Consider the following 57,671-nt stretch of genomic DNA (forward strand, 5'->3'; position numbering starts at 1 on the left):
CTCCGAAACTTACGAGACTGAGCTCGAAACCCTTAGCGCATGGATGGCAAAACCAGACACCCGTCGCATCATCATGGATACCGAAGGACGCCGCATGGGGTTCTCGTGGTTTCAGGAAGATAACGGCAAAATCTGGTGGACACTGATGGTTGGCAACTGACCCGAAGGGTCAGCGCCATTTTCCTTTAGCGTTCAGGCATTGATGGCGATTGGCACGCCATCAATGATCATTGCATATATTTTTTCGATTTCATCATTGCTTACGGCGATACAGCCCCAAGTCCAGTCGTCTTTATCGCGGCGCTTTGGGTGCCTCTGGCCATGGATGAATATATCACCACCCGGTGATTTCCCCATATCCCGCGCCGTGCGCGTATCCACCGCGTTCGGGTATGAAATTCCCAAAGATAGATGAAAGCGGCTGTTAGGGTTACGGCGATCGATTCGATAGAGCCCCTCAGGTGTTTTGCCATCACCTTCGATCTGCTTGTGGCCCTCGGGCGCGAATCCCAAGAATATCTTGTGATCCTGCACAACACGATCTTCGTTAAGCAGATACATCTTCCGCTCACCCTTATTCACAACAATGCCAGTAACCGCTGGCCCGTTGTAATTCCGGAATTTTCCTTGTTGGGCACATGCCCCAAGCGACGCCACGGCGGCGCCCCCTAAAATAAGATTTCTGCGTTTCATTTGCCTGCCACTTTAACCCTGTTCTCGGATCTACTGGCCAACTCATAGCAAAAATCAGGGCACTCACAAAGACATCATTGTGAAATTATCTAGGCACCAACGCTATTGTGATAGATTCAACGACGGCTCAGCTGTGCTGCTATCTCTACATGAGACGACCAACGGAACTGGTCAACAGGCTGAACCCAATCCAATGTAAAGCCACCCGCAATCAACTGCGCCACGTCACGCGCAAAGGTCACAGGGTTGCACGACACATAGGCGATTCTCTTGATATCCGAGCGTATCAGCTCTGCCGTTTGCGCCTCTGCACCACTGCGCGGCGGGTCGATGACCACTGCGTCGAACTTTTTGAATTCATCAGGCAGCAGCGGACGGCGGTACAAATCGCGCGCCAGATGGGTCACTGTCTTCAGACCCTTCGCCATGCGCCAACCTTTGTCCATCGCGGCGACCATGTCGGCATCACCTTCTACGGCCAGCACTTCGGCATTTTCCGCCAGCGGCAGCGTGAAAGTTCCGCACCCGGAAAATAGATCAACAACACGTTTTGCACCCTGCACAGCTTCTTGCACAGCCGCCAGTAACTGCGCCTCACCATGGGCGGTGGCTTGCATGAATGCGCCCGGCGGCGGGCACACATTCGCAGCACCAAACCGCTGAACAGGCGGTTCGCGCTGTGCGATCACTTCATCTTCCCACGTGAGCCGCGCAAAGCCGCGACTGTCACACAGGCCTGCCAGTGTAATGCGCAAAGGTCCGTCAATCGGCTTGCCGCCACTGACCTGCACATCCAACCCGATATGCGATGTTGTGACCGTTACGGCAATTGTGCCTTTGCGGCTCCCGCCGAGTTCGGCCAACGCTTCGGCAATCTCACGGGCTTCCAGCAGTTCAGGCACGACCACCTGACACCCAGGAATTTCAACTACGGTATCAGACGCGCGGCCATAGAAGCCGGACATCGCTCCCTTTTTAGTGCGACGCGCAGCAAAAGTGGCACGGCGGCGCGATTGTGCAGGTGATGTCACAATCGGGCGGATATCAGCGGTGATACCCTGTGCGGCCAGTGCTTGAGCCACGATATCAGTTTTGAACGCTGCGACCACATCATCGGACGCATGTTGCAGTTGGCAACCCCCGCAGGATTTAAAATGGCGGCAGGGGGGCGAGACACGATCATCCGAAGGCGTGACAATTTTCACGTCCTTCAAGTTTGCGCCCTCAAGCGTACCAGTCACAACTTCGTCGGGCAGCGTCATCGGAACAAAGACAGGTCCATTGGCAATGCCGTCACCGTAAATTCCAAGGCGGTTGATTTTATATTCTATCATAGTCCTGCCATAGCGATGCACAGGGCATCCCGCCAGCCCCTATTCCGCTGCTTTGACATCCGAGAACCCACCTGATTGCCGTTCCCAATATGCCGCATACAGCCCACCTTTAGCCAAAAGTGCGTCATGTGTACCCTGTTCGGCAATGCGGCCTTCATCCAAAACGACAATCCGGTCCATCTCACGCAGTGTAGACAGACGGTGTGCAATCGCCATGACCGTCTTACCTTCCATCACCCGCTCCAACGCGGATTGGATCGAGGCTTCCACTTCACTATCCAGCGCGCTTGTCGCCTCGTCCATCACCAAAATGGGTGCGTCTTTAATGATCGCACGGGCCAAGGCGATCCGCTGGCGTTGGCCCCCAGACAGTTTCACACCCCGTTCGCCCAGATGCGCGTCATATCCTGTGCGACCTTTATGGTCTTCTAACCGAAGGATGAACTCATGCGCTTCGGCCTTTTGGGCCGCCTCGATCATCTGATCCTCTGTGGCATCAGGGCGGCCATACATGATGTTTTCGCGGGCCGAACGGTTGAACATCGACGTTTCTTGCGTGACCATCGAGATGGCACGGCGCAGGCTCTCTTGGGTCACGTCGGAAATATCCTGACCATCAATCAAAATGCGTCCCTTTTCCGCTTCATAGAGTCTTAGCATCAGCGACACCAAAGTCGACTTTCCAGCGCCAGATGCCCCCACAACGCCTAGTTTTTCACCTGCATGAATGGTTAGGTCAATCTCTTCGATGCCGCCCGTCTCGCGACCGTATGCGAACCCAAGCCCTTCAAACTGCACTTCGCCTTGCGCCGCATTCAGCGGCTTGGCATCTACACCATCCTCCAGACGGGTGCGCGGCGTCAGCGTTCGCATTCCGTCTTCGATTTCACCGATATTAGAATAGATCGCCATTAGCGTGAAACTGACCCAACCCGTCATCTGCGCGATACGGATCGAAATGGCGCCCGCAGCGGCAATATCGCCCGCGCTGGCCATACCCCGTTGCCACAGCAAAACAGTTGCGCCAATCAACAACACTGGCAAAATGCCAGCAAGACTCATCAACGCAAAGCGGAAGCCAGCAGCGAGATAGCCAAATTCCAATGAACTCTTGCGGAAACCCTCCATCGCGCCCAACGCGGCGCGGTCTTCGTGATCGTCATGGGCAAATAATTTCACCGTTTTAATGTTGGTGATCGTGTCCACCACCTGCCCCGACACCATCGCACGCGCCCCTGCCCGCGCTGCCGACCGCCCCCGAATACGTGGCAGAAACCACTTGATGAGCGCAAAATACAACCCCAACCAGATCGCCAGCCCCACCGCAATCCAACCATTGATCGCCGTCAGCAACAGTACGGACCCGACTAAGGACGCCAGTGCAAAGGCCACCACGTTGATAAACTCAGACGCAACATCCGTCACGGCCCGCGCCGTTTGCATTTGTTTTTGCGCGATGCGACCCACAAAATCATTGTCGAAAAAGCTAACGTTCTGCCCCAACGACCAACGATGCAGCCGCGACAGGACCATTGGGTTGACGTTAGGCTGAACAATAATCGCGTTAGACGCTGCCGACAGGCCAAACAGCACCGGACGCGCGATCAGGAAGAACCCGATGGCTAGAATGATCAACGCCGTATTGCGCCCATCAAAAAACGCCTCTGGCCCGCTGGCCACCGTTGCATCAATCACCCAACCCAAAATCAGGGCTGTGCCTGCTTCCAACACTCCCGCAAGCGCCGAAAACGCGGCTGCCAGCCACAGCGCAGGCCAAGCGCCCGACAGGCACCAACGCATGAATGCGCCCAAATCTTGTGGGGGCGGCCCCTCAGCGGGGCGAAATGGTTTGATCAGATTTCCGATATTCACGTTTACTCAACTTCCGTTTCTTCTGCGCCAATGAACCCGCCAGATTGACGCGCCCAGAATTGGGCGTATAGCCCTCCTGAGGCCAAAAGCGCGTCATGGTCACCGTCTTCAACGATCTTCCCCTCATCCAGCACCAAAATGCGATCCATCTGCGCGATGGTGGACAGGCGGTGGGCAATGGCAATCACAGTCTTGCCTTCCATCATCCCATAGAGGGTTTTCTGTATCGCGGCCTCAACTTCGCTATCTAGGGCGCTTGTCGCTTCGTCCAACAATAAGATCGGCGCGTCCTTTAGGATGACACGCGCAAGCGTCACGCGCTGGCGCTGGCCGCCAGACAGCTTCACGCCGCGTTCGCCCACCCGCGAGGCATAACCGGTGCGACCTTCGGGGTCTTGCAACCCCTCAATAAACTCATGTGCCTCAGCTTGCTGCGCCGCGGATATCGCTTCGGCCTCGGTTGCATCTGGCCGACCATAACGGATGTTTTCCAAAACTGTGCGGTGCAGCAAAGCACTGTCTTGTTGCACCATACCGATCTGACGGCGCAGACTGTCTTGAGTGACACTGGTGATATCTTGGCCGTCAATCTCGATCCGCCCTGCCTCGGCGTCATAAAACCGCAAAAGAAGCTTGAGTAGGGTCGATTTTCCGGCCCCCGACCGCCCGACCAACCCGATCTTTTGTCCCGGCTCAATCACCAGATCAATAGCGTCCAACCCGCCAGAACTGCGCCCGTAATGATGCGTCAGGCCTTTCATTTCGATCCGTCCGTCGGACAATTGCAGCGGCTTGGCCGTTGGGCCATCGACCAATGTGATCGGCTGGGCAATCGTCTCCATCCCCTCGGCCACAACGCCAAGCTGGCGAAAGAAAGAGGACAGCGCCCACATAATCCAACCCGTCATAGCGTTTAACCGCAGGGTCAATGTGGCGGCGGCGGCAACAGCGCCAACACTGGCTTGTCCCTGCACCCAAAGCGCCAGCGCCCAACCAACAACACCAACGATCAATAGCCCGTTCAGCGCGACCAAGGCAAAATCCATTGTCGTGAAAATCCGTTGCTCGACCTGAAAGGTTTTGCGCGCTTCTTCGATCGCTTCTTTGGCGTACAATTCTTCGCGGTCATGGTGCGCAAACATTTTGACCGAATGAATGTTGGTATAAGCATCCACCACCCGCCCCGTCACAACCGACCGCGCATCAGAGGCCGCCTTGGACGCAGGACCGATCCGAGAGAGCGCCCAGCGCGACAAAACCATATAAAGCCCGAACCAAATCGCCAAAGGTAGCAACAGTCGCGGATCAGAAGTAGCCAATAGCAACGCCGCGCCGATCAAATACGCCAAAGAAAAAGAGATGGCATCGAAGGCCTGAAACACCACTTCACCAGCGGCAGGCGGGGTTTGCATGATCCGGTTGGCGATCCTTCCTGCAAAGTCATTTTCAAACCAACCAACGGATTGCCGCAGCACCTGACGGTGCGCACGCCAGCGAATCAACGTTCCGAAATTGGGCAAAATCGTATTATTGATCAAAGCGACATCAATCGCCTGGAGGACAGGGCGCAAAAATACAATGAAAAACGCGACAACGGACAACTCTGTGCCATGCTCTGCCCACATCGCCTTGGGGTCTTGGCCCAACAGGTCAACAAGACGGCCCATATAATAGATCAAGCCGACCTCAACCCCAGCAACCAGAACTGACATAAAGGCCGTAATCGCAAAGACCTTTTTGAACGGCTGGCTGTAGCTTTTAAAGAACGGCCACAAATCACGCGGCGGGTTATCCTCTTGTGGGTAGTCCACATAGGGGTCCACTAGGTTTTCAAAAAATCGGAACATGTTGTTTACCCCTAGTTGCGTTAACCAAAATTAACCCAACCATGTTACAAATTGCCATCTCGGTTAGAAGACACAGGCAAGGCCAGCAAATCACTGTTTGTCATCTTAAAATCAGACTCAAGCCACGCCGACTTGAGTTGCGCCAATCGTGCACCTAACGCGGCCCCCTCATATTCAGGCATAAGATCACCGGACGACACAGGAAATACCTGAGACCCTGCGCGTTCAAACTCTGCGATATCTTGCGTCAGCGGCATTGTTTCGGCCAAGGCACAGCGAATCAACTCTGCCTGCGTGGCAATATCCGCGCCGTTCTCATAAGCCACCTTTCGCAGCGATTGCCCTTCAAACGCCGCGGCATGGATTTGGGCGTATCGACGCTGGTCTTGCTTACTCAGCCTCAGCTTTGCAGGCACATCATTACCGCCGAGCGCCACAAGGCGGCCCAGCCAATCAGGTGTTAATCCTAAAACCTCAGAACTATGGATCGTCAGCAAGGAAAATCGCGTATCCGCCCCTGCCAAAATAGTGCCTAACGTACCTGTTTGCGCCATAGCTGCCAATGCTGTTGACGGATCGGCCGCTTGAAGTAACTTTTGCATTTCCGATCCAACCCGCTCTGCGGAAAGCGTCTCTAAGCCGGATAAATTGGAGGATATTGCAGCAAGCGCATCTGCATCCAGCCCATCGGAGGTATCCCCATACCACGCATGAAACCGGAAATAGCGCAGCGTGCGCAAGTAGTCCTCTTGAATACGTTGATCAGCATCTTCGATAAACCTGACGCGACGCGCGCGCAGGTCATCCATGCCGCCCAACGGATCAAACACCGTACCGTCGGCATCCGCATAAAGCGCATTCATCGTAAAATCACGGCGGCGAGCATCGTCTGTAATATCGTTGGAAAAGGCGACGACAGCGCGTCTGCCATCAGTCTCAACATCGCGGCGAAATGTTGTGACCTCATAGCCAATGCCGCCAGACACTACAGTAATTGTACCATGATCAATGCCTGTCGGCACAGGATGCAACCCTGCGTTTTTGCTAAGTTCGATTACCTGTTGGGGTGTCGCGCTAGTGGACATATCCACATCACTGATAGGCACGCCCATCAATGCATTTCGCACGCAACCGCCCACATAGAAAATCTGATGTCCGCCTGCAGCAATCGCATCACAAACAGCGCGCGCCGAGGCTGCCGCGAGCCAAGGCGCTGTTGAAGCGTTTATTTTTGTATAATCTCGGTCCATGCTCGCAACATACGCGCAGTTGCGCCCCAAATGTAATAGGGGCCGTAGGGCACCACAAAATAATGGCGCATCTGCCCCCGCCAACGCCGCGACTGGATCTGATAATTGTCGGGGTTCAGGATATGATCCAGCGGTACGGTAAACACTTCGTCTACCTCACCCGGCTCTGGCCGTATGTCGAACGGTTTTATGACCAAGCCAATGACGGGTGTGATGTCAAAACTGGTCACTGTCTCGTGACGCGGCAGTGTTCCCAAGACCTCAACGCATTCTGGCGGCAGGCCAATTTCCTCATGGGCTTCGCGCAACGCCGCAGCGATAACATCCGCATCGCTCTCTTCCTGCTTACCCCCTGGAAAAGAGATTTGCCCCGGATGATGTTTAAGTGCCGCTGAGCGTTTGGTCAGCAACAATCCCAACCCCTGATCAGTTTCAACAATCGGAGCCAGAACACCCGCAGGGCGCAACACGCGCCCCGCAGGCAAAACCGTATCAGGATTCAGATCAAAGTCGGATGAACCAACACCCGTCTGCGCCAAAGCGGCGCGAAAATGATCGATGCTTTTACGCATCTTTTGTCGCTTCGAACCCGACTGAAAGCGGGTCCAGATCATAGTGACTGCCACAGAATTGGCAGTCTGCAGTGACGCGCCCGTCATCCGTGACCATTGTCCCGATGTCTGCCGCAGAATAGATGGACAAACTTTGGCGCACACGTTCTTCAGAACAAGTGCAGCCGAAATGCACATGCTGTTTGTCAAAAACACGTGGCTTTTCTTCGTGGAACAACCGCAGCAAAACAGCCGACGGTTCCAACGTGGGACCGATTAATTCCAAATCATCTACTGTATCAAGCAAGATGTTCACGCGGTTCCAGTTTTCTTTTTCATCATCTTCCAACAGATCAACAGGCTGCAAAATCTCACCCGTGCCTTCGACCTGCGCCGCAAATGGCGAGGCTTTGGGCATGTGTTGCAGCATAACGCCGCCTGCGCGCCAATGCTCAGGGGCATCAGCGGTGGTAGATTTTCCAAAGCTCAACTCAAACCGCGTTGGCAACTGCTCTGATTGCGCGAAATAACCTTCTGCAGATTTGGACAGGCTGCCCGCAACCAGCGGCGCAATCCCTTGGTAGGGCGTCATTCCTTTGCCTTGGTCAATCATCACAGCAAAATAGCCTTCGCCGATTTGGTCAATCGGCGCGCCATCGGTCAGGCGATCTTCATCATAGCTGGCATAGGCACGGATACGGGCAGGCCCGCCATCTTCTTCAGGACCGTAATAATCCGTTGCAATCATCCGCACGGGGCCTTTGGATTGCACCTGTAGCTGCAATTTCCAACGTAATTTCATGGTTTGACCGATCAGCGCGGTCAACAATGCCATCTCCGCGACTAATGCTTCTACCTGCGGAGGATAGTTATGCTGCTCCAGAATACCGCCCAGCGCCGTATCAAGCCGTGCAATTCGCCCGCGAATATCCGAGTTATCAAGTTGAAATGGCAGAACCGTGTCGTCCCAGCCGCTGATGTTTGCATCTGTCATTTTCGTCTATCCTTACCGCGAAGTGATTGGCATACCCCGTCTATGTAGGGCGAACAAGCCGTGACAAAAAGGGGCGACCATGATCAGACGTATCGGCGAAGTACCAAAACGTGGCCAGAAGTATACTCTGCGGACCGGTGCGTATGTGATTTTACCCATCGGCCGTCGATTTTTGATGACCGTACACATGGGTGAAAAGGTTGATGTACAGCTTCCCGGTGGGGGCATTGACCCCGGTGAAAGCCCCCTGCAAGCGCTCTACCGTGAAGTCCGTGAAGAAATTGGCTGGTCCATCGCGCAGCCCCTGCGCCTTGGCGCCTTTCGCCGTTTTGTATTTATGCCCGAATATGATCTTTGGGCAGAGAAGCTGTGCCACGTTTATGTGGCACGCCCTACCCGTCAGCTTCATCCGCCGATTGAGCCTGACCATGAAACAGTGATTCTTGACGCCGATGATGCGATTGCGGCCTTGGGAAATGACGGCGACAGGATGTTTCTTGAAGCTTATGTCGCCTCTAGGCCGTGATATTCAAACAAGATCGCTGATATATCGTCTTCAAAATCGCTACTCCCGTTAAACTCGGTCAGGCGCCATATCAACGCCTCAAGAAACGCTGGCCCGAATACCTCTTGCAGCTCAGTCATCAGCGCAGCCAGCCCTTCTTCTGCCAGCATCTCACCATTGGGTTTTGTGCATTCCGTCACGCCATCTGACAAGATTAAAAGGCGATCCCCTTGAGCCAACTGTAATTCAAACTGCTCAAAAACTGCGTCTTTCACCAACCCGACAGGAAACCCGCCTGCGCCAAACTGTTCTATGGTGCCGTTCGCACGTTGGACCACGGGATGAGGATGCCCCGCCTGTGACAGTACAATCCGCCCGGTTCCCAGTTCTACAAAGCCAAGTAACAATGTGAAATAATGCTCAGTCTCCATCTCCTCCAGAACAAGCGTATTCAGAGCAGAAACCACATCTTCGGGTCGTCGTGGTACAAATTGCCCATGTGCATTCCGCCGCAAAGCAACGTTTTGGTCGGGTGCTACGCTTGAGAGATAGCCCGCCAGCCGCGCTGTCATCAGTGCCGAACTGATCCCGTGACCGGATACATCGATCGCATAGACCCCGACATGCCGGATGCCAGCCTCAAAAAAACCCACCAGATCACCACCCACATGGCCACAAGGCCGTAACATCAGCGAAATGTCACCACAATGCAGCTTGCGAAACCGTTCCCTTACCAGAGATTGCTGAAGCTTTTTCGCTTCTTGCAGGTCACGGTCAATATTATCGTAAAGGAGCTGTAGCTCATCCAGTGCCTCACTCAGCGCGCTATTGGCTTGCGCCGTTGCACGCTGCATTTCGACCAAACGCTCGCCGGCTGCGATACGCGCGCGCAGCTCGTTATTGTTCACCGGTTTTGACAGGAAATCATCTGCACCGCTGTTTAACCCAAGCGCCACTTCTTCTTTCTCGTTTTTGGAGGTCAGAAGGATGAAATAACTATATTCCTCACCCTCGGTTTCACGAAATCGCGCACAAAGTTCTAACCCCGACATGCCCGGCATCATCCAATCGCTTAGTACTAAATCGGGTCGCTTCACCGCAGCAAACTCCAGCGCCTCGTGACCACTTGCCGCTTCCGCCACGTCAAATCCCCACCGCCTGAGGGCAACCGACAGGATTTTGCGCTGCAGCTTACTGTCATCCACCACCAGCACGTGTTGTATCGCACCGATGCGCGGCGATTGTGTGGGTTCTAAAAGGCTGATCCGCGAAAAAGGCATATGGTTTCCACAATGGCTACTCTGCCCCAGCGCTACCTGATTGTTATTAACAGCGGGTGAAACCCCGAATTGATTTCGCTCATACCCTCTTAAGAATTACGCGTTATCCACGAAGAGGCCATCGGAGGAAGCAGATGATTGACTGGAAAAGGATCAAGGTATTGCAGGATGAAATCGGCAAAGACGATTTCCCTGACATCGTCGAAATTTTCGTCGAGGAAGTTGACGAGATAATCCAGAGCATTGGAGGTGCACCTGATCTGGAAACGCTGGGCGACACCCTTCACGCCCTCAAAGGGAGTGCCCTTAATCTAGGTTTTAGTGCTTTTGCAGACCTGTGCCAGCAAGGCGAATTACGCGCCGCCGATGGCGGCGCACAAGACGTTTCACTCGCCCCTATTTTACAGTGTTACGCACAGAGCAAAGATATCTTTCTAGCTGGAATCGTAAACGCGAAATGCCCTTAAACCAGCTTGTAGAACTCGGCGACGCTTATACCGCCTTGCTCGGACATCGCTTTGGCCCGCAACATCTGCATCCCTTTGATCCAGCGACTAGGGTCTGCACCACGCAAGGCGCTGAACTTTGCCACATCTGGATGGGGAAGAATGACAAAGCTGCCGTCTGCAACGCCCTGCCAAACGGATTTGGCAACATCACCAGCGGTCAACAGGTTTCCCTCTGCGTCACCGTCACCCAACCCCAACAACGGCGTTGCCACATATTGCGGACACACAACCGATACGCCGATCCCTTCGTTGCCATGCGAAATCAACAACGATTCAGCAAAGCTGACGGCGGCATGTTTCGTGGCAGAATAAGCCGCATCACCGATCTGGTTCAGCAATCCGGCGGCAGAGGCCACATTCACAAAATGTCCTGATCCGCATTTTATCATCGCGGGCAACAGCGCCCGTGCCGCCCAGACGTGGGCCATCACATGCACATTCCAGTTCAGCATCCAATCCGCATCGGGTGCCGAGGCAGCATGGCTTGGATCACCACGCCCTAACCCTGCGTTGGAAACAAACACATCCACAGGGCCAAAAGCCGCTTCTGCCACATCAATTACGGCAATGATCTGCGCCTCTTGCGTCACATCGCAAACAACAGAGATGCCGCCGATTTCATCCGCTAATTTCTGTGCGGCATCGCCGTTCAGGTCCGCTATGCACACCCGCGCACCAGCCCCCGCCGCTTGCCTTGCAAGCGCGGCACCGATGCCACTGGCACCGCCAGTTACAACAACCGTTTTCCCTGAAATATTCATAACGCCTCCCTACAATACGAATTGGGCAAGCGTTTCATCATTTGTGATATCTGTATAGGTGAACCCTGCGTCATCCAGCAGCGCCAGAAAACGAGGAAAGGCATCAGGGCTGGGTGTTTCGATTCCAATCAGAACAGAACCAAAGTTGCGCGCTGACTTTTTCAGGTACTCAAACCGGCAGACATCATCATCAGGCCCAAGGATGCCCAGAAACTCCTTCAACGCACCAGGCCGTTGCGGCAACCGCAAGATGAAGTATTTCTTTAGGCCTGAGTACCGTTGCGCCCGCTCTTTCACTTCGGGAAGGCGTTCAAAATCAAAGTTACCGCCCGAAGTGACGCAGACCACGGTTTTGCCTTTGATCTGCTCGGCCACTTCGCCCAGCGCCTCAACGCTCAACGCGCCAGCAGGCTCCAGCACAATGCCTTCAACGTTAAGCATCTCAATAATACTGACGCAAATACGATCTTCGGACAGATGCACCACATCAGATCGCTGCACATCCTTCAGCTTTTCAAACGTGCGCATCCCTATTTTTGCCACAGCAGCGCCATCGACAAAACTATTGATCGGCGAAACATCAACAGGGGCACCCTGCTCCAAAGCGCGTGCAAGGCTGGGTGCGCCTTTCGGCTCTACATAAGTATAAGTGCAGCGATTTTCGAAAAATGCAGTCGTGCCAGCAGACAAACCGCCACCGCCGACAGGCAATATAATGTGATCAGGCGCACGCCCCAATTGATCCTCAATCTCCACCGCAACGGAGGCTTGTCCCTCAATCACGTCATCATCATCAAAAGGCGAAAGGAAATACGCGCCCTCTTCGGCGCAAAATTTCTGCGCCGCACCGAGTGCCTTGTCAAAGTAATCTCCCACCAGACGTACTTCGATGTTTGCACCGCCAAACATCTTGGTTTTCTGAACTTTCTGCTGGGGCGTGGTTACAGGCATAAAAATCACGCCGCGCACGCCAAAATGGCTACACATAAACGCAACACCCTGCGCATGGTTTCCCGCTGAAGCACAGACAAATACATCATGTTCAGGGATCACTTTGCGCATCGCATTAAACGCCCCGCGCAACTTATAAGACCGAACAGGACTCAGATCTTCGCGCTTTAGGTAAATGTCAGCACCATACCGCTCTGACAGGTGTTCATTTTTCAACAGTGGCGTTGCGGGAAAGACCGTGCGCATGGCGCGGGTGGCGGCAATTGCGCCCATTTCGAAATCTTCGCTCATCTGCGGTGGCCCTTTTATTACGCTCGTCCTCGATAGGTCTGTATCGCGAGAGCGTCAATAATTCCATCTATCTTGCCGTGCGTCATAAAAACCGATACGCCAGCGCGAATAACTCGACAAAGGAAGAGATCATGTCAGCGCCCAAAAAAGTTGTGCTCGCCTATTCCGGCGGGCTTGATACCTCAATCATCCTCAAATGGCTGCAAACCGAATACGGTTGCGAGGTTGTGACCTTCACCGCCGATCTAGGTCAAGGCGAAGAGCTGGAACCAGCACGCGCCAAAGCAGAGCTGATGGGTGCCTCCGAGATTTACATCGAAGACGTGCGCGAAGAATTTGTGCGTGATTTTGTTTTCCCGATGTTCCGCGCCAACGCAGTCTATGAGGGGCTGTATTTGCTGGGCACCTCCATTGCACGTCCGCTGATCTCTAAGCGTCTGGTTGAGATTGCCCATGAAACCGGTGCCGATGCCATCGCACATGGTGCAACCGGTAAAGGCAACGATCAGGTTCGTTTTGAACTGGCCGCCTACGCACTGGACCCGAATATCAAGGTCATCGCACCTTGGCGCGAGTGGGACTTGTCCAGCCGTACAAAATTGCTGGAATTCGCCGAGCAGAACCAGATTCCCGTTGCAAAAGACAAACGCGGCGAAGCGCCTTTCAGCGTCGATGCGAACCTGCTGCACACCTCTTCTGAAGGTAAAGTGCTGGAAGATCCTGCAATCGACGCGCCAGAATATGTCTATCAGCGCACCGTTGCGCCCGAAGATGCCCCGAACGAGCCAGAATACATCGAAGTTGGTTTTGAGCGTGGTGACGCAGTATCCGTCAACGGCGAAGCGCTGTCCCCTGCTGAGCTGCTGACCAAGCTGAACGAATTGGGTGGCAAACATGGCTGTGGCCGTCTTGATCTGGTTGAAGGCCGTTTTGTTGGCATGAAATCACGCGGTATCTACGAAACCCCCGGCGGCACATTGCTGTTGGAAGCACACCGTGCCATCGAATCCATCACCTTGGACCGCGGTGCGATGCACCTCAAAGACCAGTTGATGCCGCAATATGCCGAACTGATCTATAATGGTTTCTGGTTCTCGCCAGAGCGCACAATGCTGCAAGCTGCAATTGACGCCAGCCAGACACATGTCACGGGTACCGTTCGTTTGAAGCTGTACAAAGGCCATGTACGCACTGTTGGCCGTTGGTCAGATTACAGCTTGTATTCAGAAGCGCATGTGACGTTTGAAGACGATGCAGGTGCCTACGACCAAAAAGACGCTGCTGGTTTCATCCAACTGAACGCGCTGCGCCTCAAATTGCTGGCCGCACGTGACAAGCGGATTAAAGGCTGAATTACGCAAAACAGGCCGGTCAGATCCTTCTGACCGGCCTGCGCTATTAGGTGTCAATCAAACCTAATACCCAACGGTACTCAGATTCCTAGTCTGCATTGAACAGGTGTTTTATGCCGACAGAAGAAGCGCCTAGTAAGCTTCAGACCGGATCACAAAAACTTAAACATGAACAGCCTGAGCAATTACTGCCCAGGCCGTTTACTCGTTACCCAAACCGGAATCGGCCTACTGACGTTGGTGTAATCAAATACCATTTACGAACACTGAATTTTTAGCATAAAGCGCTTAGTTTTCACGGGGAAAGCCGGCGTTCGTATAACCCTTGATAATACGGCATCGCAGCATCCAGAACGGGTTGTAACGCCGAAGGGACATCAGGCAATGGTCCTTCGGCACCATCAATTCCAGTACTCCCGTGAACGGCATTGTACCAATGTTCGGCCCAAATGCCGTCTTGTTCACGCGGGCCAGAGGGCCAGCTGAGCATAGCGGGATCAAACGACAAACCAATCTCACTGCACAGCGCGCGCAACATCACTTCTGGACGGGCACGGATGTCTGTGCTGTCGATGATGATACCGCCAGATTTCTGGTATAACTCTGCTTGTTGCACAAATCCGATATCCTCCAGCGTGGGTGCTTCACGTTTTGCCGCATAGCTTGCGATCACCCTTGCGGGATGGCGAATGAGGTGAATATTGATGCAATCATCCGCCCAGCCCATGGGAAAGCCGGGCAACATATGATGTGGCATATGCTTCATATACAAATGCGGCACACCATCTTGCATACATGATTGCCCAACAATATCGGGATCGGTTTCATGGACCTCAATGATCCTGTCGGCCATCGGGTGATCTGCACCAGAAGTCGCCAGATAGGGTGCATAAAATGGCTCGTCCATGACATTAAAATCATCACGTGCGCCAAAGGCATACATCATGGCAGTGCTGAGATTACGGGGACCGGACCACATCGCGATGCGCATATACAAATCCTTGTGCTTTTCTTTGAGTATGAGCGCCCGTCGCAAGCCCGTAAACTGAAATCAGGTTACGCGCCGAAATGGTCCTGAATTTCCTTGAGGTCCGGAATCACGTCGGCTGTGCCGCGCCGTGTCACCATCAATGAACCAGCCTTGAGCGCCAGATCAATCGCCGCCTCCATGTCTAGCCCACGATCCAAAGCCGCTACTAGAAAACCAGTAAATGTGTCACCCGCCCCTGTCGTGTCCAACGCTTCGGCCGGATAAGCATCAAAACAGGTCTCGGTTGTGCTGGAAATCCACTTACAGCCTTGCGCACCCAGCGTGATCACCACATCGGCAATACCCAAAGCACCCGCAGATTTTCCGGTTGCTTCCTCTAGCTGGCTTGCCTCCACCTCGTTCAGAACCAGAAGGTCAATTTTGCCAAATAGATCTGTAATGGCATCAGCATCAAACGGCGCAGCCGCGTAGGCCACACGCAATCCCAACGCCTGCGCCGTGCTTGCGGCATAAGCCTGCCCGTTTGTTTCATTCTGCATCAACAGGAAATCCCCTGGTGATGCTTCGGTCAGCGCGGCGCCGATGATTGCTTCGGTCAGTTCAACATTCGCCCCTTGAAACAGCACGATGTTATTTTCGCCCTGCGCATCAATCACGATGTTTGCATGGCCTGTTGGCACATCAATTTTGGCGATGTGGGGGGTATCGACCCCGTATTCCATCAGCCGCTCACGTGTCCATTGACCGTTGTGCCCGATCGCCCCGATATGCGAAACCCGCGCACCAGCGCGCGCCGCAGCCACAGACATATTCGCGCCTTTGCCGCCCAAACCAAAACCATAGCTTTGCGCGGCCAATGTTTCGCCCGCGCTTGGCAAATGTGGAACCTCGTAAAAATTGTCGATGTTAATCGACCCGAGGTTCCAGATCATCCGCCCACCTTACAGGCCGCAAGAATTGCCATATTCAGAATGTCGTTGGTGGTTGATGTCGACGATGCTATCTGGATCGATTGATCCAGCCCCGTCAGGATCGGACCAATTACAGTTGCCCCCGCCATTTCCTGCATCAGCTTGACCGAGATACTGGCCGAATGACGCGCAGGCACAACGAGGATATTAGCAGGGCCTGTCAAACGCGAGAACGGATAGTTTTTCTGGCTCTCTGCATTCAGCGCCACATCAACGGTCATTTCGCCTTCGTATTCGAAATCAACACCGCGCTCATCCAGTACTTTGGGCGCCATATGCATCTTTTCCGCCCGTTCAGACACAGGATAGCCAAAGGTTGAGAAGCTAACAAAAGCCACACGTGGCTCCAGCCCCAGATGCCGCGCAACACGTGCGCCGCTTTCTGCGATGTTCGCCAGATCGGTGGCATCAGGCCATTCATGCACCAACGTATCGCCAATCAGAACAATCCGACCTTTATGCAGTAGCGCTGTAATACCTGTCGCTCCACCCTGGGCTGTGGCATCAAAAACATGGTTGATCTGGTCCAGAACATGGGCTGACTTACGTGTCGCCCCTGTGACCAAACCATCCCCATGCCCGTGGGCCAACATCAGCGCAGCGAACACATGACGATCCCGTGCGGCAAGACGGTGAATGTCTTTTGCATCAAATCCGCGACGCTGAAGGCGATCAAACAGGAAGGTTTTATAGATTTCCAAATGCGGCGTATTGGCGGCGTTCACCACCTCCAATTCGCTCACCGCATCTTCCAGCCCTGCTGCAATCAACTTGGCCTCTACATCGTCCTGACGGCCAACAACCAACGCATGACCAAAACCTTGACGTTGATACATGACGGCAGCGCGCAGCACTTTCGGATCATCCCCTTCAGCAAAGATCATCCGCGCCTGATTGGCGCGTGCACGGGTATTGATCCCGCGCATGATGTTTGCCGTTGGATCGAGGCGTGATTTCAAACTCTGCTCATAGGCGTCCATATCAATGATCGGACGCCGCGCTGCGCCTGTGTCCATACCCGCCTTGGCAACCGCTGGCGGAATTGTATGGATCAGGCGCGGATCAAATGGCGTGGGAATGATGTAATCACGGCCAAAGGTCAGGGTTTTACCATAAGCCAACGTTACTTCGTCAGGCACGTCTTCACGCGCAAGATTGGCCAGCGCATGGGCGCAAGCGATCTTCATCTCGTCATTGATCGCACGGGCGTTGATATCCAGCGCTCCACGGAACAGGTAAGGAAAGCCCAGCACGTTATTCACTTGGTTCGGGTAATCACTGCGCCCGGTTGCCACAATCGCATCTTCGCGCACGGCATGGGCTTCTTCTGGCGTGATTTCAGGATCAGGGTTTGCCATCGCAAAAATAACCGGATGTGCTGCCATGCTGGCAACCATATCTGCGGTCACCGCACCTTTGGCCGACACCCCAAGGAATACATCCGCGCCGTTCATCGCATCCGCAAGGCTACGCGCATCTGTTGTCGCCGCATGTGCAGATTTCCACTGGTTCATGCCTTCGGTACGACCCTGATAAATCACACCTTTGGTGTCACACATGATGCAGTTGTTATGCTTGGCACCCATCGCTTTGAGCAACTCAAGACAGGCAATCCCCGCCGCACCTGCACCGTTCAACACAATGCGCACATCTTCGATTTTCTTGCCCGAGATTTTCAACGCGTTAATCAGACCCGCCGCACAGATCACCGCTGTACCGTGCTGATCATCATGGAAGACGGGGATATCCATTTCTTCCTTGAGACGCTGCTCGATGATAAAACACTCTGGCGCTTTGATATCTTCCAGATTGATCCCGCCAAAGGTCGGGCCCATCAATTTAACTGCATTGATAAAAGCTTCGGTGTCTTCCGTGTCCAACTCAATGTCGATGCTGTTTACATCTGCAAAGCGTTTGAACAAAACCGCCTTGCCCTCCATCACAGGTTTGGACGCAAGCGCACCCAGATTGCCCAGCCCCAGAACCGCAGTCCCGTTAGAAATAACCGCAACAAGATTGCCTTTGTTGGTGTAATCATACGCCAGTTGCGGATCGGCGGCGATGGCTTCGCAAGGCACAGCCACTCCTGGCGAATAGGCCAAAGACAGGTCGCGCTGTGTGGTCATCGGCACCGTAGCCGTGATTTCAAACTTGCCCGGTGTCGGCTCAAGATGGAAGGCAAGCGCCTCGGCGGAAGTTACTTTGTTTTTAGTCACGGGCTAGGCACCTTCAATTTGTTTCACCTGTCATAACGCTCTGCGCCCCGTCACACAATCATTCCGCGACATCACCTGTCGTGATCCCCTTTCAACATGGCCCATGGTTTTGTAAGGACGATACAAGCGAGAGGGAATATTATGAGCGCAGGCACAGTCACACCGATGATGGCCCAATATCTGGAAATCAAATCCGGCTATCCCGATGCCCTGCTGTTTTACCGCATGGGCGATTTCTATGAGATGTTCTTTGATGATGCTGTCGCCGCCTCCGAGGCGTTGGACATCGCGCTAACCAAACGTGGCAAACATGATGGCGAAGATATCCCCATGTGCGGCGTTCCCGTCCATGCCGCTGAAGGCTATCTGCTAACACTGATCCGCAAAGGGTTTCGCGTGGCCGTGGGTGAGCAGATGGAAACCCCCGCCGAGGCCAAAAAGCGCGGCAATAAATCCATCGTGAAACGAGATGTTGTGCGGCTGGTCACCCCCGGCACGTTGACCGAGGAATCTTTACTGGAGGCGCGGCGGCACAACTACCTTGCTGCCTTTGCAGAGGTACGCGATGGGCACGCGCTGGCATGGGTCGATATATCAACCGGTGCGTTTCACGTGATGACCCTACCTTTGGTTCGGCTTGGGCCAGAACTGGCACGGCTGTCCCCGTCTGAATTGCTGATCCCAGAAGGCAAGGAAAGCGAATTGCGTGAGTTAGAGACTGAATTTAGCCTGTCCTTAACCACGCTCGCACGCGCCAGCTTTGACAGTACAGGGGCTGAGCAACGTGTTTGCGCACTATTTGGCGTGCAATCTCTGGACGCTTTCGGCAGTTTTAACCGCGCGGAAGTGTCGGCGATGGGTGCCTTGATTGAATATCTGGATATGACGCAAAAGGGTAACCTGCCCTTGCTGCGCAAACCTGTCAAAGAAACCGAAGCGCGTACTGTGCAAATTGATGCCGCAACACGGCGTAATCTGGAATTAACCCATGCCTTGTCGGGTGGCCGTGCGGGGTCATTGCTGTCTGTGATGGACCGCACTGTGACAGCCAGTGGCGCACGATTGCTTGAACGGCGGATTTCCAGCCCTTCGCGTGTGTTAGAGACGATTCATGCCCGTTTGAATGCCGTTGATTATGCAGTCAACAACAGCCGAACCGCCCAAGATATCCGCAGCCGTCTGCGGGCTGTCCCTGATCTGGAGCGTGCTTTGTCACGGCTGGCATTGGACCGTGGCGGCCCCCGCGATCTGGCCGCGATCCGCAATGGCCTGACCGAGGCCGCCTATCTGAATGAGACCCTAACACAGATAGAACTGCCAGATTTGCTGAAAACCGCTGTTGAAAACCTGTCAGGCCACGATGACCTTGTCACCTTGTTAGAGGATGCCCTTATCGCCGAACCGCCTTTGCTGGTGCGGGATGGCGGATTTATCGCGCAGGGCTACCGCGAAGAACTGGACGAGGTGCGTAAACTGCGTGACGAGGGCCGCAGTGTGGTTGCGGCTATGCAGGCGCAATTCGTCACTGATACGGGCATTTCGGCTCTGAAAATCAAACACAACAATGTGCTGGGCTACTTTATCGAGACCACAGCAACACACGCAGAAAAGATGCTATCGCCGCCCCTGTCCGAGGTGTTCATTCACCGTCAAACCACCGCCAATCAAGTGCGTTTCACAACTGTTGAACTGTCCGAGCTGGAAACAAAAATACTCAACGCTGGGAATCACGCTGTCGAACTTGAGAAACAGCTCTATGCTAGTTTGCGCACCGCGATCCTGAATCAAGCGGGCGAAATCGGTGCAACCTCTGCCGCTTTGGCCGAACTCGATCTGGCTTGTGCGCTGGCCGATCTGGCGCAGGCAGAAAACTGGGTTAAACCCAGCATCGACAATTCCCGCGCCTTTAACATCCAAGGCGGGCGTCATCCCGTTGTGGAACGGGCGTTGGCGCAGCAATCTGGCGCGCAGTTTGTTGCAAACGATTGTGACCTCAGCGCAGATACCAGCGCCGCAATCTGGCTGCTGACGGGCCCGAACATGGCGGGTAAATCGACCTATCTGCGCCAGAACGCGATCATAGCGCTGATTGCACAAATGGGCAGCTACGTGCCAGCCCGCAGTGCGCATATCGGTATCGTATCGCAATTGTTCAGCCGTGTTGGTGCGTCAGATGATTTGGCGCGGGGCCGCTCGACCTTTATGGTTGAAATGGTGGAAACCGCCGCGATCCTGAACCAAGCTGATGACCGCGCCTTGGTGATCCTTGATGAAATCGGACGCGGCACCGCAACTTATGATGGCCTATCCATCGCATGGGCGACGTTGGAACATCTGCACGATGTGAACCGCGCCCGCGCATTGTTTGCCACGCATTACCACGAAATGACCGCACTGGCAGGCAAGCTGGACGGCGTTGATAATGCCACTGTCACCGTCAAAGAATGGGAGGGTGACGTGATCTTTTTGCACGAGGTCAAAAAAGGCGCAGCAGATCGGTCGTATGGGGTACAAGTTGCCCAACTTGCTGGATTACCGGCAGCAGTGATTGCCCGCGCCCGTGTGGTGTTGGAGGCGTTAGAAAAAGGTGAACGTGAAGGCGGCGCCACGCAAAAGACGTTGATCGACGATCTGCCTTTGTTTGCAACAATCCCCACACCGGCCCCTGCCCCTGTGAAGTCATCCGCGCTGGATGACATGATGAACACAGTTTTACCGGACGAGTTGACCCCACGCGAAGCGCTGGATCTGATCTACAAACTAAAAGAGGCGGCCAAAAACTGACCGCCTCTTTGATAAACGTGAAACATCCGTTTTTTATGCGGGTGTGGAAGACACACCAACTTGTGCTGGACGCAGCAAACGATCGTGCAACATAAAGCCTTCGGCGGCGACCTGAATAATGTCACCTGCTTTGGTTGCTGGCACAGGTGCTTCAAACATGGCTTGATGCACTTTGGGATCAAAGCGGTCACCAACTTCGGGCGCGATCACTTCCATGCCGTGTTTTTTGAACACCGACAGGAGTTCACGCATCGTCAAATCAACACCTTCCAAAAGCGGTCCAGAAACTTCACGCTGTTCTTCGGTTGCTGATTCCAACGCACGTTTCATGTTGTCGTAAACAGACAACATATCACGGGCCAGCTTGGAGCCGCCGTAGTTTTCCGCCTCGCGACGGTCTTTGTCCGAGCGTTTGCGCGCATTCTCGGCATCGGCCAAAGCACGCATCAGACGATCTTTATATTGATCGCGCTCTTGCATTACTTCTTCGAGGGCCAGTTCGCCCTCATCAATTTCTTCCATTTCGTCAGCATATGCTTCTGCTTCTGCTGCTTCCGGGTCATCCAAAAAATCGTTCGGGTCTGCCATATTCCACCTCTAACTCCGGTCGGAAATCAATTTCCCGACCAGTTGTGCCGTGTAGTTCACAATCGGCACGATACGTCCATAGTTTAGGCGCGTCGGGCCAATTACGCCCACCGCACCAATGATCTTACGATCAGAGTTCATATATGGGGAAACCACCAAAGAGGAACCCGAAAGTGAGAAAAGTTTGTTCTCTGAGCCAATAAAAATGCGCACACCGTCGCCATCCTCGGCCAGTTCAAGAAAATCCGCGATATCGCGCTTGCGCTCAAGGTCGTCAAACAGGCTACGGACCTTTTCCAGATCTTGGGATTCGCCACTGGTGGTCAGCAGGTTTGCACGGCCCCGTACTATCAAACGTTCAGAATGACCTTCGCCGCTCTCCCAAATCACCAGACCACTTTCGACCAATTCGGCCGCCAGCACATCAATCTCCTGACGTCGGCGGCTCATCTCGGTTTTAATGGTGCGCTGAAGTTCGCTTAAGGTTTTTCCCTCAACCAGAGAATTCAGAAAATTCGCAGCTTCGCGCATAGAGCTGGGCGTTTGCCCGACAGGCGGCACGAACAGGCGATTTTCAACGTGACCGTCAGAGAACACCAAAACCGCCAAAGCGCGGTCCTGAGAGAGGGATACAAATTCGATATGTTTGATCGGCGCTTCGTGTTTTGGCGCAAGAACCAAAGACGCGCCATGTGTCACACCAGACAGCGCGGTGCCCAATCGGTCCAGCGTCGCCGTAACGTCATCCGCGTTGCGCCCCATTGTCGCGTCCATCTGGGCGCGGTCATTATCGTCGGGGTTTCCCACCTCCAGCAGTCCATCCACAAACATGCGCAAACCCAATTGCGTCGGGATACGTCCTGCACTGACATGCGGGCTATCGAGCAAACCCAGATACTCTAAATCCTGCATGACGTTACGAATTGTCGCGGCACTGACCTTTTCGGAAAAGTCACGCGTCAGGGTCCGCGACCCCACAGGTTCGCCATTGGCCAAATAGCCTTCAACCACACGCCGAAACACCTCGCGTGAGCGGTTGTTCATTTCTTGTAAGAGGCCCGATGTATCTGTCATGCTGTACAATAAGGCCGTGGGGGTTGCATCTGCAAGGGATCGAAAGGTATCGAGTGGTTAAATCATTCAAAAGGAATATCCCATGCGCCCATCTGGCCGTAAACTTGATCAAATGCGTGACGTCTCTGTTGAGGTTGGCTTTACCAAACACGCCGAGGGCTCTGCCCTGATCAAGATGGGCGATACACATGTTCTGTGCACGGCCACGATTGAACCACGTGTTCCTTCGTTCATCAAAGGATCGGGCCTTGGTTGGGTTACAGCGGAATACGGCATGTTGCCCCGCGCGACAAACACGCGCATGCGCCGTGAAGCGGCCTCTGGCAAGCAAGGCGGCCGGACTGTCGAAATCCAACGCCTGATCGGTCGCGCATTGCGGGCGGGCGTTGACCGCGTCGCTTTGGGTGAACGCCAGATTACCATCGATTGTGACGTGCTTCAGGCAGATGGCGGCACGCGCTGCGCTTCTATCACAGGCGGTTGGATTGCATTGCGCCTTGCGGTGAACAAACTGATGAAAGCGGGCGACGTCATTTCCGATCCCATGCTTGATCCTGTCGCGGCCGTAAGCTGTGGTATCTACGCGGGCCAACCCCTGCTTGATCTGGATTATCCAGAAGATTCCGAAGCGGGCGTCGATGGCAATTTCATCATGACTGAAAGCGGCCAGATGATCGAAACCCAAATGAGCGCAGAAGGTTCAACCTATTCGCGTGCCCAAATGAATGAACTCCTCGATCTGGCGGAAAAAGGCATCGCCGAGTTAACGGCAGTACAACGGGCGGCCTGCGCATGAGCCGCAAGTTCACAGGCGACCGCATCCTGATTGCCACGCATAACGCAGGCAAGCTGGAAGAAATGACGCAGCTTTTTGCCCCTCTTGGCATCACCGTTGTGGGTGCCAAGGAATTAAATTTGGCAGAACCCGAAGAGACAGAAGACACGTTCATCGGCAATTCACGGATCAAGGCCCACGCGGCGGTTAAGGCCACTGGCCTACCGGCGCTTGCTGATGACAGCGGCATTCAGGTTGCCGCCCTGGACAACGCCCCTGGAGTTTATACTGCTGATTGGGCTGAAACCCCGAATGGCCGCGACTTTGTTATGGCGATGCACAAAACCCACGATCTTCTAGAAAAAGCCAACGCACCCCACCCTCGCGCTGCACGGTTTTGCGCCACGCTGGTTCTTGCGTGGCCAGATGGACATGACGAAGTTGTTGAGGGCTTTGTAGACGGTACATTTGTCTGGCCCATGCGCGGCGAAGTTGGCCATGGCTATGACCCCATTTTCCAGCCTATTGGCGAGGTGCGTACCTTTGCCGAAATGCCCCAAGATGAGAAAAATACAATGAGCCACCGCTCGGATGCGTTCACCAAATTACTGGCGCAATGCTTTGATTGAAGACTGGCAGCAGGGCGGCTTTGGCATCTACATCCACTGGCCGTTCTGCGAAGCAAAATGCCCCTATTGCGATTTCAACAGCCACGTGTCGCGCAGCATTGATCAAGCAGCATGGAAAACGGCCTATTTATCCGAACTGAAACGCTATGCTGCGGAAACCCAAGGCCGGACTGTTACGTCCGTGTTCTTTGGCGGCGGCACCCCCAGCTTGATGAACCCAGATACAGTTGCCGCAGTTATCGCCGAGATACGAACGCTTTGGCCCGTTGCAAATGATCTGGAAATTACCTTAGAAGCAAATCCCGGTTCAGTTGAAGCAGGTCGATTTGTTGCTTACCGTGATGGCGGTGTTTCGCGTATCTCAATGGGGATACAGGCGTTGAACGATGCGGATCTTAAACGGTTGGGGCGCATACATTCTACTGCCGAGGCTTTGGCCGCCTTTGACATTGCCCGCAACACATTTGAACGGGTTAGCTTTGATCTCATCTATGCCCGCCAAAACCAGTCTTTGCACGATTGGGAAACCGAGCTTAATCAGGCCCTATCCCTATCAATAGACCATCTTTCTCTTTATCAACTAACGATTGAAAACGGGACCGCATTTGGTGATCGCTATGCCATCGGCAAGCTGCGCGGCCTGCCCGATGAAGACCTTGGCGCAGATATGTTTGACCTGACGCAAGACGTTTGTGGCGCCTTTGGAATGCCCGCCTATGAGGTATCCAATCACGCCCGCGACAGCGCCCAATCGCGGCATAATCTCATCTATTGGCGCTACGGTGATTATCTGGGCATTGGCCCCGGTGCGCATGGGCGTCTGACCCGTTCGGGACAACGCAATGCGACGATTTGCTATAGTAACCCAAAGCGTTGGTTAGATGAAGTTGCCCAAGGCAGCCCTGAGCAAAGCCGCGAAGCTTTGGAGCGCGGAGACGAAGCCACTGAATTTTTACTCATGGGGCTTCGGTTACGAGAAGGCATTGATGTAACGCGTTATGCAGCGCTTGCTGAAAAACCGTTGGACGCCGGCGTCTTGACCCATTTGACGGAAATCGGAATGATCAAGGTCACGCCAACTAGGTTGGTCGTGACCGATCATGGTTTCCGAGTTTTAAACTCTGTAATCGCAGAACTGTTGAGCGCTTAAGACCCGCTCAACAGTCGACAAATCTCGTCCAGTTGATCCAAAGATTTGTATTGGATGCTTACCTGCCCGCTTTCCTGACCTGGCTTATGGTTAAGAGAAACGCGCATGCCAAGGTTTGCTGACAGGTCACCCTCCAAAGCCTTGGTATCTGCATCTTTTTCGTTTGATTCATCCATGCCTTTTGGTTTCGGCTTTGGATCTCCGGCAAGCTCGCGCTTGACCAGAGACTCAGTTGCACGAACAGACAAACCACCTTTGATTACCTGTTGTGCCAACTTCATCGGGTTTTCGGAGGGGATCAACGCACGCGCATGTCCTGCCGACAGTTGACCATCACGCAGCAATTCTTGCACGGCTGTCGGTAGATTTAGCAACCGCAACAAGTTCGCAATGTGGCTACGGCTTTTCCCCAACGCTTCGGCCATCTTTTCTTGAGTATGACCAAACTTATCCATCAACTGCTTATAGCCAGCAGCCTCCTCAGCCGCATTCAAATCAGCCCGCTGAATGTTCTCGATGATAGCAACTTCTAGGACTTCGATGTCCGTGAATTCACGCACGATAACTGGCAAAGCGTGAAGCTGCACCATTTGGGCAGCACGCCAGCGGCGTTCACCGGCAACAATTTCATAAGTCCCATCGGCACGCGCGCGTACAATCAAAGGCTGCAGAACACCCTTTTCTTTGATGGAGGCGGCAAGATCATCCAGATCATCTTGAACAAACTGCTTACGCGGCTGATCGGGATTGGGTGAGATCCGTTCAATTGGAACAAGTTGATCGGCCGACGATGGGCCTTTTGCCACAACGGTCTCGGCCTCATTAACGTCTGCCATCAGTGCAGACAATCCGCGGCCAAGCCCCCGCTTGCGCTCGTGATTATTGGACATGCTGCACCTCTTTTTCTACGGTTTGGTTGTTTTTCATTAATTCGGTTGCCAGATCACGGTATGCTTGGGCGCCTTTTGATTGGCTGTCATAAGCTAAAACTGGCATCGCAAAACTCGGTGCCTCGCTAACCCTAACATTTCTTGGCACCATGGTTTTGAAAACCAAGTCGCCAAGATTATCACGCGCATCTTTTTCAACCTGTTGAGACAGATTATTCCTACGATCATACATCGTCAAAACAATGCCTTCGATACGCAGATCTTTGTTACCCGATTGCCGAACTTCACGAATAGTCAGCATCAACTGCGACAATCCCTCCAGCGCAAAAAACTCACTCTGTAGTGGTACAAGGACCGAGTGAGCACCAATCATTGCGTTTACCGTCAACAAGTTGAGAGAAGGCGGGCAATCGATCAATATGTAGTCAAAATTGAACGAATCCATTTGCGTTTGACGCAATGCATCGTGCAACAGAAAGCTCCGCTTTTCGTTTGACAATAATTCAAGATCGGCTGAGCTTAGATCAACAGTTGCTGGAACAATAAACAGATTTTCAGTTGGCGTTTTCAAAATCACATCATTGAGATCGATGTCTTCCAGCAGCAGTTCATAAGTAGTGAACTCTCGATCTTCGAGATCAATTCCCAATCCAGTGGACGCATTCCCCTGTGGATCAAGGTCAATCACAAGAACCCGTTGACCTTTTTCCGCCAGAGCAGCGGCCAAGTTAATTGTCGTTGTAGTTTTCCCGACACCGCCCTTCTGATTGGCGATTGCGATAATTTTTGGACCGTCAGGGCGAGATAAATCAGACACGCGTAAGTTCCCTTATTTTCAGGATTGTGGCGTCGGGGTTTGTTTCACTTGTTATTACTTCTATATCGTAGGACCATGTATTCATGGCTTCTTCATGCTCTTTTTCCCAGTTTGCGCCCTTCGGAAATAGAGCGATTCCATCTTGAGCAAGGTGAATCTCTGCGTATCCTAACAGTGAGTTAAGGTCACCCAAGGCACGAGCAGAGAGAACTGGTGTGTTGAAACTTGGAATTTTATCAACGCGCTCAGCCAAGACCTTTACCTTTAGGTTAAGTTCGCGAGCAGCTGTTCGTAAAAACGCGCATTTCCGCTGATCGCTGTCAACGAGAGTGAACTGACGTTCTGGAGCAAGCTCGCGCGCCAATACTGCAACAACGATACCCGGAAATCCGCCGCCGCTCCCTATATCCAACCAATCCCCTACATTCGGTGCCAGCGCATATATCTGGGTAGAATCAACGATATGCCTATCCCAAAGCTGCGCCGCATCTCCACTTGAGATCAAATTTATTTTCTTAGTCCACTTTAGAACTAGGGATTCAAACTCATGGAGTCTTTCAATTGTTTCACGTGAAACATCTCCCAAATTGAAATTACTCATTATGCGCTCTTTTTTGGTTGTCCCTTGCGGATCAATGCAAGCAGGAGGGTTAATGCCGCTGGTGTCATCCCATCGATCCGGGCAGCTTGTGCCAAGTTTTCGGGCTTTGATTTATCCAGCTTTGATTTCAATTCGTTAGAAAGGCCGTCAATAGATCCGTATTCGAACCAAAGAGGTATCCTCTCATTTTCGTCTTTTCTAAGCAATGCAACATCATTCTCTTGCCGCTTGATATAGTGAGCATAGAGCGCGTCTTTTGCTACCTGATCAGCAATATCGCTTTCCACCTCACCCAGCGCAGGATCAAGAGCACGAACATGAGAGAAATCGACATCAGGAAATGACAAAAGTTGAAAGCCACTCCTTCTTTGGCCATCAGTGTTGAGTTTAATTCCCACGGCGTTCGCCTCTTTTGGTGTAAACGTCCGACTCTCCAAAATCTCACGACAAGCCGACAATTTATCCATTTTAACTACAAAGCTATTTGCTCGCTCTTTTGCAATACAACCAAGCTCAATTCCCAACTCAGTGAGCCGCTGGTCAGCATTATCCGCCCTTAACGAAAGCCGGAATTCTGCACGCGACGTAAACATACGATAGGGTTCAGAAACGCCTCGCGAAGTGAGATCATCAATCATCACACCGATATAGCTGTTTGTACGGCTAAAGATGATCGGATCTCTATTTTGCACAGCCAATGCAGCGTTCAAACCTGCAACAAGTCCTTGCGCAGCGGCTTCTTCATATCCTGTTGTTCCATTAATCTGCCCTGCAAGGTATAGCCCGGGGACTGTTTTGAGCTCAAGTGTTTGACGCAAGGCACGAGGATCAACATAATCATACTCGATGGCGTAACCAGGCTGTAAAATTTTGACGTTTTCAAGACCTACAATCGAGCGAACGTAGTCCTCCTGAACAGAAACAGGAAGTGAAGTTGAAATGCCGTTGGGATAGATTGTCGGATCATCAAGCCCCTCCGGTTCCAAAAATATCTGATGTGAGGTTTTATCTGCAAACCGAACAACCTTATCTTCAATGGACGGACAATATCTTGGGCCAACACCCTCAATGTGGCCTCCGTACATTGCAGAGAGTTCTAGATTATTTCTGATAATGTCGTGTGTTTTTTCATTTGTATGCGTAATACCGCATGAAATTTGGCGTGATCCAGCCTTTTTTGACATAAATGAGAACAGGGTTGGCTCATCATCGGCGGGTTGCATTTCCAACCCTTCCCAATTGATAGTTCGACCGTCCAAACGAGGCGGCGTTCCTGTTTTGAGACGCCCTAGTCCCAGTCCAAATTCATCAATACGCTCAGCCAACTTCCGAGATGGGTTGTCCCCCATTCTTCCCCCTGGCTTTTGAACATCGCCAATATGGATAACACCGCGCAGAAAGGTTCCTGTTGTTAAGATCACCGCGCCGGCAGAAATCGAGGTGCCTTCCGCAGTCACAATACCTGACACCCTGCCCTGATCCATAACAAAGTCGACTGCTTCACCCTCAATAATGGAGACCCCACTATGAGCCTCGATTTCTGCAAGCATCGTTTGGCGGTATATTTTTCGGTCCGCTTGCGCACGAGGGCCCTGAACAGCGGGGCCTTTTCGCCTATTAAGGAGACGAAATTGAATACCTGCTGCATCTGCTACACGACCCATAAGTCCGTCCAGAGCGTCAATTTCGCGAACAAGGTGACCTTTTCCCAAGCCACCAATGGCTGGATTGCACGACATCACGCCAATCGTTTCGCGGGACATTGTCAGTAACGCAGTATTCGCACCCATACGTGCCGCAGCATGCGCAGCATCTGCGCCTGCGTGACCACCACCAATAACTATGACGTCAAAATGTTTCACGTGAAACAATCCTTATTTACCGAGGCAAAAGCTTGCGAAGATTTCGTCTAACAGATTCTCTGCATCAATGCGACCAACTAAAACTTCAAGCGCGTGGATCGCCATGCGTAATTCCGCCGATGCTATGTCATATTGATCTGGGCCATTATCTAACAGAACCTTAGCGGACTGCAGACCTGTTTGCGCAATTTCCATTGCCCGCGCATGACGTGCGTGCGTAGCAAGTCCAGCACCCGAAGCTAATTTACTCAGCCGATGTTCTATTTCTTTTAGAAGTTCTTCAATGCCCTCACCCGATTTCCCTGAAATAGAGGGAAACGGCATACCTGTAAGATCCGCTTTGGAAGTAAGGATTAGGTCATCTTCTAGGGGAGGCATAGGTGTCGCATCCCCCTCGTCCAACAAAAATAGCCTTAGATCAGCATCCGATGCACGCCTATAGGCCAAATTTACGCCTAAAGCCTCGATTTCATCTGTGCTATCGCGGATGCCAGCAGTATCGAGAAGCGTGACAGGTAAGCCACCCAAATCCATACGCACCTCTATGACGTCGCGCGTTGTGCCTGCGATATTTGATGTAATTGCCGCTTCTCGACCGGCAAGCCTGTTCAGGAGCGTCGATTTACCCACATTCGGCGCACCAACAATAGCCACCTCAAATCCGGTTCGTATACGTTCTGCTGCTTTGGTACCTTCAATTTCTTGCGAAAGGGCTATCTCAACGCCTGTCAAAAGATCACGAACTTCATCGCTCACATCAACGGGCACATCCTCATCTGCAAAATCAATAGTTGCTTCCAACAAAGCAGCGGATCGAATAAGCGCTTTTCGCCAATTCTCTATTTTGTCGCCCAAAGCACCAGAAAGGACACGAAGCGCTTGTTTTCTCTGTGCTTCTGTTTCCGCTTCAATAAGATCGGCCAAACCTTCAACCTGCACAAGATCAAGTTGACCGTTTTCCAAGGCCCGCCGCGTAAACTCACCCGGTAGAGCAAGGCGTACACCTTCGAATTGACCTAGTTCATCCAGCACCCGCCGCATAATCGCGATGCTACCGTGAAGATGCATTTCAACGACATCTTCGCCTGTAAAGCTCTGCGGGCCATCGAACTTCAGAACTAGCGCCTGATCAATAAACCCGCCATCCCGATCTTTGATCATGCGCAAGGCCGTGCCACGATGGTCTGGCAGCTTGCCAGCCATTTTGGCAGAAACCTCATGCGCCAACGGCCCAGAAATCCGCACAACAGAAACGCCTGCGCGGCCCAGTGCTGTTGCTTGGGCAAAGATAGTATCCATTTACCTAAGCCTTTGAATTTAATTGGTAATTTAGGTATTCATCGAATCGAAGAAGTCAGAATTTGTTTTCGTCTGCTTTAGCTTGGAAATCAAGAATTCAATCGCATCGGTGGTCCCCATCGGGTTCAGGATGCGACGCAGAACAAAGGTTTTCTGGAGATCGATTTTATCCACCAGCAAATCTTCTTTCCGTGTACCGGATTTAAGGATGTCGATAGCAGGGAACACACGCTTGTCAGCGATCTTGCGATCCAGAACAATTTCCGAGTTACCAGTACCTTTAAATTCTTCAAAGATCACTTCATCCATCCGGCTACCAGTATCGATCAGCGCCGTTGCGATGATTGTCAGAGATCCACCTTCTTCGATGTTACGTGCCGCACCAAAGAAGCGCTTGGGGCGTTGCAATGCGTTCGCGTCAACACCACCTGTCAGAACCTTACCAGAGGACGGTACAACTGTGTTGAATGCACGACCCAGACGGGTCACGGAATCGAGCAGGATCACAACATCACGCTTGTGCTCAACCAGACGTTTTGCCTTTTCAATGACCATTTCTGAAACGGCCACGTGGCGTGTCGCGGGTTCGTCAAAGGTAGAGGATACAACCTCGCCCTTAACAGAACGCTGCATGTCTGTAACTTCCTCAGGACGTTCATCAATCAACAGCACGATCAAATAGCATTCTGGATGGTTTTTCTCGATGGAATTGGCAATATTTTGCAACAAAACCGTTTTACCGGTCCGTGGCGGCGCCACGATCAAGCAACGCTGGCCTTTACCGATAGGAGACACCAAATCAATGATCCGCGCCGAGCGGTCTTTGATTGTGGGATCTTGGACTTCCATGTTCAGACGTTCATCAGGGTAAAGCGGCGTCAAGTTTTCAAATGCAACTTTGTGACGCGCCTTTGCAGGGTCTTCAAAGTTAATCTGGGTCACTTCGGTCAATGCAAAGTAGCGCTCGGAATCGTCAGGAGCCTTGATCAAACCTTCAATCGTGTCGCCAGTGCGCAACGAATGCAGGCGGATCATGTCAGGCGAAACGTAAATATCATCAGGACCAGCAAGATAGTTAGCCTCCGGAGAGCGCAGAAAACCGAACCCGTCTTGCATGACTTCCAGCACACCGTCACCGGAAATCTGCCAACCTTCATCCGCACGTTCGCGCAGAATTTGGAACATCATCTCGCCTTTGCGCATCGTTGAAGCGTTTTCGATCTCCAGCTCTTCGGCCATGTCGATCAGGCTTTTGGGAGACTTCGCCTTAAGATCGGCAAGATTGAGTGATTCGAGTGTCATGAAATATCCTTGGCCGCACGCAAAAGCGTCTGCTGGCCAGTGTTTGAAAATAATACGGGTACTGCGATCCCCGAACGGGGTGCTGTGTGTTCTTTACGGGCTACCACAGGCCCTGTCAATTCATCTGACGCCTAGAACTTTACCGTGACTGAAAACACAATAAATATCATTAGCAGCGTCGGCACTTCGTTCATCATGCGGTATTGGCTGCCCGTTACGGTATTTTCACCACGCTGGAATCCCTTCATCCTGCGCATCAGCCACAAGTGAAACACTGTCATTGCGATCACAGATGCGCCTTTGGTCCACGGCCATATGTCGCCCCAATAGACAATCCCCGGTGTTGCGACCAATAGCAAACCAAACACCCATGTTGCCATCATAGCTGGGCTCATAATCACCTTTGCCAATTTGAACTCCATCATGGCAAAGAGTTTGTGCGTATCCCCGCTGAGACCTACCTGCTCGGTGTGATGGACCATAAGCCGTGGGAGATAAAACAAGGCTGCCATCCATGAGATGACCGAGATGATATGGAACCCTTTGATCCAAGGGTAAGCTGTTATCAGAAGATCAGTCATGTTTTTTCCTCAGTGCCTGACCCTCTCTCTAATAATAATAAAGATATAAAGTAAGATTGTAGTTTTAAGTAGGGAACGGAAATCCTGTGGATTAAATTGTTATCCACATTTTTAGAGGCCGTAAATACACGGGGAAAAGCCGATGTTGATAACCTATCAAATATTAACATAACTGTTATTTTACAGTTAGATACGTAAATATATTCTAATATTACCCTGTGGAAAACTCTGTGTATTTATTAGGCATCTAAAAACTTACCAAGCGGTGAATTTATTCTTTTCCACGGTGGGGGAATCGTGGCTAAACTTGCTGAGAGATGCGGCTTATCCCCCTCTTGAACCTAGCGCGTGAATTGCGGACAAGTTGTAACCACGCCTTACCCTCATTTATGCAAGAGTTATCCACATGTCTGTCCCGATGATCCTCGCCTCTGGCTCTGCCATCCGCAGTCAGATGTTACGACAAGCTGCTGTGCCGCATGACGTTATCATCGCGCGTGTGGATGAAGAATCGATTAAAGCTTCACTTATCTCCGACGGCGCCCCACCCCGCGATGTTGCCGATGCCTTGGCTGAACTAAAGGCCGCCAAGGTCAGCGATAAAAACCCTGGCCGCTTGGTTATGGGCTGTGATCAGGTGTTGGATCATGCGGGAAAGCTGTTGAACAAACCTGAATCGCCAGCGGATGCTTTGGCCCAGCTAAAGACGCTGCGGGGTGATCGTCATACGCTTTTGTCTGCTGCGGTGATCTATGAAGACGGTAAACCGCTGTGGCGGCATATTGGGCAGGTCCGGCTTAGGATGCGTGATGCCAGCGACAGCTATCTGCAAGACTATGTAGATCGGAACTGGGACAGTATCCGCCATGCGGTTGGTGCATATAAATTAGAAGAAGAAGGCGTGCGCCTGTTCTCGCGTATTGATGGAGATTACTTTACGGTTCTGGGTATGCCTTTGTTAGAGATATTGAACTACCTCACCCTACGCGGAGACCTTAACCAATGACCGAGTTACCCCGTATCCCTTTAGCTGGTGTGATCGGATCGCCTATTGCCCATTCCAAATCCCCGCAACTGCATCGTCACTGGCTTGAGACATATGGCATCGCTGGCCACTATATCCCAATGGATGTGTCGGTTGATAATCTGGAAGAAGTGTTACGTACTTTGCCCAAGATGGGTTTTGTCGGGGTCAATTTGACCATCCCTCACAAAGAAAAGGTGATGGAATTTGCTGATTTGATCACAGATCGTGCAACATTGATTGGGGCGGCGAATACGTTGATTTTCCGTAAAGATAGTAAAATTCACGCTGATAATACAGATGGTTACGGGTTTATCGAAAATCTAAAAGCAGGTGCGCCCCATTGGGTGCCCTCCGCCGGACCTGCCGCTGTTTTAGGTGCCGGGGGCGCTGCACGGGCTGTGATTACTTCGCTGCTGGACGCGGGTGTCCCCGAAATTTTATTGTCCAATCGCACGCGAATTCGCGCAGAGCAGCTCCAAAAAGAGTTCGGTAACCGTATTCAGGTTTATGACTGGGTGCAGGCCGGAAATATGATTGATGACGCAAGCCTGCTGGTCAACACAACCTCTCTCGGGATGATTGGCAAAGGTGAATTGCGTGTCCCTCTGGATGGTTTGCGCTCGGAAACCATCGTGACTGATCTGGTTTATGCGCCATTAAAAACCAAAATGCTGGCCACAGCAGAGGAATACGGATGCACCACGGTTGATGGCCTTGGTATGTTGTTGCATCAGGCCGTTCCTGCCTTTGAACGCTGGTTTGGCCGCCGCCCCGAAGTAAACCGCGCCACACGTGCGGCGGCGTTGCGCTGATGTTTGTTCTTGGTCTCACAGGTTCCATTGGCATGGGGAAATCCACCACTGCCCAAATGTTTGTCGAATTAGGCTGCGCGCTGTGGGATGCGGACGCGGCTGTGCACCGGTTGTATGCGCAGGGTGGCGCTGCGGTTGCGCCTTTTGCTGCTGCCTTTCCTGATGCTATCGTTGACGGCGCTGTGTCGCGTCTCGCATTGAAAGACATCATTGGCCGCGATCCTGCGGCGTTGAAGCAGATAGAACAGATCGTACATCCGTTGGTAGGTGAGGACCGTGCCGATTTCCTTACCCAAACCACTGCCGATATTGTGGTTCTGGATATTCCACTTTTGTTTGAAACAGGCGGCGATGCGCGTGTGGATGCGACGGCCTGCGTGTTCACCGATGACGCCACCCAAGAGGCGCGGGTGATGGCACGCGGAACAATGACGCGTGAGCAGTTTTTATCGATTAAAGCCAAGCAAATGCCAGCCGCTGAAAAATGCACCCGTGCGACCTATGTGATCCAGACGGATACGCTTGAACACGCGCGCACGCAGGTGCAGAACGTGGTTGAAACCATACGGAGCCAGCTAAATGCGTGAGATCGTTCTCGATACTGAAACCACTGGCTTTGATCCCCAGTCAGGTGACCGCATTGTTGAGATCGGCGCAGTTGAACTCATGCGCCACGTGGCGACGGGAGTGACCTTCCACGAATATATCAACCCGGAACGCGGTATGCCTGACGAGGCGTTTCAGGTGCATGGTCTGGGCGATGAATTTCTTCGTGATAAACCCAAGTTTGCTGCTGTAGGTCAGGCGTTTCTGGATTTCGTCGGCGATAGCAAAATGATCATTCATAATGCTGCTTTCGACATGAAATTTCTAAACTTTGAATTGGCCAAGATGGGCCTGCGCCAACTGCCGTGGGAACAGGCGGTTGATACGCTTGCCATCGCCCGCAAGAAATTTCCAGGTTCACCATCGTCGCTTGATGCGCTCTGCCGCCGCTTTGGGATTGATAACACATCCCGTACATTGCACGGCGCGTTATTGGACAGTGAAATTCTGGCTGAAGTCTATTTGGAACTGATTGGCGGCAAGCAGCCTGATTTTGGCTTGTCCACCCGCGCCGAGCCGAAAGAAGGCGAGACAAATACCGCTTGGGCACCGCGCCCGCGTGCGACGCCCCTGCCCTCGCGTGTATCGGAAAAAGAAAAAGCCGCCCATGCCGAGTTTGTCGGCAAATTGGGCGGCGATGTCTTGTGGCTTAAAGAGTAACGCTTATGCGTCCGATTTAGGCGCTTCTTCGGCCTGACGGCGTGCGATTTCATTGCGATACAGCGATACAAAATCAATGTTCTCAAGGTTCAGCGGCGGGAAACCACCGTCACGTGTGATATCGCTGACGATACGGCGCAAGAACGGGAAGATCATGCGCGGGCATTCGATCAGCAAGAACGGGTGAAGCTGTTCTTCTGGTACGTCTTGAATGTCAAAAATACCGACATAGTCGATTTCCAGCGCGAACAAAGTTGTGTCTGCGCCTTTTGCTTTTGAAGTCACGTTCAGCTTGATTGCGGATTCATACTGGTTTTCGGTAGACCGCTTTTTCGCGTCAAGGTTCACCTGAACCTGAACGTCAGGCTGCACATCGCTTGGTGCCCCTTTTTGCGCCATGATGTTCTCAAAAGACATATCACGGATGAATTGACCCAATACGCGCATTTGTGGGGCTTTGGGTTGTGTCGCTTCGGCTTCGGCCATAATAGGCTCTCCTCTTTGGAGCTGCAAAAAATACTGAGGTACGCTTAACAGGTCAGGCGTGACCCCTCAATCGCTTAGTGTTTTGGTTTTTAGTGCTTGGTCCAGCCCGATGATCCCTTGGGCGCATCGTCATCAGGTATCTCAACAAATTCACCGTCAATCACATCGCTTCTGCCCTGCTGGGGCTGGCCTTGCGGGCGTTGCGCGGAATTTGCCGCGCCAAAGCTCTGGATATTCACACGTGCACGAATTGCTTGGAAGGCAGCCTGACGAATGGCAGGGACCAGCAGCGCAAAACCCATGGTATCTGTGAAAAAACCGGGAGTAAGCAAAAGCACACCGGAAAACAGGATCATCGCACCATGCACCAAAGGTTCGGTTGGGTCGCGCATGTCACTAAACGAGCTTTGGACCTGTCCCAATGCCATCCGACCCTGGCTGCGCACCAGATATGTACCCGCCAGCGCGGTTAAAATAACGATCAAAAGGGTTGGCCATAGGCCAATAAACCCGCCGACTTGGATGAATAAACCGATCTCAATCACCGGAACGGCGATAAATGCGATTAAAAGCCACATGTATTTGCTTCCTTTCTGGGGGCTACAGTAGACTTGAGCCCAGTTGATACCTACATAGGGTGCTTAGACGATTGTTTCCACGCCTACTCCTCATGAGGTCCATATGAATTCGCCGCTAATCCAGATCTTGGTGCTTGCCGCCATCGCAGTTTTTTTGATCCTGCGGCTGAAAAATGTGTTGGGTACACGTGAAGGTTTTGAAAAACCGACAGCTGTACCTCCTCCGATCCGTAACACGGGCCCCGCGTTTGAAGTGATCGAGGGCGGTCCCGATCTGGATATCACTGATCACTTCGCCGAGGGCACAGCCCAAGCCCGCGCTCTGGCAGAAATGAAACGCCTTGAGCCATCTTTCAATGTGGGTGATTTCTTGGGTGGTGGTCGTGGCGCCTATGAGATGATCGTCATGGGCTACGAACACGGCGAGCTTGATACCATCAAGCCCTTCATCTCAGGTGATATTTACGAGAGCTTTGTTGAGGGTGTGGCCGCACGCGAAGACCAAGGCCTGACCATCGAGGCCAGTTTCATCGGCGTGCGAGAAACGACATTGGATAATGTGACGCTGGACCCCGATACAAAAGAAGCCGAAATGACATTGCGATTTGTGGCAGAGTTGACACAGGCTGTGCGTAATTCGGAAGGCGAGATTGTAGAGGGCAGTGTCACTGATGCTAAAAAGCAAAAAGACACGTGGGTTTTTGCCCGCATAATGGGCTCGGATGATCCGAATTGGTTGTTGGTTTCTACAGACGGGTAATATGCGCATTTCGCATCAGTGCCTTTACTTTGGCCTCGCTGCTGGCGGGGCCTTTGGCGTCTGAAGTTACATATAATGTCCTGTCGTTTGACGATCTGGATGGTTGGGCAGCGGATGACCACGCGGCCGCGTTTACGACCTTCCTCAACACCTGCAAAGACATGAAAGACCCTGATTGGGAATCTGTTTGTGCCTTTGCAAAATCGGGCCCCGATCCACGAGATTTCTTTGAATTGCTATTTCGTCCTGTCCTGATTGAGGATGGCCAAGACGCTATGTTCACCGGATATTTTGAGCCCGAGCTGGATGGGTCGTTAACACCGACTGACCGCTACAAATATCCTGTCTATAAAATGCCATTGGAAGCACGGCAGAACCGTCCTTGGTTGCCCCGCCGTGATATTCTGGAATCGGGTGTGATGAATAACCGTGATCTGGTGATCGCCTATGTCGATGATCCGGTTGAGCTGTTCTTTCTACAAATCCAAGGTTCTGGCCGTATTCGCCTGCCCGAGGGCCGTGCCATTCGTGTGGGGTATCGCGGCTCCAACGGGCATAACTATCGTTCTATCGGTCAAGAACTGGTGCGCCGCGGTGTGTATGAAGCGCATCAGGTCAGCGCGGAAGTCATCAAAAATTGGGTGCGGCGTAATCCTTTAGACGGGCAAGAACTGCTGTACTACAATCCCTCCTATGTGTTTTTCCGTGAGGTCAGCGAAGTCCCTGCGGACAAGGGGCCGCTGGGCGCGATGAACCGCTCGATCACCAGGATGCGCAGTATTGCAGTGGACCCCAAATATATTCCCTTAGGCGCGCCTGTCTGGATCGAAAAAGCAGGTAAAGTGCCATTACACCGTCTCATGATAGCCCAAGATACAGGATCAGCGATCAAAGGGTCACAGCGCGCTGATGTGTTCTTTGGTACAGGTGATGAGGCGGGCCGTGAGGCCGGCACATTACGTGATCCGGGGCGGCTGATGGTGTTGCTGCCTATTCAACGCGCCTACGCCCTACTGCCTGAAAGCGCGATATGAAACGCGGCCAGTTGAGTGCAGAAGATCAGGAGTTATGGGACCGTGTACGCGCCAGCGCCCAGCGGATGAAACGCAGTAACCTTGAGCCACAGCGCTTTGACCCTGACAGCAGCCTACCCGCACCCGCAGTTGCCAGCCCCCGCAACATTCGCAAGGCGCAGTCGCTTATTCTGGGTAAGCCCAATCCGCCTTCTCGTGGCACCACACATAATCTAGCCCCCGCAATTCACGATCAAATCCGTCAGGCCCCTGTGCAGATGGATCAGAAGTCTTTCGGCAAGCTCAAGCGCGGCAAGCTGCGGCCAGAGGGCAAGCTGGATCTGCACGGAATGACGTTGGACCGTGCCCATCCTGCGTTGATGAGATTTGTGATGAGCGCCCATTCGCAGGGCAAACGCCTGATCCTAGTGGTGACGGGCAAAGGTAAGCAACGCGACGAAGGTGGCCCGATCCCTGTGCGCCACGGTGTGCTGCGCCATCAAGTGCCGCAATGGTTGGCGATGCAGCCGATGAAGTCGGTTGTGCTACAAATCGCGCAGGCCCACATCAGCCATGGCGGCGGCGGCGCCTATTACGTTTATTTACGCCGCCACAGGTAGGTCACGCTGATAGCGCAAAATGCCCAATCCTGCGATCAATGCACCGACAAAATAGAAAACCGCAATCGGGATCATTTGATCTGGAAAATCAACGCCATAGTCGATGAATGCCCCTGTGATCCCCGGCCCGATGGCCGAGCCAAACACCATTAACGCCGCTGCTGCCGCTTTGATCGCGCCCAGATTTCTGGTGCCGTAGAACACAGACCAAAGTGCTGCAGTTGCGGTGCCTTGGGTGCCCTGCCCGATGCCAAAAATCATCAGCCCCACACCTGCCATAAAAATCGAATCCGCATAGGCCAGCACCAAAAACGAGATGCCAAAGGGGATCATTTGGAACGGCACAATCCATTTCACGCCGAAACGGTCAATCGCCCAACCTGTGATAAAGGTGAAGGCAATGCTGGACACCGTATAGGCGGGCATCAATGCCACAAAGGAAACAAGGCTCCAGCCTTTGATCTCGGTCAGATGAACCTGTTGGAAAAACAACGCGGTACCCCATGTAGAGGGGCCAAGGATGATGGGAATAAGGATGTAAAACAGCGGATGGCGCAACATCTGTGTACGTGTCCAATGTACGCCGCCCATTCCCAAGGTTTGGGTGCTGTCCGCCATAGATTGCGGCGTGCGTTCCTGCCTGAGCAGAATTTGCATGATCGGGATCATTGCCACGATGAAAACCGCGGCCAGCAGCCACAGGTTCTGCCAATGCCATGTGGCCAAGAGGCCCACAAACATCACCGGCAAAATCGCTTGGCCTACAGCAAACCCCATGGAAGAAAGAGAAAGCGCCCGACCCCGCGTGGCGATAAACCAGCGTGACATTGCCACCGCCCCAAGTTGCGACAGCATCCCCTGCCCCATGAACCGCAACGCAAAGATCACAAACACCAGTAGAAAGCCGTTTGGCACAATCGACATTGCCACACAGGCCAACGCTAGCAGCGCCATTACCGCAAATGACAAATGCCGCACGCGAAACCTGTCTGTCAGCACACCTGCCCAGATCATGGCAACGGCGGACAGCGTGGTGCCAATGGTATAAATGCCGCCCCATTGGCCGTCGCTGAGGCTGAACGCGCCTTTCACCTCACCCGCGAATAGCGAGATGAAATAGGTTTGCCCGAAGGATGATGTGAAGGTCAGCAAAAATCCGGCAAGTAGGAAAAGCCGATTGTCGACAAGAAAACGTAAATAGCCCATGCGCCATAAATTGCTGACGCATGGGGAAATGGGAAGAGGTTAAAGCACGTAGCGGCTTAAATCTGTGGATTTTACCAACTCGCCGAGGTTCTTTTCGACAAAATCGGCATCAACCACGATCTGTTCACCCCCACGGTCAGGCGCGGAGAAGCTGAGTTCTTCAAACACCCGCTCCATCACCGTATACAATCGCCTCGCGCCAATGTTTTCAACGGATTGGTTCACATCCGCCGCAATTTTAGCCAGCGCCTTGATGCCATCCTCGGTAAAGCTCACCTCGACCTCTTCAGTACCCATCAATGCAGTGTATTGCAGCGTCAGCGCATTGTCGGTCTCTGTCAGGATGCGGACGAAATCGGCTTCGGTCAGCGCACGTAGTTCCACACGGATCGGCAGACGGCCTTGCAATTCAGGCAGCAAATCCGACGGTTTCGCGATGTGAAAGGCGCCTGATGCGATGAACAGCACATGATCGGTTCTAACGGGGCCATGTTTGGTGCTGACAGTGGTGCCTTCAATCAGCGGCAGAAGATCACGCTGCACACCCTCGCGGGAGACATCGCCACCGCGTGCATCGGCGCGGGTACACACCTTGTCAATTTCATCAAGGAACACGATGCCATGCTGCTCAACGGCTTCGATCGCGGCGCGGGTGACTGTTTCATCATCCAGCAGTTTATCCGCTTCCTCACCGATCAATATTTCATAGCTTTGTGCCACTGTCAGACGCTTTTTGGTAGTACGCCCGCCCATGGCTTTTCCGAACATATCCCCAAGGTTCATCATGCCCATGCCACCGCCACCGGGTTGACCAGGGATTTCCATCGCGGAAAACGGATTGGAGGTATCGGCGACCTCAAGTTCTATTGTTGTCTCGTCCAACTGTCCGTCATGTAGCTTTTTGCGGAACATATCGCGGGTTCCTTCGCGGGCGTCTGGCCCTGCGATGGCGTCAATCACGCGCTCTTCTGCGGCTTTCTGGGCGTTTGCCTTGACGTCTTCGCGCATGTGGTCGCGGGTCATAGCGATAGCCGCATCCAATAGATCACGGATGATCTGTTCAACATCGCGGCCCACATAACCCACTTCGGTGAATTTGGTTGCCTCAACCTTTAGGAAAGGCGCACGGGCCAGTTTGGCCAAACGGCGGCTGATTTCGGTTTTGCCCACGCCTGTAGGTCCGATCATCAGGATATTCTTGGGATAGACTTCGGCGCGGATATCATCGGGCAGCTGGCTGCACCGCCAGCGGTTACGCAAGGCCACGGCAACGGCGCGTTTGGCGTCGTCTTGGCCGATGATATAGCGGTCCAGTTCGGATACGATTTCGCGGGGGGTCAGATTGGTCATGCTTTAACTTTCTCAACGGTCAGATTGCCGTTGGTATAAACGCAAATGTCAGAGGCGATTTTCATCGCGTCGCGTGCTACGGTTTCTGCGTCACGGTCGCTGTCGATCAGCCCACGTGCAGCGGCCAGCGCAAAGTTTCCGCCCGAACCGATGGCGGCGATGTTATGCTCGGGCTCTAACACATCCCCCGCACCTGTGATGATCAACAGCTCTTTGCCGTCCGTCACAATCAACATTGCTTCCAGTTTTTGCAGATATTTATCTGTCCGCCAGTCTTTGGCCAGTTCAACACTGGCACGCTGCAATTGTCCCGGCGTTGCTTCCAGCTTGGCTTCCAGCCGTTCCAGCAGAGTGAACGCATCTGCAGTCGAACCCGCAAAGCCGACGATCACATCATAACCGCCCGGTGACAGCCTGCGCACCTTGCGCGCGGTGCCTTTGATCACGGTTTGGCCAAGGCTGACCTGACCATCTCCTGCAATCACCACTTCGCCGTCTTTTTTCACGCCGATGATGGTTGTGCCGTGCCAACCGGGAAAATCTTGTTTTGACATAATGCCTCCTAAGTTAAAGCATATATGAAAACCCAAATGCAGTTTCGCAAGGCTATTCCCCGAAAGGATTTAGATGTCTGTGGTCAAATCTCTTAAAATCGAGGCCCAGCGGCTGTTTGTAAGTCTCGCTCAACAGGCGGGTTTGCAGGCAGAAAACTATGCGTGCAAAGCAGAATGGATAAAGGATGACCGCAACCGCCTACATATTGTACAACGTTATGATCAGGCAGGTGGCGCGTCGGTGGTGCTTAAATACGCTCAACGACCCGTAGATCAGGAAGAGTTTTCACGTGTTCTAGATGCACATCACAATGCGCATGCCGCATTGGCGGGATCGAACACCAATATTGTACCTGAGATATTGTCAGAGGACCGACAGGCACAGGCCTATTTGATGCGGTATGTGTCTGGTGAAACTTTTTTGGAGAGATGTCGCAATCAAGAGGATCACACACCGTTTCTGCGCCGTGCTGGATCATGGATGTCTGCGTTTCATGGAGGAACTGTGCAACAAAAACGGGCGTTTCAACCCCGTTTTATGGTCAATCACATGCACAAACTGGCAGGCCAGATGAAAAACGGAGAGCGGCGCATCAGCGGGCAAAGTGAGTTTATTCCCTATGCTGAAAATATTGGCGCCCATGTGGGTGCGGCCGAAGGGCATATCGGCACGATCAGTGCGAAACACGGTGATCTGAACGCGCACAACATTCTAATGTCGGATGACACCACCGCCGTGTATGATTTTTTAGGCGCAGATAATGCGCCTGTTGCCTATGATATTGCACGGTTTTTGCAAAGCTATACGCAGATGGTAGGTGAATTGGACGACGTGCCAAAGGGGCTGGCCGTGCCGCAACGCGCATGGGATGCATTTTTTGAAGGCTATACGTTAGTCAGTGCCGATGATCCGATCCTTGTTTTTATCTCCAAAGTCCAAGTGCTGACAGATTGGAATAGAATGCAGGACAAAAGCACACTCAATGGTATCATCCGGTTGGAACGGGTCAAAAAAATAGCGCGCCAAGCATTTGCCTGACGCGCCATTCGTTTTGAAGTGAGCCAGCTTAGATGGACTCTTCGATCCAGCTTTGCAGGGCGGCCTTGGGGCGTGCGCCTGCCATGTTGGAAACAACCTCACCGTCTTTAAAGATAAACAGCGCAGGAATACCGCGCACACCCATTTGGGCAGGTGAATTTGGGTTTTCATCAACGTTTACTTTGACGATTTTCACTTTGCCTTCCATTTCGGCAGACAGTTCCTCAAGCGAGGGACCGATTTGTTTACAAGGGCCGCACCATTCCGCCCAGAAATCCACCACAACGGGGATGTCAGAATTTTTCACTTCGGCGTCGAAGGTCGCATCGGTAACAGAAACAGTGGCCATAAAGCTCTCCATGGGTTCGGGTTTGAATGATACCTAAGAAGGCATGTTGCCTGCGTCAAGGTAACCTGTGCGCTGTAACGCACCGGTAACGGTATCGTGGGGCAGGGGCATCAGCGCCCCGGTGCGAGTCCACAAGATCGCAGTGTCGATTTTATGATCGGGGTAAATGGCCTGCAAAGCATGGGTATAGGCGCCCATCTGGCGCAGCAAACCTTCGGGGCAGGTGGCAGGCGAATCTGGCACGGTGCGGTTGGTTTTGAAATCAACAGCCAGTATTCGATCATCCGTTATAATCAATCGGTCAATAATCCCGTACATCCGTTTGCGGCCCAGATCAGCGGTGACAGGCACCTCTGCCATGGCGTTGGGCGTAAATAGATCGGCCAGCGCCGGATGCTCCAGAACGCCCAAGGCTTCGGCCAGCGCCATGGCGGCCTGATCAGGGTCCGTATTGCGCAACAATTGCTCGGCGGCCTCATTGCGCTGCTGGGTGGTGAGGGCCGCGAGGTTTTCCAACAGCATATGCACAAGCGAACCATAGGACATCGCCGCTTCTTCATCCATCCCATCTTCGCCCGCCAGCGCTTTTGCACCGCCCAGATCAGACGGCGACAGCACTTCGGTCCGCTCAGGGGCAGGCGGCGGATTGGTGGTAAAGACAGGCTCTAACACAGGGACAACAGTCTCTTTCGGAGGCACGGTAACGACGGGTAGATCGTTCCAGCCTTCTTGCTCATGGCGAATGCCAAACACAGGCCCTTCATTGAACGGCTTGGCGTTCAGATGGTGCAAAGCAGCTTCGGTCATCTGATACCAACTACCGCCGTCTTTGGGCAATTCACCCGCTGCCGCAACAATCAGCCATTTTTCTGCGCGTGTCATGGCGACGTAAAGCAGCCGCAGCCCTTCTTGGGTTTGCGCCTCTTTCAATGTGTCAATTTGTGCAGCGATGGCTTGGGTCATATCGCCTGAATTGGGTTTCCATATCGGTACACCATCCAGCGTGATAATCTCGTCGCGGATTTCGTTCTTTTTGGTGCCTGTGTCGGGCATGATTACAATTGGCGCTTCCAGCCCTTTGGCCCCATGCACGGTCATCACGCGGATTTGGTCAGAGGCGCTGTCAATCTGGCGTTTGATCTCCAGATCATCGGCCTGCATCCACTCCAGAAACCCTGTGAGGCTGGGCACTTCTGTCCGCTCATACGCCAAAGCCTGCCCCAGCAGCGCGTCAATTCCGTCTTCTGCCTCGGTGCCCATCCGAGCCAAAAGTAAGCGGCGGCCATCGTGCAAAGTGAGGATACGCTCAATCAGATCGTAGGGCCGCAAAAAATCCACCTGACTGCGCAGGTCATGCAAAATAGCCATCGTTTTTGGGTATTTACCTTCTTGTGTACGCAGATATTGCCATAAATCTTGTTTCAAAGGCCGATAATGCGCCAGCGTGAACAACGCCTGTTCGTCCCACCCAAACAGCGGTGATCGTAGCGCCGTTGCCAAAGACAAAGCATCATCAGGGGTGGACAGAAAAGACAAAAGCGCACCGATGTCACGCACCGCCAATTCCGCCCCAACCTTCAAGCGATCTGCCCCAGCAATGGGCAATTCAGCCGCTTTGCAGGCGCGGATAATCTCAGAAAACAGGCCCGTTTTACGCCCGCGCACAAGGATCAGGAAATCGCCTGCGGTGATCCGGCGGCGGATCGTTTCGCGGTTTTTACCTTCATCAGGGATGTAATGTTCACCCTCTATCAAATGCTTAATCTGCTCGGCGATTTGATCGGCAAGGATTACCGTGTGGTGCTGATCGCTTTTGCGGTCCACAGGATCGGTCCAATCGGCCTCTTCGTCATCATCAGTGCTTTTCTCAATCAAGGGCCATAGATCAACACGGCCGGGCAGGGCGTCTTTGAAGGCCAGATGGGTCATCGCCTCGTCCATGCGCGGTTCGGGTTGGGTGTTGAAGGTCTGATCCACCGCCCGCAAGATCGCGGGAGAGGACCGGAAAGAGTAATCAAGGCTCTGGTTCTGGAAATCCAGTTTGGCTGCTGTCAGGCTTTCTTGGAATGAAACGCGTTTGAGGTCGAATTCACGTGGATCAGCCCCTTGGAACGAGTAAATAGACTGCTTTTTATCCCCCACAACAAACAATGTGCGCGACGTCTGTTCTTCACGCGCCCCTGCACCAGAGGCAAATTCATCCGCCAGCTTTTCAATGACATCCCATTGCCGCGGCGAGGTGTCTTGCGCCTCGTCCACCAGAATATGATCAATGCCACCATCAATGCGGTACAGCACCCAAGCTGCAACTTTGGGGTCATTCAACAAGGCGCGCGCGCGCAGGATCAGATCATCGAAATCCAACCAACCGCGTTTTTGTTTTTCGGCCTCGTATCGGGTGATAAATACTTTGGAAAAACGGTGCAGCGCACGGGTGCGTGACAGGTTGCGGGCACGCATTTGCAGGTCATGCGCCTCTAGCGCACGTTGGGCCAAATCCTCAAACGGCGATAGCATCGGCCCGAGATCGGTCTGCGCGCCTTTGGTTGGGAAACTTTTGCGCAGCTCCATCTTTTGGGTCAGCAGCAGCGCCTTCAACTTGTCCAGATCAGTGATTATGGGCGCATCAAAATTGATGGCGCGTAGCCCATCGGCCAATTTGGGCATGGTTTTGTTGTTCTGTGCCGCAAAAACGCCAATCGCCTCGGGCATCCAGCGGGCAACGGCCTGATCCATCACATCGCGGGGCAGATCGTTGATGTCAAAACCATCGGGCAGATCAAACAGCGCAGTCAGATCATCAGGCAGCATGTCAAACAGCTCGCGCTTACCTGTGATTGCTTGGGTGAGCGAGCCAAAGTTATCGCCCGTGTAATGGGCCGCCAAATCGGTAACCAGCCGCGCCTGCGGCCCTTCGGCCATGGTGTCCAAAATATCGGCACGCAGCAATTCGGCGGCGCGATCTTCAATTTCTTTGAATTGAGGGCTTACTCCTGCTTCTAGCGGAAAACGCCTTAATAGAGACGCACAAAACGAGTGGATTGTCTGGATTTTCAGGCCACCGGGGGTTTCGATCGCTTGGGCAAACAGGGTGCGGGCATCGCGCAGTTGCGCGGCGGGTATGTCTTTTAGAACTCCCAGATCACGCAGGGCGGCACGCAGTTCGTCGTCTTCCATCATCGCCCATTCGCCAAGGCGTTTGAACAGACGGTTCTGCATCTCAGAGGCGGCAGCTTTGGTGTAGGTCAGACAAAGGATGTGCTGTGGTTTGACCTCATCCAACAGCAAACGTGCCACGCGGTCTGTCAAAACCCGGGTCTTGCCCGATCCCGCATTGGCGCTGAGCCAAGTTGACGTGTCAGGCCGTGCTGCCATGATCTGGGCGCGGGTTGCATCGTTCCATTCGGGCAGGTCAGTCATGTCAAATCCTCAGGCTGTGCAGGATCGGAGGCATCCCATTCGCCAAACCGCGCCAGATGGTCAAACTCGCCATCAAAGATTACTTTTTCCATCATCCGACGCGAGGTGAAGCCTTGTTCTGGGTCCAGATAGGCCGCGATGAGGGTGCGCAGATTTTCCAGAACCACGGCTGGCGGCTCTTCCTCTAGCGGTGCGTCACGCTCAACAGGGGGATTACCAAGGCCGATAAATGTTGCACGTGAAACAACTGCGGTACCGACTTTTTTGAACGCGCCTTCTTCAACCATGGCGGCTTCGATCAACAGTTGCTTATCAAAGTGCTTTTGTTGTTTGTCGGTGGGCGGATTTCCGGTTTTATAGTCGTAAATCTGGATGTCGCCTGCGGCGTTTCGGTCAATCCGGTCGGCGACACCGCGCAAGGTAAAGCCGAGTTCGGGCAATTCCAGCGTACCACGGGCGTCTTTTTCAAAGGCGACAGGCACGGCAGTGGCCAGGCGGGTTTCCTCAGCCTCAATAAACCAATCGGCAATCCGCGCTAGACGCGCCAACCAGATCGTGCGAGCGGCGGGCCATGGGACCAGTTCGGTCAGGGTATCATGAGCGATGTTGAGCAGATGGGCGCGGTTGAGGTTGGCGGGGTCCACTATGACGGATTTCACAAAATCCTCCATCACCGCATGCACAACAATCCCGCGCAACGGCGCATCGGGGGATTGCACCAGCGGATATAGCGCCCGCAATCGCAGGCTGTGGCGGGCATAGATCGCATAAGGATCGCGGATTAATGTCTTGATTTCGGTCACAGACAGGCTGCGCGGACGTGCTGCCAAAGGCGGGCGCGGCGAGGGGCGCGGAGCGGACTCTACACGTGCCACAGCTTCCAATGCGCGGGCCTGACCCAGCCAATGATCGCCTCGGGCAATCATGGCATTCCACGCCTCAACGCCGCCTTGCTTTGGCAGGCCGCCCATCAAATTGCCCAAACGGTTCACCCAACGCGAGGGCACGGTTTCGGCATCTTCTGACCGGATGGAACGGGTGATCCAGACTTCAGGCGCACAGACCGCTTGCTGATAATCATGTGCAGCCAGCCCCACACGTCGTTCAGGCAGCAGCAACCCTGCGTCATTGCGCATTTTGCGGTTCAGCCACGGATCAGGCGGGGGGGCTTCGGGCCAAGTACCGTCGTTCAACGCGCCAAGGATCACCAGATCAGCGCCTTGCACACGGGCCTCCAGCGTACCCCAGATCATAATACCAGCGTGGGGCGCATCGCGGTCACGTACCTCACCGGCTGACAGCAAGGCACCCACCAGATCACCGTAATCAGCGGCAGTCAGGTCGGTGCCATAGCTGGCTTCATCTTCCAGCTCTTGCATGACGCGGCGCGCTTCTGCCCCCGCTTTGTGCTGCCACAATTCATGCGCATGGTTGGCGGAGGGGCCAGCAGCCAAAGCTTCGGCCAGTTCCAGATGCAGGTTTACCCAATGGGTGAGGGGGCGGGTTTCGTGGTCCAGATGGCCCATCATGCTATCCGCCACCCATGCGGCCCAAACCTTCATGGCTTCATCCTCTGGCACGGCTTTTTCGCATAGCTCGCGAAACGCGTCAGGCTCGGGGTATGGCAGGCCGTGCCGCCGTATTGCCAATTCACAACGTTGCGTGTGCAAGCGGTGCAAATTGCGCCCGTCGGCGCTATGGCTCAGCGGGTGTTTCAGTAACGTCAGCAGAGCTTCGGCATCCAGTTTGCGTGACATCAGCGCCGCGACATGCCGTAAAAAACGCCCCGGAGGGGACAAGTGCAGAGGCGTTCCTGCGCTGTCGTCGGGCAGGATATCCCAACGGCTGAGCGCCGCCGTCACCCGCCGCCCTAACATACGGTCAGGCGTGATCAGCGCTGCGGTTTGCCCGTCTTCGGCGGCTTGTCGCAGGCGCAGGGCAATTGCCAATGCTTCGGCGCGGGGCGTTTCAGCCAGTAGCAAGGTCATATCCTTGGTGGCATCAACCAAGTGATCCAGCTGCGGTCCCTCGATCCGCCACGCATCAGTGACAGGGGCAGGGCGCAAGGACAGCGAGACAAGTTTATTGCGTGCAGGCGAAGGCGGCACTGCGGGTTCATGCCAGTTTTCAACAGCGTTGGCTGTGCTGTCCAACCCTTGCATCAGGCGGTAAAACCGGAATTGTGGATGATCTTCGGAAATGAGTGGATCATCCAAAGCAGCCCAGACTTCGGGCGGTAGATCAAAGTCAAATCCGGGTAGAACCAGTGCCCCTTGGGGTAGTTTAGAGACTGCCTGCATGAGCATCATCATCGTACCGCGTGATCCTGTTGACCCCGCAATAATGACCGGATGCTGCGGCGGCTGTTCGGCCCAGAGCGCGGCAATGCCGCTGACACGTGCCCTTTGTCGGGCTTCTTTGTCGGGCATCGCTTCGGTCAGTGTTAGGTAATTCTGGACGATCCCCAAAAACACTTTGGCGCGTTCCCAATGGCCTGATTGATCCGTCACATCCAGATCAGCGATGTCATCGGGGGTGACCCCTTCGCCCTGCATTTCGTCAATCAAACCTGCAAGGCTATCGGCCAGATCATAGAGAGAGGCCCGTGAGGCAAGATCAGGTGATTGCTCTAATAAAGCAGAAATCAGGCCGATCAACTCAAGCCTTCGGCGTAGGGCGGGCACGCCTTCGGGGATGATCACGCTGGGCGCAAGGGTTTCCAGATCGCTGATCAGGCGGATACGCGGTAGCAGTCGCGCTGGCCCTTGCGCAAAAATCGTACGTAGGCGGCGGGCCATACGAGTGGTGTTTACGATCAGTTCAACACGGGCCAATGCTTCGGGCGGTTGCCCTTCAAAACGGTGCAGCAGGCCATCAACCAAAGCTTGTGGAAAATCGACGCCCGAGGGCAGGCCGAAAACGCGGGGTGTGTCTTGGGGTTCAAACATCTGATGCCAGCAATTCTTCTGCGGTGGTCACGCCACCTGGGTGACCTACATCGCACCACCTACCCGGATAGCGGAGTCCATGCAGTCTGCCTTTTGCCAACATTTGATCCCAGATCAGATTGAGAGAAAAAGCAGTTTCTTTAACTTCGGCCAATAGGTCTGTTTTGATGATCTGGACACCGCCATAAACCACACCTGCACCGCGTGTCAGTTGGCCGTTAGGGGCAAGGGTGAAATCCCCTGCGCCACTGTGCTCCAGCGCATGCTCGGGCGGAATACCCATCAAAAGCGCATCCATCTGATCTGGGTTCCACGCATCCAAAAGCAGGCGCAACGGGTTTGGGCCGTGCCAGATGGCATCCGTGTTCATGGTGATCACTGGCCCAGCGCCGAGCAGCGGCAGCGCGTTGCGCAGGCCACCGCCTGTTTCCAGAATTTCAGGCGCCTCGATAATCGTTTTCACACCCAAAGGTGCAAGATGCGTCTGCAACTGGTCAGGCAGGTAATGCAGGTTTGCCACAATCACAGGCGGTGCGATATCTTGGGCCAATTCAATCGCATGATCAATCAGGGGACGGCCTGCAACCTCAACCATCGGTTTTGGGCGGTCCGCTGTGAGGTGTTTCATCCGCGTGCCAAAACCCGCAGCGAACAGCATGACGGGCAGGCTCATGTTGCGCATTTCGATTTGAGCAGGGCAAGGCCCTCGGGCGTGGGAGTGGGCAAAGTGGTACGGATGTGATCGGCAATCGGTGCCATCGCAGGATGGGCCAGATTGCGTTCCACAAACTCCCAAACGCGGGGGATCAAATCAATGTAGCGTGGTTTGCCCAACTCAATGCAGAGTTTGGCAAAAGCACCAACAATACGCAGATTGCGCTGCACACCAAGGACCGCATATGCGGTGCGGAAAGCATCATTGTCTTGGGGGTTTTGGGCCAAATAGCGATCAATCATCGCCGCCTCAATAGCTGGGGGCACATCGCGCCGTGCGTCTTGCAAGATCGAAACAAGATCATATGCGGCATGACCCGACATTGCGTCTTGAAAATCCAACAGACCCACACGCGCAGCACCCGTGCGATCAGGCAACCACAGCAGGTTTTCAGCATGGTAATCACGCTGGATCAACACTTGGGGCGCGGCTTCAAGCGGGGCCAGCATATCTGTCATGAGCTGCTCAAACCTAGATTGTTCGGGCGTGTTTTTCGCACCTGTTAGGCCAAATAGATAATATTCATAAGCACGCGCTGCGAATTGGGTCATCGTCGTGGTGTCATAGGGCGCAAGGTGCGGCATCGGCGCAGCATGCAAGGTTGTCAGCACATCAACCGAAGCCTCGTAAAGCGGCAGTTCCAGCGCAGGATCACGCGCGATGACCTGTTTGAACAAATCGTCGCCCAAGTCTTCTATCAGAAGAAAGCCGTTTGCCACATCACGGTGCAAAATCTGAGGCGCGCTGAGGCCGATCCCGCGCAGGTGTTCTGCAATGGCGATAAACGGGCGCACGTCTTCGCCTTTGTCGGCTGGCGCGTCCATCAAGATTACGGTGCTGCCGTCAAGGGCAGTCAGCCGTTCGTATCTACGGTTGGAAGCATCGCCCGCGATTGTGACACGGGTGGCGTCTGCCCAACCGTTGTTTTGGATGAAGGCGGTCAAAAGAAATGCGCGGTCTGTCATGGGATCCAGTCAGTTAATGTGGCATCCCAGCGGGAAGCCGACCATGTGGCGTTCAGGGTGCGGTGGTTTTCAGCATCGGTTGCAGTAAGGGTGATGTCCAGCGCATCTTGGGGGCGTAACACCCCAAGACGGTCAGGCCATTCTATCAGGCAGATCGCATTTTCCATTGCTTCTGTCAGACCCAGTTCTTCGGTCTCTGACGGATCAGCAAGACGGTAGAGATCGGCATGCCAGATTTCATCACCCGATGAGGCGTCATAGATTTGTACCAGCGTGAATGTGGGCGAAGGCACGTCCTCTTGCACAGCCAATAAGGATTGGATCAATGCGCGTGCAAAATGGGTTTTCCCCGCGCCCACATCACCTGTCAGCAAAACAGTGTCACCCGCTGTCAGAACGGCCCCAAGACGGCGCGCAAGATCAGCAGTTTGATCGGGAGAGTGTAGGGAGGCGGAGATTTTCATGCGGTCAAACTAGCGGTCCTGCGCGGTGCTGGAAAGAGCCGTTATCAGCTGCCGTTGTTCAATTGTGAACGGCGGCCGTGTCAATAGAAAACCTGACGACTGTGGCACCGGATGCGATGGGGACCACCTTGCACAACATCGGGGGACGATCGTTGGGTGACACCTGCATCGACCACTCCCGTCGGTCCTGTCCATGTGCAACCGAGTCCTGTAAATTCTGCCACAAAGGATTGTGTGCAGACTTTTGCCGCCAGACCTTAACTGTGTCTATGATACTTGTGCCAGCCACAGTGCTTTCGCCAGGGGTGCTCCATAGTTGGTCATAGGCTTTGTTCGAAAAGGTCAGCTGACCCGATTGTGAAAATACCGCAAGCGCATCTTCGAAGGTATCAACAAGGTTCTGGTTCAGTTCAAGTTCGGCACGGAAATTTCTGGCAAGAGATATTTCCGCACTGATGTCTTCAATCAAAAACGCAATGGCGCCATCGGGATGTGGCCTGCCTTTTACGTTATAGGTTTGGCCGCTCTCTAGTGACCAGACCTCTTCAAATTTGCCGACTTCTGCCGCGCTTATCAGATCCGCCATGCGCTGACGCCATGTTTTATAGTTTTTTGGCTCTGGCATCCGGCGATTTTCCCGAAGCGCGTCAAAGAACGTATCAATAGTAGGTCGTGGGCTGAGAAATGAAACGGAAAGGCCTGTTAGGTCGGTCAGAGCGGGATTGAAAAGTGCCAGCTGGCGGTCCCTATTGAAAATAGCGAGGCCAATAGACAGATGCGCAAATGTTTTTGCCAGCGTTTGCACAAAGTCTCGCTGCGCTTCTTCTGCCCTGATTAACGCTGTGCGTGATGTCGCATGGTAAATTGTGCCACCATCGACCGGGCTGAGCATGACGTCGAACCACTCTGTTGTATTTGCTGCAGTGGGTTGGAACTGCACGCGATAAGTATTCACACCAGGCGTTGGGGGGGGGAGGTCAAAAACAGGGCCAGCGCTGTCTTGATCTGCCTTCTTTAATTGAAATTCGAGGGTGCGATACGCGTCATTGCGCCAGATCACTGCGCCAGAATGATCAGTTTTCCATGACGGGTGCGGCAGGCTTTTGCCAATCTGGCGGAGTAGCTCATGCCCTTTCGCGTCGTCGTGGGATGTTGATGAGGTATCCGCTGTAAAAAAGGTCAGGGAAGCGCCATCGTTTCGCCATTCAATCTGAAGAGTTGCTTTGTGTGATCCCTTGCCTTGTGCGCAGTGAACAACGGCTCTGCCATTTTGGCTTGAGGGGATTTCTTTTGGAAAGTCGGGGTATTGAGGCCGCAGTATTTCATAAAGATCGTGCCAGTTATGTGCACCGATTGTGATCGGAAATTTGGCAAGTGCAGCATCGCTTGCATATTCTAGCGTACCGTTTTTGAACAAGATCACAGGCAGGTCGTAAGCCGTGTGATGAAAGTGTTTGGGCCCAATTCGGAACACCCACCAAACGCAAACTGCAATGGTTGGAATGACAACAGCAATTGTCAGAATCGCAAAATGCAAAGGCTTTACCTCGCTTGGAAGCTGAACATGCCTTATTCTCTGATGATTATGCTTAACAAAGGGTTAACATTTAAGTCGAGGAGGGCTCAGGTTTCCGAAAACTGGATATTGTCGCCCAGTGTGATCGGGTTTTCCCCGCTCAGCGCGTCGATTTTACTGCGCGGCCAATGTACCTCAATGACGGCTCCAATATGGTTTCGCGGGTCATTTGTGTCTTCTACGCCGTTGGCAAATTTAAGGACGGCACCAGACCGCTCCAACAATGTTTTCGCAATAAACAGGCCCAAGCCCATGCCTTCGTACTCTGGGCGTGTGGCATCTGATTTATAGGGCCTGCGCCGCCCCATAAAAGGATCGCCCAGACGGCCCAGAAGATGTGTAGCAAACCCTTTGCCGTCATCCAGAATGCGCAATGTGATTGTTTTGTCAGTCCAATGCGCTTCGACCCAGACCGTAGTTTCTGCGAAATCTACCGCATTTTGAACGAGGTTACGCAGCCCATGAATAATTTCGGGCATGCGTAAAATTGTTGGCTGTGCCCCCATTATTTCATCACCCCCCTCAAGGTCGATCAGTACTTTTTTCCCGCGTTCCATATGCGGCTCTGCTGCGGTTTCCAGAATGGTGATTAAGGGAGCCCGCCGCATATGCAGGTCGTCTTTACCAGCGCGCCCCATATTGCGCAGAATGTCACGGCACCTGTTGGTTTGCTGCACAATCAATTCAGCGTCTTCACATAAATCCGGTTGATCGCGTAGTTCATGAACCAACTCCGCGCTTGCAAGTTTGATGGTGGCCAAAGGTGTCCCTAGTTCATGCGCAGCCGCAGCGACGACCCCGCCCAGATCAGTGAGCTTTTGTTCGCGGGCAAGGGCCATTTGTGTTGCGGCCAACGCATCTGACATCAAGTGGATTTCCGAAGTGACGCGGCGCGAATAGCTCGAAGAAAAGAGCACGGCGATGATTATGGCAGTCCACTGACCAAAGATGAACAACTGCGGAATTTCCAAAACATCGCCGCCCTGTGTACGAAGCGGCAGGTGAAAGAACGCCAGAAACGAAACGCTGGCAATGGCCACGGCGCACAACAACACAGTCGAACGCGCACTCAGCGCTGTGGCGGATATCGTCACGGGGCCAAGAAGTAACAATGTGAAGGGGTTGTTCAATCCGCCCGTCAGAAACAACAGGCTGCTCAGTTGCAGCAGATCAAAGATGATCATCGATACGTTCTGGCGTTCCGTCAGGCGGGTGTTTTCAGGAAATACAAAGGCAGCCACGAGGTTGCCGATCACCGAAACACCAATTGCAAAATAGCACCAGCCCAGTTCAAGCTGCAATCCAAAGACAAATGGCGTGAGCGTCACCGCCGTGACCTGCCCCGCAATCGCCACCCAACGCAGCAAGATCATGGTGCGAAGCCTGATCCAATTGGCCCGTTTGCGTTCTCCTAGTGATAGGATGGATTGCTGCGTCATCTTGGCGCCCCGCTAAAATGTGACTTGCATTGCTATGCCCCTAGAGTACTTGTGCCGCAATTCACCAGCAAGGGCGCGCAATGTCGCTGCGCCGACAGGAGCGTTTATGACCCGCAAAGCCGCACTTATCGCAGTTCTCGTTGCCGCAGCAGGATTAATTTCAATGCTGGTGCTTTCTTCTGGCAGCATGTTTGGCCTGAATGGCAAGGGCGAAAACCAATTTGCGCAATGTGGCGCAGGTGCCGTTGCTGGCGATCTGGGAGGGCCGTTTACTTTGATAAATGGTGCGGGAGAAACTGTGACAAACGAAGATGTGATCACCGAGCCTTCGCTGATTTACTTTGGCTATACATCTTGCCCTGACATCTGCCCGATGGACGTAGACCGCAACGCCAGAGCCGTCGAAATTCTGGAAGAGCGCGGCCAATCTGTCACCCCTGTTTTTATCACCATCGACCCTGCCCGTGACACCGTTGATATCGTCCGCGAATATGCTGCAAACATGCACCCGCGTATGATCGGGCTGACCGGATCGGATGAACAGATCGCAGTGGCAAGCAAAGCCTACCGTACCTATTACAAAACTAACCCGCCTGTGGATGGTGAATACCTCGTCGATCACACGACATTCAGCTACCTTGTCACACCGGAAAACGGATTTGTTGAATTCTTCCGCCGCGAAGTATCAGCCGAGGATATGGCAGATAAAATCGGCTGTTTTGTTGATCAAATCTGATGGCGGGTGTTCACGGCGCGTATTTTGGTTAAACTGATTGCACCTGCTTTCAATAAGGTAATCCACCATGCCACAAATTGAACTAGACGATATAGGCCCTGACAAGACACTGCTGTTGATGGATGACGATGAGCCGTTTTTACGCCGTCTTGCCAAGGCGATGGAAAAACGTGGTTTCGAAGTCGAAATGTCGGATTCTGTTGCGGCAGGCTCGGCTATTGCACGGGCGCGGCCCCCTGCCTATGCGGTTTGTGATCTACGGCTAGAGGACGGCAACGGTTTGGACGTTGTTGAAATCCTGCGTGAAAAACGTCCCGATGCACGGGTTGTTGTGCTGACAGGCTATGGCGCGATTGCCACGGCAGTGGCTGCGGTGAAAATCGGCGCGACAGATTACTTGTCCAAACCTGCCGATGCCACTGACATCACAAACGCGCTGCTGGCCAAAGGCGATGATCTACCGCCCCCGCCAGAAAACCCGATGAGCGCAGATCGCGTGCGTTGGGAGCATATCCAGCGGGTCTATGAGCTGTGCGATCGCAATGTTTCTGAGACAGCGCGCCGCCTGAACATGCACCGCCGCACCTTGCAGCGGATATTGGCCAAACGTAGCCCGCGCTAAACGTCGTAGCGTTTGCTGATTTTGTCTACGATCATACCATTGGGCAGCTCGACATTTGTATCAACCGTCCAGTCGCGGAAGCCGCGGCTTTGATAATACGTCAACCCGCCCTCATTATCGGCGCGGATTGTTGCGTTGATCCAGACATAGCCCAGCGCCTTGGCGGCCTCTGCATTGGCCGTGAACAAGGCAGAACCGATGCCAAGCCCCGCACGCCCGACTTGCACAAAGCTGGCGATGTCGCAGGCTTCTGGCGGTAAATTGGGATGCGGAGATATCCACTGAAACCCGATCACGGTCTCGTCACTGTCTACTGCCACGTGCCACGCTGAACGCTCCGCATCGGTTGCCATCCACTCTGCGATGTCGTTGCGCGTGACGGGCCGCACCATGGCTGTGGTGCCCCCGATTTCGATGATCTCGTTCAACAGCTTGGCCATAGAGGCGGCATCAAACGGCACGGCGGTTCTGACTTGGATCATGGCATTTCCTTCAAAAGTTGCTCATAGCGGGCTGTAAAATCTGTGCGGACCTCAACAGGTGGGCGTAGGGTGATGGTCAGCCCCTCTTTTAGTGCTGGGTCAGGTTTTCCAAAAAATCGGTCTGCCTCCGCCATTTCAAAGCCGGCAATCTGAACTGCTTCCATCCACGCGCTGACGTGGTCGGCCTTTTTTATCTGCTTTTTGACCGCGGCGGGTACTTTGGCAGGCAGACCAAAGCGAATGTGTACAGCTGCTTCCAGCCGTTCATCCAGCACGCCATAGCTGGGGCCGATGGCGGCTTTGACGGGGGAAATCATATCGCCGATCACGTATTCAGGCGCATCATGCAGCAACGCGGCCAGACACCATTTGGCTGGTGCTTTGGGGGCGATACGCCGAAAGATGGTTTCGACCAGCAGGGAATGTTCAGCAACGGAATAGGCAAAATCACCTTTGGTTTGGCCATTCCACCGCGCCACAAAAGCGAGGCCGTGGGCGATGTCTTCTATCTCGATGTCCACCGG

General features: G+C 53.4%; 55 protein-coding genes (2 of these 55 running past the window's edge). 18 read left to right on the forward strand and 37 right to left on the reverse strand.

Features of this window, described 5'->3' with window-relative positions; genetic code table 11:
• Positions 1–160: the end of a divisome-associated lipoprotein DalA gene (gene dalA / locus GGR95_RS08575; RefSeq protein ID WP_184564819.1), read on the forward strand. The gene continues 347 nt to the left of window position 1, outside the view; only the last 160 of its 507 coding nucleotides appear in the window; its start codon lies off the left edge, out of view; its stop codon occupies positions 158–160.
• Between the two features lie 32 nt (positions 161–192).
• Here the strand turns inward: dalA and GGR95_RS08580 are convergent, their stop codons facing one another.
• From GGR95_RS08580 to hslO, 7 genes are all read right to left on the reverse strand, one after another.
• Entirely contained in the window at positions 193–693 is a 501-nt protein-coding gene (locus tag GGR95_RS08580) for a L,D-transpeptidase family protein (RefSeq protein WP_184564821.1), read from the reverse strand.
• A gap of 116 nt (positions 694–809) precedes the next feature.
• The gene (locus tag GGR95_RS08585) at positions 810–2,027 is read right to left on the reverse strand and encodes a class I SAM-dependent RNA methyltransferase (RefSeq protein WP_184564823.1); all 1,218 of its coding nucleotides are present in this window, start codon (positions 2,025–2,027) and stop codon (positions 810–812) included.
• Positions 2,028–2,066: 39 nt separating this feature from the next.
• Positions 2,067–3,899: an ATP-binding cassette domain-containing protein gene (locus tag GGR95_RS08590; RefSeq protein WP_184564825.1), complete on the reverse strand. Its 1,833-nt coding sequence runs from the start codon at positions 3,897–3,899 to the stop codon at positions 2,067–2,069.
• A 2-nt stretch (positions 3,900–3,901) separates the two neighbouring features.
• On the reverse strand, positions 3,902–5,746 hold the full coding sequence (locus tag GGR95_RS08595) for an ABC transporter ATP-binding protein (protein WP_184564827.1): 1,845 nt from the start codon (positions 5,744–5,746) through the stop codon (positions 3,902–3,904).
• 44 nt (positions 5,747–5,790) lie between these two features.
• A complete protein-coding gene (locus GGR95_RS08600) occupies positions 5,791–6,996 on the reverse strand; it encodes a CCA tRNA nucleotidyltransferase (protein ID WP_184564829.1) in 1,206 nt (401 codons plus the stop codon).
• Complete coding sequence (locus GGR95_RS08605; RefSeq protein ID WP_184564831.1) at positions 6,972–7,568, reverse strand: CoA pyrophosphatase; 597 nt, start codon at positions 7,566–7,568, stop codon at positions 6,972–6,974. The genes GGR95_RS08600 and GGR95_RS08605 overlap by 25 nt, the downstream gene beginning before the upstream one ends.
• Positions 7,561–8,541, reverse strand: a complete 981-nt coding sequence (gene hslO, locus GGR95_RS08610; RefSeq protein WP_184564833.1) for an Hsp33 family molecular chaperone HslO — start codon at positions 8,539–8,541, stop codon at positions 7,561–7,563. The genes GGR95_RS08605 and hslO overlap by 8 nt, the downstream gene beginning before the upstream one ends.
• A gap of 79 nt (positions 8,542–8,620) precedes the next feature.
• Here hslO and GGR95_RS08615 point away from each other — a divergent pair, with 79 nt between their 5' ends.
• A complete protein-coding gene (locus GGR95_RS08615) occupies positions 8,621–9,067 on the forward strand; it encodes an NUDIX domain-containing protein (RefSeq protein ID WP_184564835.1) in 447 nt (148 codons plus the stop codon).
• Here GGR95_RS08615 and GGR95_RS08620 read toward each other — a convergent pair.
• Positions 9,046–10,326, reverse strand: a complete 1,281-nt coding sequence (locus GGR95_RS08620) for a PP2C family protein-serine/threonine phosphatase (protein WP_184564837.1) — start codon at positions 10,324–10,326, stop codon at positions 9,046–9,048. The two genes, GGR95_RS08615 and GGR95_RS08620, sit on opposite strands and share 22 nt — an antisense overlap.
• A 134-nt stretch (positions 10,327–10,460) precedes the next feature.
• Here GGR95_RS08620 and GGR95_RS08625 point away from each other — a divergent pair, with 134 nt between their 5' ends.
• Entirely contained in the window at positions 10,461–10,793 is a 333-nt protein-coding gene (locus GGR95_RS08625) for an Hpt domain-containing protein (RefSeq protein WP_184564839.1), read from the forward strand.
• Here GGR95_RS08625 and GGR95_RS08630 read toward each other — a convergent pair.
• A complete protein-coding gene (locus GGR95_RS08630) occupies positions 10,790–11,596 on the reverse strand; it encodes an SDR family oxidoreductase (protein WP_184564841.1) in 807 nt (268 codons plus the stop codon). The genes GGR95_RS08625 and GGR95_RS08630 overlap by 4 nt on opposite strands.
• Before the next feature lie 9 nt (positions 11,597–11,605).
• Positions 11,606–12,838, reverse strand: coding sequence for a threonine ammonia-lyase IlvA (ilvA, locus tag GGR95_RS08635; protein ID WP_184564844.1), 1,233 nt, complete (start codon positions 12,836–12,838; stop codon positions 11,606–11,608).
• Positions 12,839–12,969: 131 nt separating this feature from the next.
• Between ilvA and GGR95_RS08640 the strand changes: the two genes are divergently transcribed.
• The gene (locus tag GGR95_RS08640) at positions 12,970–14,190 is read left to right on the forward strand and encodes an argininosuccinate synthase (RefSeq protein WP_184564846.1); all 1,221 of its coding nucleotides are present in this window, start codon (positions 12,970–12,972) and stop codon (positions 14,188–14,190) included.
• A 295-nt stretch (positions 14,191–14,485) separates the two neighbouring features.
• Here GGR95_RS08640 and GGR95_RS08645 read toward each other — a convergent pair whose 3' ends face one another.
• The 3 genes from GGR95_RS08645 to GGR95_RS08660 form a co-directional block, all read right to left on the reverse strand.
• Positions 14,486–15,181 (reverse strand): sulfotransferase-like domain-containing protein, encoded by a 696-nt coding sequence (locus GGR95_RS08645; protein WP_221384793.1) that lies wholly within the window; start codon positions 15,179–15,181, stop codon positions 14,486–14,488.
• 65 nt (positions 15,182–15,246) lie between these two features.
• Positions 15,247–16,113, reverse strand: coding sequence for a ribokinase (locus tag GGR95_RS08655; RefSeq protein ID WP_184564852.1), 867 nt, complete (start codon positions 16,111–16,113; stop codon positions 15,247–15,249).
• On the reverse strand, positions 16,110–18,368 hold the full coding sequence (locus GGR95_RS08660; protein WP_184564853.1) for a phosphate acyltransferase: 2,259 nt from the start codon (positions 18,366–18,368) through the stop codon (positions 16,110–16,112). Before GGR95_RS08660 ends, GGR95_RS08655 begins: the two co-directional genes overlap by 4 nt.
• 141 nt (positions 18,369–18,509) lie before the next feature.
• On the opposite strand from GGR95_RS08660, the gene mutS reads away from it, so the two are divergent.
• Positions 18,510–21,152 (forward strand): DNA mismatch repair protein MutS, encoded by a 2,643-nt coding sequence (mutS, locus tag GGR95_RS08665; RefSeq protein ID WP_246423336.1) that lies wholly within the window; start codon positions 18,510–18,512, stop codon positions 21,150–21,152.
• 33 nt (positions 21,153–21,185) lie between these two features.
• Here the strand turns inward: mutS and GGR95_RS08670 are convergent, their stop codons facing one another.
• Positions 21,186–21,740 (reverse strand): nucleotide exchange factor GrpE, encoded by a 555-nt coding sequence (locus GGR95_RS08670; RefSeq protein ID WP_184564855.1) that lies wholly within the window; start codon positions 21,738–21,740, stop codon positions 21,186–21,188.
• Between the two features lie 9 nt (positions 21,741–21,749).
• A complete protein-coding gene (gene hrcA, locus GGR95_RS08675; protein ID WP_184564857.1) occupies positions 21,750–22,814 on the reverse strand; it encodes a heat-inducible transcriptional repressor HrcA in 1,065 nt (354 codons plus the stop codon).
• 82 nt (positions 22,815–22,896) lie between these two features.
• Between hrcA and rph the strand changes: the two genes are divergently transcribed.
• Genes rph through hemW form a run of 3 tightly spaced genes read left to right on the forward strand, consistent with a single transcriptional unit; the run spans position 22,897 to position 25,368 of the window.
• Entirely contained in the window at positions 22,897–23,610 is a 714-nt protein-coding gene (gene rph / locus GGR95_RS08680; protein ID WP_184564859.1) for a ribonuclease PH, read from the forward strand.
• Positions 23,607–24,218 (forward strand): RdgB/HAM1 family non-canonical purine NTP pyrophosphatase, encoded by a 612-nt coding sequence (gene rdgB, locus GGR95_RS08685; protein ID WP_184564861.1) that lies wholly within the window; start codon positions 23,607–23,609, stop codon positions 24,216–24,218. The genes rph and rdgB overlap by 4 nt, the downstream gene beginning before the upstream one ends.
• Positions 24,211–25,368 (forward strand): radical SAM family heme chaperone HemW, encoded by a 1,158-nt coding sequence (gene hemW, locus GGR95_RS08690; protein WP_184565063.1) that lies wholly within the window; start codon positions 24,211–24,213, stop codon positions 25,366–25,368. Before rdgB ends, hemW begins: the two co-directional genes overlap by 8 nt.
• Here hemW and GGR95_RS08695 read toward each other — a convergent pair.
• The 7 genes from GGR95_RS08695 to GGR95_RS08725 form a co-directional block, all read right to left on the reverse strand.
• Entirely contained in the window at positions 25,365–26,258 is an 894-nt protein-coding gene (locus tag GGR95_RS08695) for a ParB/RepB/Spo0J family partition protein (RefSeq protein WP_184564863.1), read from the reverse strand. The two genes, hemW and GGR95_RS08695, sit on opposite strands and share 4 nt — an antisense overlap.
• On the reverse strand, positions 26,248–27,075 hold the full coding sequence (locus GGR95_RS08700) for an AAA family ATPase (RefSeq protein WP_184564865.1): 828 nt from the start codon (positions 27,073–27,075) through the stop codon (positions 26,248–26,250). Before GGR95_RS08700 ends, GGR95_RS08695 begins: the two co-directional genes overlap by 11 nt.
• Complete coding sequence (rsmG, locus tag GGR95_RS08705; protein WP_184564867.1) at positions 27,068–27,676, reverse strand: 16S rRNA (guanine(527)-N(7))-methyltransferase RsmG; 609 nt, start codon at positions 27,674–27,676, stop codon at positions 27,068–27,070. Before rsmG ends, GGR95_RS08700 begins: the two co-directional genes overlap by 8 nt.
• Positions 27,676–29,547 (reverse strand): tRNA uridine-5-carboxymethylaminomethyl(34) synthesis enzyme MnmG, encoded by a 1,872-nt coding sequence (gene mnmG, locus GGR95_RS08710; protein WP_184564869.1) that lies wholly within the window; start codon positions 29,545–29,547, stop codon positions 27,676–27,678. The genes rsmG and mnmG overlap by 1 nt, the downstream gene beginning before the upstream one ends.
• A 3-nt stretch (positions 29,548–29,550) precedes the next feature.
• Complete coding sequence (mnmE, locus tag GGR95_RS08715) at positions 29,551–30,837, reverse strand: tRNA uridine-5-carboxymethylaminomethyl(34) synthesis GTPase MnmE (RefSeq protein ID WP_184564871.1); 1,287 nt, start codon at positions 30,835–30,837, stop codon at positions 29,551–29,553.
• A gap of 30 nt (positions 30,838–30,867) precedes the next feature.
• Positions 30,868–32,139 (reverse strand): transcription termination factor Rho, encoded by a 1,272-nt coding sequence (gene rho / locus GGR95_RS08720; RefSeq protein ID WP_184564873.1) that lies wholly within the window; start codon positions 32,137–32,139, stop codon positions 30,868–30,870.
• A gap of 131 nt (positions 32,140–32,270) precedes the next feature.
• A complete protein-coding gene (locus GGR95_RS08725; RefSeq protein WP_184564875.1) occupies positions 32,271–32,720 on the reverse strand; it encodes a CopD family protein in 450 nt (149 codons plus the stop codon).
• Positions 32,721–33,126: 406 nt separating this feature from the next.
• Between GGR95_RS08725 and GGR95_RS08730 the strand changes: the two genes are divergently transcribed.
• Genes GGR95_RS08730 through dnaQ form a run of 4 tightly spaced genes read left to right on the forward strand, consistent with a single transcriptional unit; the run spans position 33,127 to position 35,825 of the window.
• A complete protein-coding gene (locus GGR95_RS08730; RefSeq protein ID WP_184564877.1) occupies positions 33,127–33,726 on the forward strand; it encodes a Maf family protein in 600 nt (199 codons plus the stop codon).
• Positions 33,723–34,559, forward strand: coding sequence for a shikimate dehydrogenase (locus GGR95_RS08735; protein WP_184564879.1), 837 nt, complete (start codon positions 33,723–33,725; stop codon positions 34,557–34,559). Before GGR95_RS08730 ends, GGR95_RS08735 begins: the two co-directional genes overlap by 4 nt.
• Positions 34,559–35,146, forward strand: a complete 588-nt coding sequence (gene coaE, locus GGR95_RS08740; RefSeq protein WP_184564881.1) for a dephospho-CoA kinase — start codon at positions 34,559–34,561, stop codon at positions 35,144–35,146. The genes GGR95_RS08735 and coaE overlap by 1 nt, the downstream gene beginning before the upstream one ends.
• Entirely contained in the window at positions 35,139–35,825 is a 687-nt protein-coding gene (dnaQ, locus tag GGR95_RS08745) for a DNA polymerase III subunit epsilon (protein ID WP_184564883.1), read from the forward strand. Before coaE ends, dnaQ begins: the two co-directional genes overlap by 8 nt.
• Before the next feature lie 3 nt (positions 35,826–35,828).
• Here dnaQ and secB read toward each other — a convergent pair whose 3' ends face one another.
• Both secB and GGR95_RS08755 read right to left on the reverse strand, forming a co-directional pair.
• Positions 35,829–36,311 (reverse strand): protein-export chaperone SecB, encoded by a 483-nt coding sequence (gene secB / locus GGR95_RS08750; protein WP_184564885.1) that lies wholly within the window; start codon positions 36,309–36,311, stop codon positions 35,829–35,831.
• Between the two features lie 89 nt (positions 36,312–36,400).
• Entirely contained in the window at positions 36,401–36,889 is a 489-nt protein-coding gene (locus tag GGR95_RS08755) for an FxsA family protein (RefSeq protein ID WP_184564887.1), read from the reverse strand.
• Between the two features lie 103 nt (positions 36,890–36,992).
• Here GGR95_RS08755 and GGR95_RS08760 point away from each other — a divergent pair, with 103 nt between their 5' ends.
• Genes GGR95_RS08760 through GGR95_RS08770 form a run of 3 tightly spaced genes read left to right on the forward strand, consistent with a single transcriptional unit; the run spans position 36,993 to position 39,282 of the window.
• Positions 36,993–37,649 (forward strand): Tim44/TimA family putative adaptor protein, encoded by a 657-nt coding sequence (locus GGR95_RS08760; protein ID WP_184564889.1) that lies wholly within the window; start codon positions 36,993–36,995, stop codon positions 37,647–37,649.
• Positions 37,650–37,702: 53 nt separating this feature from the next.
• Positions 37,703–38,683, forward strand: a complete 981-nt coding sequence (gene mltA / locus GGR95_RS08765) for a murein transglycosylase A (protein WP_246423337.1) — start codon at positions 37,703–37,705, stop codon at positions 38,681–38,683.
• Complete coding sequence (locus GGR95_RS08770) at positions 38,680–39,282, forward strand: Smr/MutS family protein (protein ID WP_184564891.1); 603 nt, start codon at positions 38,680–38,682, stop codon at positions 39,280–39,282. The genes mltA and GGR95_RS08770 overlap by 4 nt, the downstream gene beginning before the upstream one ends.
• Here GGR95_RS08770 and GGR95_RS08775 read toward each other — a convergent pair.
• The 3 genes from GGR95_RS08775 to hslV are packed head-to-tail and all read right to left on the reverse strand — an operon-like array spanning position 39,265 to position 42,392.
• On the reverse strand, positions 39,265–40,488 hold the full coding sequence (locus GGR95_RS08775) for an MFS transporter (RefSeq protein ID WP_184564893.1): 1,224 nt from the start codon (positions 40,486–40,488) through the stop codon (positions 39,265–39,267). The two genes, GGR95_RS08770 and GGR95_RS08775, sit on opposite strands and share 18 nt — an antisense overlap.
• Before the next feature lie 39 nt (positions 40,489–40,527).
• Complete coding sequence (gene hslU, locus GGR95_RS08780; RefSeq protein WP_184564895.1) at positions 40,528–41,838, reverse strand: ATP-dependent protease ATPase subunit HslU; 1,311 nt, start codon at positions 41,836–41,838, stop codon at positions 40,528–40,530.
• A complete protein-coding gene (gene hslV / locus GGR95_RS08785; protein ID WP_184564896.1) occupies positions 41,835–42,392 on the reverse strand; it encodes an ATP-dependent protease subunit HslV in 558 nt (185 codons plus the stop codon). The genes hslU and hslV overlap by 4 nt, the downstream gene beginning before the upstream one ends.
• A 73-nt stretch (positions 42,393–42,465) precedes the next feature.
• Here hslV and GGR95_RS08790 point away from each other — a divergent pair, with 73 nt between their 5' ends.
• The gene (locus GGR95_RS08790; RefSeq protein ID WP_184564898.1) at positions 42,466–43,431 is read left to right on the forward strand and encodes a phosphotransferase; all 966 of its coding nucleotides are present in this window, start codon (positions 42,466–42,468) and stop codon (positions 43,429–43,431) included.
• A 28-nt stretch (positions 43,432–43,459) separates the two neighbouring features.
• Here the strand turns inward: GGR95_RS08790 and trxA are convergent, their stop codons facing one another.
• From trxA to regB, 8 genes are all read right to left on the reverse strand, one after another.
• Positions 43,460–43,780: a thioredoxin gene (gene trxA / locus GGR95_RS08795; protein WP_184564900.1), complete on the reverse strand. Its 321-nt coding sequence runs from the start codon at positions 43,778–43,780 to the stop codon at positions 43,460–43,462.
• A 33-nt stretch (positions 43,781–43,813) separates the two neighbouring features.
• A complete protein-coding gene (addA, locus tag GGR95_RS08800) occupies positions 43,814–47,200 on the reverse strand; it encodes a double-strand break repair helicase AddA (RefSeq protein WP_184564902.1) in 3,387 nt (1,128 codons plus the stop codon).
• Positions 47,197–50,148: a double-strand break repair protein AddB gene (addB, locus tag GGR95_RS08805; protein ID WP_184564904.1), complete on the reverse strand. Its 2,952-nt coding sequence runs from the start codon at positions 50,146–50,148 to the stop codon at positions 47,197–47,199. Before addB ends, addA begins: the two co-directional genes overlap by 4 nt.
• A complete protein-coding gene (locus GGR95_RS08810) occupies positions 50,141–50,830 on the reverse strand; it encodes a nucleotidyltransferase family protein (RefSeq protein WP_425506388.1) in 690 nt (229 codons plus the stop codon). Before GGR95_RS08810 ends, addB begins: the two co-directional genes overlap by 8 nt.
• Positions 50,818–51,828, reverse strand: a complete 1,011-nt coding sequence (locus tag GGR95_RS08815) for an aminoglycoside phosphotransferase family protein (protein WP_184564909.1) — start codon at positions 51,826–51,828, stop codon at positions 50,818–50,820. Before GGR95_RS08815 ends, GGR95_RS08810 begins: the two co-directional genes overlap by 13 nt.
• Positions 51,825–52,292, reverse strand: coding sequence for a tRNA (adenosine(37)-N6)-threonylcarbamoyltransferase complex ATPase subunit type 1 TsaE (gene tsaE / locus GGR95_RS08820; RefSeq protein WP_184564911.1), 468 nt, complete (start codon positions 52,290–52,292; stop codon positions 51,825–51,827). Before tsaE ends, GGR95_RS08815 begins: the two co-directional genes overlap by 4 nt.
• 58 nt (positions 52,293–52,350) lie before the next feature.
• Complete coding sequence (locus tag GGR95_RS08825) at positions 52,351–53,829, reverse strand: PAS-domain containing protein (protein ID WP_184564913.1); 1,479 nt, start codon at positions 53,827–53,829, stop codon at positions 52,351–52,353.
• An 86-nt stretch (positions 53,830–53,915) separates the two neighbouring features.
• Positions 53,916–55,307 carry a sensor histidine kinase RegB gene (gene regB, locus GGR95_RS08830; protein ID WP_184564915.1) on the reverse strand — a complete coding sequence of 464 codons (1,392 nt, stop codon included), beginning with the start codon at positions 55,305–55,307 and terminating at the stop codon, positions 53,916–53,918.
• 106 nt (positions 55,308–55,413) lie between these two features.
• On the opposite strand from regB, the gene GGR95_RS08835 reads away from it, so the two are divergent.
• Together GGR95_RS08835 and GGR95_RS08840 are read left to right on the forward strand one after the other, a co-directional pair.
• Positions 55,414–56,043 (forward strand): SCO family protein, encoded by a 630-nt coding sequence (locus GGR95_RS08835; protein WP_184564917.1) that lies wholly within the window; start codon positions 55,414–55,416, stop codon positions 56,041–56,043.
• A 67-nt stretch (positions 56,044–56,110) separates the two neighbouring features.
• Positions 56,111–56,665 (forward strand): ActR/PrrA/RegA family redox response regulator transcription factor, encoded by a 555-nt coding sequence (locus GGR95_RS08840; RefSeq protein WP_184564920.1) that lies wholly within the window; start codon positions 56,111–56,113, stop codon positions 56,663–56,665.
• On the opposite strand, the gene GGR95_RS08845 is transcribed toward GGR95_RS08840, so the two are convergent.
• On the reverse strand, positions 56,662–57,147 hold the full coding sequence (locus GGR95_RS08845) for a GNAT family N-acetyltransferase (protein WP_184564922.1): 486 nt from the start codon (positions 57,145–57,147) through the stop codon (positions 56,662–56,664). The two genes, GGR95_RS08840 and GGR95_RS08845, sit on opposite strands and share 4 nt — an antisense overlap.
• Positions 57,144–57,671 carry the 3' portion of an HD domain-containing protein gene (locus tag GGR95_RS08850; RefSeq protein WP_184564924.1) on the reverse strand. Its footprint extends 69 nt past the window's final position, so only the last 528 of its 597 coding nucleotides appear in the window; the start codon falls outside the window, past its right edge; its stop codon occupies positions 57,144–57,146. The genes GGR95_RS08845 and GGR95_RS08850 overlap by 4 nt, the downstream gene beginning before the upstream one ends.

Origin of the sequence: Sulfitobacter undariae, assembly GCF_014196805.1 — a bacterium.
GTDB classification, from domain to species: domain Bacteria; phylum Pseudomonadota; class Alphaproteobacteria; order Rhodobacterales; family Rhodobacteraceae; genus Sulfitobacter; species Sulfitobacter undariae.

What these genes read in the sequence shown, in the direction of transcription:
- GGR95_RS08580 (WP_184564821.1), bottom strand. Translation starts at nt 693, where the DNA reads ATGAAACGCAGAAATCTTATTTTAGGGGGCGCCGCCGTGGCGTCGCTT.
- GGR95_RS08585 (WP_184564823.1), bottom strand. Translation starts at nt 2,027, where the DNA reads ATGATAGAATATAAAATCAACCGCCTTGGAATTTACGGTGACGGCATT.
- GGR95_RS08595 (WP_184564827.1), bottom strand. Translation starts at nt 5,746, where the DNA reads ATGTTCCGATTTTTTGAAAACCTAGTGGACCCCTATGTGGACTACCCA.
- GGR95_RS08600 (WP_184564829.1), bottom strand. Translation starts at nt 6,996, where the DNA reads ATGGACCGAGATTATACAAAAATAAACGCTTCAACAGCGCCTTGGCTC.
- GGR95_RS08605 (WP_184564831.1), bottom strand. Translation starts at nt 7,568, where the DNA reads ATGCGTAAAAGCATCGATCATTTTCGCGCCGCTTTGGCGCAGACGGGT.
- hslO (WP_184564833.1), bottom strand. Translation starts at nt 8,541, where the DNA reads ATGACAGATGCAAACATCAGCGGCTGGGACGACACGGTTCTGCCATTT.
- GGR95_RS08615 (WP_184564835.1), top strand. Translation starts at nt 8,621, where the DNA reads ATGATCAGACGTATCGGCGAAGTACCAAAACGTGGCCAGAAGTATACT.
- GGR95_RS08620 (WP_184564837.1), bottom strand. Translation starts at nt 10,326, where the DNA reads ATGCCTTTTTCGCGGATCAGCCTTTTAGAACCCACACAATCGCCGCGC.
- GGR95_RS08625 (WP_184564839.1), top strand. Translation starts at nt 10,461, where the DNA reads ATGATTGACTGGAAAAGGATCAAGGTATTGCAGGATGAAATCGGCAAA.
- GGR95_RS08630 (WP_184564841.1), bottom strand. Translation starts at nt 11,596, where the DNA reads ATGAATATTTCAGGGAAAACGGTTGTTGTAACTGGCGGTGCCAGTGGC.
- ilvA (WP_184564844.1), bottom strand. Translation starts at nt 12,838, where the DNA reads ATGAGCGAAGATTTCGAAATGGGCGCAATTGCCGCCACCCGCGCCATG.
- GGR95_RS08640 (WP_184564846.1), top strand. Translation starts at nt 12,970, where the DNA reads ATGTCAGCGCCCAAAAAAGTTGTGCTCGCCTATTCCGGCGGGCTTGAT.
- GGR95_RS08645 (WP_221384793.1), bottom strand. Translation starts at nt 15,181, where the DNA reads ATGCGCATCGCGATGTGGTCCGGTCCCCGTAATCTCAGCACTGCCATG.
- GGR95_RS08655 (WP_184564852.1), bottom strand. Translation starts at nt 16,113, where the DNA reads ATGATCTGGAACCTCGGGTCGATTAACATCGACAATTTTTACGAGGTT.
- mutS (WP_246423336.1), top strand. Translation starts at nt 18,510, where the DNA reads ATGAGCGCAGGCACAGTCACACCGATGATGGCCCAATATCTGGAAATC.
- GGR95_RS08670 (WP_184564855.1), bottom strand. Translation starts at nt 21,740, where the DNA reads ATGGCAGACCCGAACGATTTTTTGGATGACCCGGAAGCAGCAGAAGCA.
- hrcA (WP_184564857.1), bottom strand. Translation starts at nt 22,814, where the DNA reads ATGACAGATACATCGGGCCTCTTACAAGAAATGAACAACCGCTCACGC.
- rph (WP_184564859.1), top strand. Translation starts at nt 22,897, where the DNA reads ATGCGCCCATCTGGCCGTAAACTTGATCAAATGCGTGACGTCTCTGTT.
- rdgB (WP_184564861.1), top strand. Translation starts at nt 23,607, where the DNA reads ATGAGCCGCAAGTTCACAGGCGACCGCATCCTGATTGCCACGCATAAC.
- GGR95_RS08695 (WP_184564863.1), bottom strand. Translation starts at nt 26,258, where the DNA reads ATGTCCAATAATCACGAGCGCAAGCGGGGGCTTGGCCGCGGATTGTCT.
- rsmG (WP_184564867.1), bottom strand. Translation starts at nt 27,676, where the DNA reads ATGAGTAATTTCAATTTGGGAGATGTTTCACGTGAAACAATTGAAAGA.
- mnmE (WP_184564871.1), bottom strand. Translation starts at nt 30,837, where the DNA reads ATGGATACTATCTTTGCCCAAGCAACAGCACTGGGCCGCGCAGGCGTT.
- rho (WP_184564873.1), bottom strand. Translation starts at nt 32,139, where the DNA reads ATGACACTCGAATCACTCAATCTTGCCGATCTTAAGGCGAAGTCTCCC.
- GGR95_RS08725 (WP_184564875.1), bottom strand. Translation starts at nt 32,720, where the DNA reads ATGACTGATCTTCTGATAACAGCTTACCCTTGGATCAAAGGGTTCCAT.
- GGR95_RS08730 (WP_184564877.1), top strand. Translation starts at nt 33,127, where the DNA reads ATGTCTGTCCCGATGATCCTCGCCTCTGGCTCTGCCATCCGCAGTCAG.
- GGR95_RS08735 (WP_184564879.1), top strand. Translation starts at nt 33,723, where the DNA reads ATGACCGAGTTACCCCGTATCCCTTTAGCTGGTGTGATCGGATCGCCT.
- coaE (WP_184564881.1), top strand. Translation starts at nt 34,559, where the DNA reads ATGTTTGTTCTTGGTCTCACAGGTTCCATTGGCATGGGGAAATCCACC.
- dnaQ (WP_184564883.1), top strand. Translation starts at nt 35,139, where the DNA reads ATGCGTGAGATCGTTCTCGATACTGAAACCACTGGCTTTGATCCCCAG.
- secB (WP_184564885.1), bottom strand. Translation starts at nt 36,311, where the DNA reads ATGGCCGAAGCCGAAGCGACACAACCCAAAGCCCCACAAATGCGCGTA.
- GGR95_RS08755 (WP_184564887.1), bottom strand. Translation starts at nt 36,889, where the DNA reads ATGTGGCTTTTAATCGCATTTATCGCCGTTCCGGTGATTGAGATCGGT.
- GGR95_RS08760 (WP_184564889.1), top strand. Translation starts at nt 36,993, where the DNA reads ATGAATTCGCCGCTAATCCAGATCTTGGTGCTTGCCGCCATCGCAGTT.
- GGR95_RS08770 (WP_184564891.1), top strand. Translation starts at nt 38,680, where the DNA reads ATGAAACGCGGCCAGTTGAGTGCAGAAGATCAGGAGTTATGGGACCGT.
- GGR95_RS08775 (WP_184564893.1), bottom strand. Translation starts at nt 40,488, where the DNA reads ATGGGCTATTTACGTTTTCTTGTCGACAATCGGCTTTTCCTACTTGCC.
- hslU (WP_184564895.1), bottom strand. Translation starts at nt 41,838, where the DNA reads ATGACCAATCTGACCCCCCGCGAAATCGTATCCGAACTGGACCGCTAT.
- hslV (WP_184564896.1), bottom strand. Translation starts at nt 42,392, where the DNA reads ATGTCAAAACAAGATTTTCCCGGTTGGCACGGCACAACCATCATCGGC.
- GGR95_RS08790 (WP_184564898.1), top strand. Translation starts at nt 42,466, where the DNA reads ATGTCTGTGGTCAAATCTCTTAAAATCGAGGCCCAGCGGCTGTTTGTA.
- trxA (WP_184564900.1), bottom strand. Translation starts at nt 43,780, where the DNA reads ATGGCCACTGTTTCTGTTACCGATGCGACCTTCGACGCCGAAGTGAAA.
- addA (WP_184564902.1), bottom strand. Translation starts at nt 47,200, where the DNA reads ATGACTGACCTGCCCGAATGGAACGATGCAACCCGCGCCCAGATCATG.
- addB (WP_184564904.1), bottom strand. Translation starts at nt 50,148, where the DNA reads ATGTTTGAACCCCAAGACACACCCCGCGTTTTCGGCCTGCCCTCGGGC.
- GGR95_RS08810 (WP_425506388.1), bottom strand. Translation starts at nt 50,830, where the DNA reads ATGCGCAACATGAGCCTGCCCGTCATGCTGTTCGCTGCGGGTTTTGGC.
- GGR95_RS08815 (WP_184564909.1), bottom strand. Translation starts at nt 51,828, where the DNA reads ATGACAGACCGCGCATTTCTTTTGACCGCCTTCATCCAAAACAACGGT.
- tsaE (WP_184564911.1), bottom strand. Translation starts at nt 52,292, where the DNA reads ATGAAAATCTCCGCCTCCCTACACTCTCCCGATCAAACTGCTGATCTT.
- regB (WP_184564915.1), bottom strand. Translation starts at nt 55,307, where the DNA reads ATGACGCAGCAATCCATCCTATCACTAGGAGAACGCAAACGGGCCAAT.
- GGR95_RS08835 (WP_184564917.1), top strand. Translation starts at nt 55,414, where the DNA reads ATGACCCGCAAAGCCGCACTTATCGCAGTTCTCGTTGCCGCAGCAGGA.
- GGR95_RS08840 (WP_184564920.1), top strand. Translation starts at nt 56,111, where the DNA reads ATGCCACAAATTGAACTAGACGATATAGGCCCTGACAAGACACTGCTG.
- GGR95_RS08845 (WP_184564922.1), bottom strand. Translation starts at nt 57,147, where the DNA reads ATGATCCAAGTCAGAACCGCCGTGCCGTTTGATGCCGCCTCTATGGCC.